At 71.3% G+C, this 55,652-nt stretch carries 56 protein-coding genes and 1 pseudogene (1 of these 57 running past the window's edge); 27 read left to right on the top strand and 30 right to left on the bottom strand.

Annotated elements, in window-relative coordinates; translation table 11 throughout:
- Window positions 1-1,065 carry the end of a phosphoenolpyruvate carboxylase gene (ppc, locus tag AB0C02_RS23265; protein ID WP_357550893.1) on the top strand. 1,722 nt of this gene lie to the left of the window's left edge, so only the last 1,065 of its 2,787 coding nucleotides appear in the window; its start codon lies beyond the left edge, outside the window; the stop codon is at window positions 1,063-1,065.
- Window positions 1,066-1,147: 82 nt separating this feature from the next.
- Here ppc and AB0C02_RS23260 read toward each other — a convergent pair whose 3' ends face one another.
- A complete protein-coding gene (locus AB0C02_RS23260; RefSeq protein WP_357550892.1) occupies window positions 1,148-2,002 on the bottom strand; it encodes a hypothetical protein in 855 nt (284 codons plus the stop codon).
- A 54-nt stretch (window positions 2,003-2,056) separates the two neighbouring features.
- On the opposite strand from AB0C02_RS23260, the gene AB0C02_RS23255 reads away from it, so the two are divergent.
- A complete protein-coding gene (locus AB0C02_RS23255) occupies window positions 2,057-3,229 on the top strand; it encodes a DNA recombination protein RmuC (protein WP_357550891.1) in 1,173 nt (390 codons plus the stop codon).
- An 82-nt stretch (window positions 3,230-3,311) separates the two neighbouring features.
- Here the strand turns inward: AB0C02_RS23255 and AB0C02_RS23250 are convergent, their stop codons facing one another.
- Both AB0C02_RS23250 and AB0C02_RS23245 read right to left on the bottom strand, forming a co-directional pair.
- Entirely contained in the window at window positions 3,312-3,671 is a 360-nt protein-coding gene (locus AB0C02_RS23250; RefSeq protein ID WP_357550890.1) for a hypothetical protein, read from the bottom strand.
- A 41-nt stretch (window positions 3,672-3,712) separates the two neighbouring features.
- Window positions 3,713-4,702 (bottom strand): 4-hydroxy-3-methylbut-2-enyl diphosphate reductase, encoded by a 990-nt coding sequence (locus AB0C02_RS23245; RefSeq protein ID WP_357550889.1) that lies wholly within the window; start codon window positions 4,700-4,702, stop codon window positions 3,713-3,715.
- Window positions 4,703-4,870: 168 nt separating this feature from the next.
- On the opposite strand from AB0C02_RS23245, the gene xseA reads away from it, so the two are divergent.
- Window positions 4,871-6,097, top strand: coding sequence for an exodeoxyribonuclease VII large subunit (xseA, locus tag AB0C02_RS23240; protein WP_357550888.1), 1,227 nt, complete (start codon window positions 4,871-4,873; stop codon window positions 6,095-6,097).
- A 25-nt stretch (window positions 6,098-6,122) separates the two neighbouring features.
- The gene (locus tag AB0C02_RS23235; RefSeq protein WP_357550887.1) at window positions 6,123-6,335 is read left to right on the top strand and encodes an exodeoxyribonuclease VII small subunit; all 213 of its coding nucleotides are present in this window, start codon (window positions 6,123-6,125) and stop codon (window positions 6,333-6,335) included.
- A gap of 6 nt (window positions 6,336-6,341) precedes the next feature.
- Here AB0C02_RS23235 and AB0C02_RS23230 read toward each other — a convergent pair whose 3' ends face one another.
- The 3 genes from AB0C02_RS23230 to AB0C02_RS23220 all read right to left on the bottom strand — a co-directional run bounded on the left by AB0C02_RS23230 (window position 6,342) and on the right by AB0C02_RS23220 (window position 8,892).
- Window positions 6,342-7,205, bottom strand: coding sequence for a hypothetical protein (locus AB0C02_RS23230; protein WP_357550886.1), 864 nt, complete (start codon window positions 7,203-7,205; stop codon window positions 6,342-6,344).
- A gap of 154 nt (window positions 7,206-7,359) precedes the next feature.
- Window positions 7,360-8,169 (bottom strand): hypothetical protein, encoded by an 810-nt coding sequence (locus tag AB0C02_RS23225; RefSeq protein WP_357550885.1) that lies wholly within the window; start codon window positions 8,167-8,169, stop codon window positions 7,360-7,362.
- A 108-nt stretch (window positions 8,170-8,277) separates the two neighbouring features.
- Window positions 8,278-8,892, bottom strand: a complete 615-nt coding sequence (locus tag AB0C02_RS23220; RefSeq protein WP_357550883.1) for a DUF4245 domain-containing protein — start codon at window positions 8,890-8,892, stop codon at window positions 8,278-8,280.
- A 157-nt stretch (window positions 8,893-9,049) separates the two neighbouring features.
- On the opposite strand from AB0C02_RS23220, the gene glpX reads away from it, so the two are divergent.
- Window positions 9,050-10,081: a class II fructose-bisphosphatase gene (glpX, locus tag AB0C02_RS23215; RefSeq protein WP_357550881.1), complete on the top strand. Its 1,032-nt coding sequence runs from the start codon at window positions 9,050-9,052 to the stop codon at window positions 10,079-10,081.
- Window positions 10,078-11,049 carry a DMT family transporter gene (locus AB0C02_RS23210; protein WP_357550878.1) on the top strand — a complete coding sequence of 324 codons (972 nt, stop codon included), beginning with the start codon at window positions 10,078-10,080 and terminating at the stop codon, window positions 11,047-11,049. Before glpX ends, AB0C02_RS23210 begins: the two co-directional genes overlap by 4 nt.
- A 4-nt stretch (window positions 11,050-11,053) precedes the next feature.
- On the opposite strand, the gene AB0C02_RS23205 is transcribed toward AB0C02_RS23210, so the two are convergent.
- Entirely contained in the window at window positions 11,054-11,971 is a 918-nt protein-coding gene (locus tag AB0C02_RS23205; protein WP_357550876.1) for an NAD-dependent epimerase/dehydratase family protein, read from the bottom strand.
- Window positions 11,972-12,108: 137 nt separating this feature from the next.
- On the opposite strand from AB0C02_RS23205, the gene AB0C02_RS23200 reads away from it, so the two are divergent.
- A complete protein-coding gene (locus AB0C02_RS23200; protein ID WP_357550873.1) occupies window positions 12,109-12,807 on the top strand; it encodes a TetR/AcrR family transcriptional regulator in 699 nt (232 codons plus the stop codon).
- 109 nt (window positions 12,808-12,916) lie between these two features.
- Here AB0C02_RS23200 and AB0C02_RS23195 read toward each other — a convergent pair whose 3' ends face one another.
- The 6 genes from AB0C02_RS23195 to AB0C02_RS23170 all read right to left on the bottom strand — a co-directional run bounded on the left by AB0C02_RS23195 (window position 12,917) and on the right by AB0C02_RS23170 (window position 18,223).
- A complete protein-coding gene (locus tag AB0C02_RS23195) occupies window positions 12,917-13,885 on the bottom strand; it encodes an NAD(P)/FAD-dependent oxidoreductase (RefSeq protein WP_357550871.1) in 969 nt (322 codons plus the stop codon).
- A 102-nt stretch (window positions 13,886-13,987) separates the two neighbouring features.
- Window positions 13,988-14,650, bottom strand: coding sequence for a rhomboid family intramembrane serine protease (locus tag AB0C02_RS23190; RefSeq protein WP_357550868.1), 663 nt, complete (start codon window positions 14,648-14,650; stop codon window positions 13,988-13,990).
- 111 nt (window positions 14,651-14,761) lie between these two features.
- Window positions 14,762-15,436, bottom strand: a complete 675-nt coding sequence (locus AB0C02_RS23185; RefSeq protein ID WP_357550865.1) for a lytic transglycosylase domain-containing protein — start codon at window positions 15,434-15,436, stop codon at window positions 14,762-14,764.
- A 271-nt stretch (window positions 15,437-15,707) separates the two neighbouring features.
- A complete protein-coding gene (locus tag AB0C02_RS23180) occupies window positions 15,708-17,114 on the bottom strand; it encodes a PhoH family protein (RefSeq protein ID WP_357550862.1) in 1,407 nt (468 codons plus the stop codon).
- Between the two features lie 342 nt (window positions 17,115-17,456).
- Window positions 17,457-17,885, bottom strand: a complete 429-nt coding sequence (locus tag AB0C02_RS23175) for a hypothetical protein (RefSeq protein ID WP_357550860.1) — start codon at window positions 17,883-17,885, stop codon at window positions 17,457-17,459.
- Window positions 17,882-18,223 (bottom strand): hypothetical protein, encoded by a 342-nt coding sequence (locus tag AB0C02_RS23170; RefSeq protein ID WP_357550857.1) that lies wholly within the window; start codon window positions 18,221-18,223, stop codon window positions 17,882-17,884. Before AB0C02_RS23170 ends, AB0C02_RS23175 begins: the two co-directional genes overlap by 4 nt.
- 264 nt (window positions 18,224-18,487) lie before the next feature.
- Here AB0C02_RS23170 and AB0C02_RS23165 point away from each other — a divergent pair, with 264 nt between their 5' ends.
- From AB0C02_RS23165 to otsB, 3 genes are all read left to right on the top strand, one after another.
- The gene (locus AB0C02_RS23165) at window positions 18,488-18,922 is read left to right on the top strand and encodes an XRE family transcriptional regulator (protein WP_357550856.1); all 435 of its coding nucleotides are present in this window, start codon (window positions 18,488-18,490) and stop codon (window positions 18,920-18,922) included.
- A gap of 162 nt (window positions 18,923-19,084) precedes the next feature.
- Window positions 19,085-19,438, top strand: coding sequence for a hypothetical protein (locus AB0C02_RS23160; protein WP_357550854.1), 354 nt, complete (start codon window positions 19,085-19,087; stop codon window positions 19,436-19,438).
- 71 nt (window positions 19,439-19,509) lie between these two features.
- Window positions 19,510-20,334 (top strand): trehalose-phosphatase, encoded by an 825-nt coding sequence (gene otsB / locus AB0C02_RS23155; protein WP_357550852.1) that lies wholly within the window; start codon window positions 19,510-19,512, stop codon window positions 20,332-20,334.
- Between the two features lie 5 nt (window positions 20,335-20,339).
- On the opposite strand, the gene AB0C02_RS23150 is transcribed toward otsB, so the two are convergent.
- The 3 genes from AB0C02_RS23150 to AB0C02_RS23140 all read right to left on the bottom strand — a co-directional run bounded on the left by AB0C02_RS23150 (window position 20,340) and on the right by AB0C02_RS23140 (window position 24,337).
- On the bottom strand, window positions 20,340-21,110 hold the full coding sequence (locus AB0C02_RS23150; protein ID WP_357550849.1) for an isoprenyl transferase: 771 nt from the start codon (window positions 21,108-21,110) through the stop codon (window positions 20,340-20,342).
- 31 nt (window positions 21,111-21,141) lie between these two features.
- On the bottom strand, window positions 21,142-22,314 hold the full coding sequence (locus AB0C02_RS23145) for a geranylgeranyl reductase family protein (protein ID WP_357550847.1): 1,173 nt from the start codon (window positions 22,312-22,314) through the stop codon (window positions 21,142-21,144).
- Window positions 22,315-22,495: 181 nt separating this feature from the next.
- On the bottom strand, window positions 22,496-24,337 hold the full coding sequence (locus tag AB0C02_RS23140; protein WP_357550844.1) for a phosphoenolpyruvate carboxykinase (GTP): 1,842 nt from the start codon (window positions 24,335-24,337) through the stop codon (window positions 22,496-22,498).
- A gap of 133 nt (window positions 24,338-24,470) precedes the next feature.
- Between AB0C02_RS23140 and AB0C02_RS23135 the strand changes: the two are divergent.
- From AB0C02_RS23135 to AB0C02_RS23125, 3 genes and pseudogenes are all read left to right on the top strand, one after another.
- Window positions 24,471-24,566: pseudogene (locus AB0C02_RS23135) on the top strand (GtrA family protein); the annotation flags it as partial.
- Window positions 24,567-24,820: 254 nt separating this feature from the next.
- Window positions 24,821-25,357, top strand: coding sequence for a GtrA family protein (locus AB0C02_RS23130; protein ID WP_357550923.1), 537 nt, complete (start codon window positions 24,821-24,823; stop codon window positions 25,355-25,357).
- A 64-nt stretch (window positions 25,358-25,421) separates the two neighbouring features.
- Entirely contained in the window at window positions 25,422-26,117 is a 696-nt protein-coding gene (locus AB0C02_RS23125) for a GtrA family protein (RefSeq protein ID WP_357550843.1), read from the top strand.
- 26 nt (window positions 26,118-26,143) lie between these two features.
- Here the strand turns inward: AB0C02_RS23125 and AB0C02_RS23120 are convergent, their stop codons facing one another.
- Together AB0C02_RS23120 and AB0C02_RS23115 are read right to left on the bottom strand one after the other, a co-directional pair.
- Window positions 26,144-26,719, bottom strand: coding sequence for a PH domain-containing protein (locus AB0C02_RS23120; protein WP_357550842.1), 576 nt, complete (start codon window positions 26,717-26,719; stop codon window positions 26,144-26,146).
- A 71-nt stretch (window positions 26,720-26,790) separates the two neighbouring features.
- Window positions 26,791-27,666, bottom strand: a complete 876-nt coding sequence (locus AB0C02_RS23115; RefSeq protein WP_357550840.1) for a biotin--[acetyl-CoA-carboxylase] ligase — start codon at window positions 27,664-27,666, stop codon at window positions 26,791-26,793.
- A 96-nt stretch (window positions 27,667-27,762) separates the two neighbouring features.
- Between AB0C02_RS23115 and AB0C02_RS23110 the strand changes: the two genes are divergently transcribed.
- Window positions 27,763-29,346 (top strand): acyl-CoA carboxylase subunit beta, encoded by a 1,584-nt coding sequence (locus AB0C02_RS23110; RefSeq protein WP_357550837.1) that lies wholly within the window; start codon window positions 27,763-27,765, stop codon window positions 29,344-29,346.
- Between the two features lie 7 nt (window positions 29,347-29,353).
- Here the strand turns inward: AB0C02_RS23110 and AB0C02_RS23105 are convergent, their stop codons facing one another.
- The 3 genes from AB0C02_RS23105 to AB0C02_RS23095 all read right to left on the bottom strand — a co-directional run bounded on the left by AB0C02_RS23105 (window position 29,354) and on the right by AB0C02_RS23095 (window position 31,712).
- The gene (locus AB0C02_RS23105; RefSeq protein ID WP_357550836.1) at window positions 29,354-30,292 is read right to left on the bottom strand and encodes a hypothetical protein; all 939 of its coding nucleotides are present in this window, start codon (window positions 30,290-30,292) and stop codon (window positions 29,354-29,356) included.
- A complete protein-coding gene (locus tag AB0C02_RS23100) occupies window positions 30,285-30,785 on the bottom strand; it encodes a SigE family RNA polymerase sigma factor (protein WP_357550835.1) in 501 nt (166 codons plus the stop codon). The genes AB0C02_RS23105 and AB0C02_RS23100 overlap by 8 nt, the downstream gene beginning before the upstream one ends.
- Before the next feature lie 186 nt (window positions 30,786-30,971).
- Window positions 30,972-31,712 carry a M50 family metallopeptidase gene (locus AB0C02_RS23095; protein ID WP_357550834.1) on the bottom strand — a complete coding sequence of 247 codons (741 nt, stop codon included), beginning with the start codon at window positions 31,710-31,712 and terminating at the stop codon, window positions 30,972-30,974.
- A gap of 169 nt (window positions 31,713-31,881) precedes the next feature.
- Between AB0C02_RS23095 and AB0C02_RS23090 the strand changes: the two genes are divergently transcribed.
- On the top strand, window positions 31,882-32,373 hold the full coding sequence (locus AB0C02_RS23090) for a Uma2 family endonuclease (RefSeq protein WP_357550922.1): 492 nt from the start codon (window positions 31,882-31,884) through the stop codon (window positions 32,371-32,373).
- A 45-nt stretch (window positions 32,374-32,418) separates the two neighbouring features.
- Here AB0C02_RS23090 and AB0C02_RS23085 read toward each other — a convergent pair whose 3' ends face one another.
- Complete coding sequence (locus tag AB0C02_RS23085) at window positions 32,419-34,398, bottom strand: protein kinase (RefSeq protein ID WP_357550831.1); 1,980 nt, start codon at window positions 34,396-34,398, stop codon at window positions 32,419-32,421.
- 92 nt (window positions 34,399-34,490) lie between these two features.
- Here AB0C02_RS23085 and AB0C02_RS23080 point away from each other — a divergent pair, with 92 nt between their 5' ends.
- The 3 genes from AB0C02_RS23080 to AB0C02_RS23070 all read left to right on the top strand — a co-directional run bounded on the left by AB0C02_RS23080 (window position 34,491) and on the right by AB0C02_RS23070 (window position 37,787).
- Entirely contained in the window at window positions 34,491-34,709 is a 219-nt protein-coding gene (locus AB0C02_RS23080) for an acyl-CoA carboxylase subunit epsilon (RefSeq protein WP_357550828.1), read from the top strand.
- 88 nt (window positions 34,710-34,797) lie between these two features.
- Window positions 34,798-35,250, top strand: a complete 453-nt coding sequence (locus AB0C02_RS23075; RefSeq protein WP_357550827.1) for a hypothetical protein — start codon at window positions 34,798-34,800, stop codon at window positions 35,248-35,250.
- A 1,463-nt stretch (window positions 35,251-36,713) separates the two neighbouring features.
- Window positions 36,714-37,787: a S8 family serine peptidase gene (locus AB0C02_RS23070; protein ID WP_357550921.1), complete on the top strand. Its 1,074-nt coding sequence runs from the start codon at window positions 36,714-36,716 to the stop codon at window positions 37,785-37,787.
- Between the two features lie 519 nt (window positions 37,788-38,306).
- On the opposite strand, the gene AB0C02_RS23065 is transcribed toward AB0C02_RS23070, so the two are convergent.
- On the bottom strand, window positions 38,307-38,489 hold the full coding sequence (locus tag AB0C02_RS23065; protein ID WP_357550825.1) for a hypothetical protein: 183 nt from the start codon (window positions 38,487-38,489) through the stop codon (window positions 38,307-38,309).
- 210 nt (window positions 38,490-38,699) lie between these two features.
- On the opposite strand from AB0C02_RS23065, the gene AB0C02_RS23060 reads away from it, so the two are divergent.
- The 3 genes from AB0C02_RS23060 to AB0C02_RS23050 all read left to right on the top strand — a co-directional run bounded on the left by AB0C02_RS23060 (window position 38,700) and on the right by AB0C02_RS23050 (window position 40,467).
- Window positions 38,700-38,927 carry a winged helix-turn-helix domain-containing protein gene (locus tag AB0C02_RS23060; protein ID WP_357550823.1) on the top strand — a complete coding sequence of 76 codons (228 nt, stop codon included), beginning with the start codon at window positions 38,700-38,702 and terminating at the stop codon, window positions 38,925-38,927.
- 60 nt (window positions 38,928-38,987) lie between these two features.
- Window positions 38,988-39,644, top strand: coding sequence for a Maf family protein (locus AB0C02_RS23055; protein WP_357550821.1), 657 nt, complete (start codon window positions 38,988-38,990; stop codon window positions 39,642-39,644).
- A gap of 169 nt (window positions 39,645-39,813) precedes the next feature.
- Complete coding sequence (locus tag AB0C02_RS23050) at window positions 39,814-40,467, top strand: O-methyltransferase (protein WP_357550819.1); 654 nt, start codon at window positions 39,814-39,816, stop codon at window positions 40,465-40,467.
- Here the strand turns inward: AB0C02_RS23050 and AB0C02_RS23045 are convergent.
- From AB0C02_RS23045 to AB0C02_RS23030, 4 genes are all read right to left on the bottom strand, one after another.
- Complete coding sequence (locus AB0C02_RS23045; RefSeq protein ID WP_357550818.1) at window positions 40,445-41,689, bottom strand: MFS transporter; 1,245 nt, start codon at window positions 41,687-41,689, stop codon at window positions 40,445-40,447. The two genes, AB0C02_RS23050 and AB0C02_RS23045, sit on opposite strands and share 23 nt — an antisense overlap.
- A 62-nt stretch (window positions 41,690-41,751) precedes the next feature.
- Window positions 41,752-42,507 (bottom strand): ABC transporter permease, encoded by a 756-nt coding sequence (locus tag AB0C02_RS23040; protein WP_357550817.1) that lies wholly within the window; start codon window positions 42,505-42,507, stop codon window positions 41,752-41,754.
- 18 nt (window positions 42,508-42,525) lie between these two features.
- Entirely contained in the window at window positions 42,526-43,485 is a 960-nt protein-coding gene (locus AB0C02_RS23035) for an ATP-binding cassette domain-containing protein (RefSeq protein ID WP_357550815.1), read from the bottom strand.
- A gap of 121 nt (window positions 43,486-43,606) precedes the next feature.
- On the bottom strand, window positions 43,607-44,218 hold the full coding sequence (locus AB0C02_RS23030; RefSeq protein ID WP_357550920.1) for a PadR family transcriptional regulator: 612 nt from the start codon (window positions 44,216-44,218) through the stop codon (window positions 43,607-43,609).
- 147 nt (window positions 44,219-44,365) lie between these two features.
- Between AB0C02_RS23030 and AB0C02_RS23025 the strand changes: the two genes are divergently transcribed.
- Entirely contained in the window at window positions 44,366-46,117 is a 1,752-nt protein-coding gene (locus AB0C02_RS23025; RefSeq protein ID WP_357550811.1) for a biotin carboxylase N-terminal domain-containing protein, read from the top strand.
- Between the two features lie 30 nt (window positions 46,118-46,147).
- Here the strand turns inward: AB0C02_RS23025 and AB0C02_RS23020 are convergent, their stop codons facing one another.
- Window positions 46,148-47,074 carry a LysR family transcriptional regulator ArgP gene (locus AB0C02_RS23020; RefSeq protein ID WP_357550810.1) on the bottom strand — a complete coding sequence of 309 codons (927 nt, stop codon included), beginning with the start codon at window positions 47,072-47,074 and terminating at the stop codon, window positions 46,148-46,150.
- A 70-nt stretch (window positions 47,075-47,144) separates the two neighbouring features.
- Between AB0C02_RS23020 and AB0C02_RS23015 the strand changes: the two genes are divergently transcribed.
- The 5 genes from AB0C02_RS23015 (at window position 47,145) to AB0C02_RS22995 (ending at window position 53,624) form a co-directional block, all read left to right on the top strand.
- On the top strand, window positions 47,145-47,750 hold the full coding sequence (locus AB0C02_RS23015) for a LysE/ArgO family amino acid transporter (protein WP_357550807.1): 606 nt from the start codon (window positions 47,145-47,147) through the stop codon (window positions 47,748-47,750).
- A gap of 67 nt (window positions 47,751-47,817) precedes the next feature.
- Window positions 47,818-49,257, top strand: coding sequence for a GuaB1 family IMP dehydrogenase-related protein (locus AB0C02_RS23010; RefSeq protein ID WP_357550805.1), 1,440 nt, complete (start codon window positions 47,818-47,820; stop codon window positions 49,255-49,257).
- 46 nt (window positions 49,258-49,303) lie between these two features.
- Entirely contained in the window at window positions 49,304-49,831 is a 528-nt protein-coding gene (locus tag AB0C02_RS23005) for a MarR family transcriptional regulator (RefSeq protein ID WP_357550803.1), read from the top strand.
- Entirely contained in the window at window positions 49,825-51,558 is a 1,734-nt protein-coding gene (locus tag AB0C02_RS23000) for an ABC transporter ATP-binding protein (RefSeq protein WP_357550801.1), read from the top strand. The genes AB0C02_RS23005 and AB0C02_RS23000 overlap by 7 nt, the downstream gene beginning before the upstream one ends.
- Window positions 51,555-53,624, top strand: coding sequence for an ABC transporter ATP-binding protein (locus tag AB0C02_RS22995; RefSeq protein WP_357550800.1), 2,070 nt, complete (start codon window positions 51,555-51,557; stop codon window positions 53,622-53,624). The genes AB0C02_RS23000 and AB0C02_RS22995 overlap by 4 nt, the downstream gene beginning before the upstream one ends.
- Before the next feature lie 103 nt (window positions 53,625-53,727).
- Here AB0C02_RS22995 and thrS read toward each other — a convergent pair whose 3' ends face one another.
- Complete coding sequence (gene thrS / locus AB0C02_RS22990) at window positions 53,728-54,945, bottom strand: threonine--tRNA ligase (protein ID WP_357550798.1); 1,218 nt, start codon at window positions 54,943-54,945, stop codon at window positions 53,728-53,730.
- A gap of 222 nt (window positions 54,946-55,167) precedes the next feature.
- Window positions 55,168-55,446 carry an excalibur calcium-binding domain-containing protein gene (locus tag AB0C02_RS22985; protein ID WP_357550797.1) on the bottom strand — a complete coding sequence of 93 codons (279 nt, stop codon included), beginning with the start codon at window positions 55,444-55,446 and terminating at the stop codon, window positions 55,168-55,170.
- Between the last annotated feature and the right edge of the window lie 206 nt (window positions 55,447-55,652).

The raw sequence follows: 55,652 nt of genomic DNA, 5'->3' as shown, positions 1-55,652 counted from the left end.
GAGGCCGGCATCACCACCAGCCAGTGGTCGATCCACCGGGCGCAGCGCGCGCTGCGCGACGTGGCCGCCCGGCACGGCGTACACCTGCGGCTGTTCCACGGCCGGGGTGGCACGGTGGGCCGGGGCGGCGGCCCCACCCACGACGCGATCCTGGCCCAGCCGTACGGCACGCTGGACGGCGCGATCAAGGTGACCGAGCAGGGCGAGGTCATCTCCGACAAGTACACGCTGCCCGCGCTGGCCCGGGAGAACCTGGAGCTGACCGTCGCGGCGGTGCTCCAGGCGACGCTGCTGCACACCGCGCCCCGACAGCCGGCCGAGATGCTGGAACGCTGGGACGCCACCATGGACGTGGTCTCCGAGGCGGCGTTCCGGTCGTACCGGTCGCTTGTCGAGGACCCGGACCTGCCGGCCTACTTCTGGGCCTCCACGCCGACGGAACTGCTCGGCGCGTTGAACATCGGCTCCCGGCCGGCGAAGCGGCCGAACACCGGCGCCGGCCTGTCCGGGCTGCGGGCCATCCCGTGGGTGTTCGGCTGGACCCAGACCCGGCAGATCGTCCCCGGCTGGTTCGGCGTGGGATCCGGCCTGGCCGCCGCGCGGGCCGCGGGTCGGGCGGACGTGCTCGCCGAGATGCACCGCAACTGGCACTTCTTCCGCACGTTCCTGTCGAACGTGGAGATGATGCTGACCAAGACCGACCTGCACATCGCCCACCGGTACGTGGAGACGCTGGTTCCGGAGAAGCTGCACCCGATCTTCGACCAGATCCGGCAGGAGTACGAGCTGACCAAGCAGGAGGTGCTGGCGGTCACCGCCTCGCCGGCCCTGCTGGACGGCTCGCCCGTCCTGCAGCGGACCCTGGCCGTGCGGGACACCTACCTGGAGCCGCTGCACCACCTCCAGGTGGCGTTGCTGCGCCAGTACCGCGACTCCGGCGCCGCCGGCCGCTCGGTGGCTACCGCGCCCGGCGGACGCCGCGGCCCCAACGACGGTACGGCGCTGGAGCGGGCGCTGCTCACCACGGTGAACGGCATCGCCGCCGGCATGCGCAACACCGGCTGAAGGTAAGGAGGGGCCCCCTGTTAACGCATTTCGCGCATAGCAGGGGGCCCCTGTTAGTACTGGCGCCGGAGGGCGTCAACGGTCACCAGTCGCCGCCACCAAAGTCCCCGCCACCGAAGTCGCCGCCGCCGAAGTCCCCGCCGCCGAAGCCGCCGAAGTCACCGCCGCCGTAGTCACCGCCGCCGCCGGAGTAGTCGCCCTGGTAGTCGGCGAACTGGTTGCCGCCGAAGTCGTTGCCGCCCTGGTCGCCGTAGCCCTGACCGTCGCCGACGCCGTCCTGGAAACCCTCCTGGTAGCCGGACTCGTAGCCGGCCCCGTGGCCGTGGCCCGGGTCGGCGAAGGCGGGCGAGAAGAGCGCGTCGGCGATGAGCATGCCGCCGAGCACACCGGCGCCGGCGCCGAGCGCGGTCTTCCACCACGGCGTCGAGTACCAGCCGGCCGGCACCGGCCGCCCCTGCATGTTGCCGCCCGGGTAGTAGTACGGCGTGCCGTCGCTCGGCTGCGGCCCGGCCCGGAACGTCTGCCCCTGCACGTTGACCTCGCGCTCCTTGGTGAGCATCCCGGCGTTCCGGGCGGCGGCCAACGACGGCAGCTCCGGCCCCGGGTCGATGCCCATCGCGGTCCGCGCCGCCCGGATGTACGCCAGCCCCTCCAGCGCGGTCTCCCGGGCCAGCCCGAGCTGGTGCGGGGTACGCGCCTGCTCCAACTGGGAGCCGGCCGCGTTGTACCGCTCGCCCGCGTCGGCCAGCGCCTGGCGTACGGCCGGGGCGTCGCCGTGCAGGTTCATCAACTGCCCGCCGAGTCGCTCGTACCAGCGCTGCGCCTCGGCCCGGGCGTCGGCCAGCTCGCTGGCTTTCCGGGACCTGTTTCCCCCACGCCAGAACACCAACGCACCTCCAAGCATCAACACCAGGACCAAGCACAGCAGAGATTTCATGACCCGACGGTACCTACGAAGGTCACGTCGCACCCATTTGGCAAGCTGCCGAGGGTGACGACCTTCGCAACGCTGGCCATAGTGATCATCTGTCTCGCCGCAGGCGGCGCGGTGGGCTGGCTGGCCGCGCGGGCCCGGTCGGCGGCCGAGGTCGCCCGGCTGGAGGCGACGCTCGCCGCCACTCGGCAGGGTGAGGGGCGGCTGGAGCAGTCGATGCGGGCGCTCAGCTACGAGGCGACCGCGCAGTCCCAGGAGGCCGTCGCGCGGGCGGTGGCGCCGCTGCACGACACCCTCCGGCGCTACGAGCAGCGCGTCGCCGAGCTGGAACGCGACCGGGTCGACGCGTACGCGGAGCTACGTGAGCAGGTGCGCGCAATGAGCACGGTCTCCGGCGAGCTGCGTACCGAGACCAAGCAACTGGTCGCCGCGCTGCGCGCCCCGCAGGTCCGCGGCCGGTGGGGTGAACACCAGCTCCGCCGGATCGTCGAGGCGGCCGGCCTGCTGGAGCACTGCGACTTCAACGAACAGGTCACCGCCGCCACCGACCACCAGGGGGTACGCCCCGACCTGGTGGTCCGGCTGCACGGCGGCCGGACGGTGGTGGTCGACGCCAAGGCGCCCTTCGACGCGTACCTGACCGCGATGGAGGCGCGCGACGAGCGGGGGCGGGACACCCACCTCGACGCGCACGCGCGGCACCTGCGGGCGCACGTGGACGCGCTGGCGGCCAAGTCCTACTGGGCCGCGTTCGATCAGGCCCCGGAGTTCGTGGTGCTCTTCGTACCGGCCGATCCGTTCCTCGACGTGGCGTTGCAGCGCGACCCGACGCTGCTGGAGCACGCCTTCGCCCGCGACGTGGTGCTGGCCACGCCGGCCACCCTGGTGGCGTTGTTGCGCACGGTGGCCTACTCCTGGCGGCAGGAGGCGCTGGCCCGCAACGCCGCCACCGTGCACACGCTGGCCCGCGAGCTGTACGGGCGGCTGTCCACCCTGGGCGACCACGTCGGCAAGTTGGGCGCGTCGCTGGGCGGGGCGGTGACCGCGTACAACCGGGCGGTCGGCTCGTTGGAGGCGCGGGTGCTGGTCAGCGCCCGCAAGCTGGCCGAGTTGGGCGTCTCCGACGAGGAGCTGGCCGCCCCGGCGCAGGTGGAGGTGGCACCCCGCCAGCCGCAGGCTCCCGAGCTGCGGTCGGGCGACGCCGACCCGGTGTCCACACCGGTCGAATGACCGACAGGCTGACCCACCCGGGGCTTCCAAAGCCCCGCCCCCAACAGGGAGCGGGGCAGCCGGGGGTAACGGGTGGGGGTGGTCAGGCGGGTTTGACGGCCTCTACGACGAAGGGGGTGCCCTGCTGACAGGTGGTCATCAGGTCCGGCTGGGCGTGGCCGGTGACGGTCACCCGGGCACCCGCCTTCAGCACCTGACGCGGGCCGCCGACCAGCAGGTTGCCGTCCAGCAGCAGGCAGTTCGGCTCCACCCCGGCCTGCACGGTGCCGGTGAGCGTGGTGGTGCCGGGCGACGTCGCCGCCGGGCCGGTGGGGGCCGCCGGGTCACTCGAGGTGGCGCTGGGATCGGGGGTCACCGGGCCGCCCGTCGAGTCAGGGCTGGCGCAGGCCGCCAGCGCGACGCAGGCGATCAGGGCGACGAACACCCTCCGAGGAGTCTTCATGAGCGGTTGGACGTGCCGGATGACGAATCCGTTCCGCCGCATCAGCCGCGGACCGCCGCGGCGGCCTTCAGGTCCCGCTTGAGCTCCTGCGGCAGCGAGAAAGTCAACCGTTCGTTGGCGGTGATGATCTCCTCGACGTCGGTGAAGCCCCGCTCCGCCAGGTGCACGAGCACCTCCTGGACCAGTTCGTCGGGCACGCTGGCGCCGGAGGTGACGCCGACCGTGCCGGCATCGGCCAGCCAGGCGTCGTCGATCTCGTGGGCGAAGTCGACCAGGTGCCCGGCGCGGGCGCCCGCGTCCAGGGCCACCTCGACCAGGCGTACGGAGTTGGACGAGTTGCGCGAGCCGACGACGATCACCACGTCGCAGTCCGGGGCGATCTCCTTCACCACGTGCTGCCGATTGGAGGTGGCGTAGCAGATGTCGTCGCTGGGCGGCGACTGGAGCAGCGGCAGGCGCTGCTTGAGCCGCGCCACGGTCTCCAGGGTCTCGTCGACCGAGAGAGTGGTCTGGGAGAGCCAGACAACCTTGTTCGGGTCACGCACGGTGACCTTTTCGACGCCGTCCGGGCCGTCCACGAGCTGGATGTGCGCGGGGGCCTCTCCGGCGGTGCCGATGACCTCCTCGTGTCCCTCGTGGCCGATCAGCAGGATGTCGTAGTCCTCGGCGGCGAACCGGCGGGCCTCGTGATGCACCTTGGTGACCAGCGGGCAGGTCGCGTCGATCGCCTTGAGCGAGCGCGCCTTCGCCTGCTCATAGACCTCGGGGGCCACGCCGTGCGCGGAGAAGATGACGGTGGCGCCCTCCGGCACCTCCTCGTTCTCCTCCACGAAGATCGCGCCCTGGGCCTCCAGGGTCTGCACCACGTGCTTGTTGTGCACGATCTGCTTCCGCACGTAGATCGGGGCACCGTAGAGCTTCAGCGCCTCCTCGACGGTCTGCACCGCCCGATCCACGCCCGCGCAGTAACCGCGGGGCTTGGCCAGGAGCACGCGCTTGCCGGTCCGGGGAGTCGTCTCAGCCTCAGTCACCCAACCATCGTACGTGCCCCGCACCCCCAAGCACCGCCTGCAGCCGGCGGCACCCAGGCCTCCCCCGACCCCGTCGATCATGAGGTTGGCGGCGGTCAGGGAGATCGACATCGCGGTCAACCTCATGATCAACGCGGTCTCGTCGGGGGTGGGCCGTAGGGTGGGCGGGTGGGTGTGGGTGACGGTGGGGTGGAGCGGAGCACGTCGGAGGAGCCGTGGCCGGTTCGGGTGGTCAGCCAGAAGGTGGGGGCGTGGATCGCGCGGCTGGGCTGGGTCTGGGTGGACGGGCAGGTGGCGCAGATCAGCCGCCGACCCGGCGCGACCACGGTCTTTCTCACCCTGCGTGACCCGTCGGCCGATCTCAGCCTGACCGTCACCACCAACCGGGACGTGCTCGACGCGGGCGCGCCGGAGCTGCGTGAGGGCGCCCGGGTGGTGCTGCACGCCAAGCCCGAGTTCTACGCCGCCCGGGGCACGCTCAGCCTGCGCGCCGACGAGATCCGCCAGGTCGGGCTCGGCGAGCTGCTGGCCCGGCTGGAGAAGCTCAAGAAGCTGCTCGCCGCGGAGGGCCTCTTCGACCGGGCCCGCAAGCGCCGGCCGCCGTTCCTGCCCGGGCGGATCGGGCTGATCACCGGCCGTGCGTCGGCCGCCGAGCGGGACGTGCTGACCAACGCCCGGCGGCGCTGGCCGGCGGTGGAGTTCCGCACGGTCAACGTCGCGGTGCAGGGGCCGAGCGCGGTGCCGCAGATCGTCGACGCGCTGAAGGTGCTCGACGCCGACCCGACCGTCGAGGTGATCATCATCGCCCGGGGCGGCGGCGGCCTCGAGGACCTGCTGCCCTTCTCGGACGAGGCGCTCTGCCGGGCGGTGTTCGCCTGCCGTACGCCGGTGGTCAGCGCGATCGGCCACGAGACGGACACGCCCCTGCTGGACTACGTGGCTGACGTGCGCGCGTCGACGCCGACCGACGCGGCGAAGCGCATCGTGCCCGACCTCACCGAGGAGGTACGCCTCATCGGCCAGGCCCGGTCGCGGCTGGAACGGGCGGTCCGCAACCTGGTCGACCGGGAGCAGCACCGCCTCGACCTGCTCCGCTCCCGGCCGGTGCTGGCCCGCCCGCAGGTGATGGTCGACCAGCGGGCCGCCGAAGTGGCCGCGCTGCGCGACCGGGCGGGCCGGTGCCTGGACCACCGGCTCGGCGCCGCCGCCGACGATCTGCGACACACCCTGGCCCGGCTGCGCGCGCTCTCCCCCGCCGCGACCCTCGATCGGGGGTACGCGATCGTCCAGCGCGCCGACGGCCAGGTGGTCCGCGCCGCGGCCGAGGTGGCCAAGGGCGACCCACTGCGGGTACGCCTCGCCGAGGGCGAGCTGACCGCGACGGTCGACGGCTGACGACCCTGCAACCAGGATGGATGGGATGACTGACGAGAAGAAGGACGAGCGGCTCAGCTACGAGCAGGCCCGCGCCGAGCTGGCCACCGTGGTCGAGCGGCTGGAGGCCGGCGGCACCTCGCTGGAGGAGTCGTTGGCACTCTGGGAGCGCGGGGAGCAACTCGCCGAGATCTGCCAGCGCTGGCTGGACGGCGCCCGGGCCCGCATCGACGCCGCCCGCGAGCGCGCCGACGCCTGACCCGGCTCAGTCGAACAGGCCGTAGAGCTCCGGCGGGGCCTCGACGACCTGGTCGGCCGGGGGCTTCTGCGCGGGGGTGGCGTTGCCGTAGTCGGCGTACGTGATTCTGATCTCCTGCGCGGCGCTCTGGCCGGCGGCGGGCACTCGGATCACCAGCTCGCTGAGCCGGCCCTGCGGGTCGACCCGGGCGGTGAACGGCACCGACTTCGCCTGCGCCCCGAGCGCGGTGACCAGCGCCGGGTCGAGCGAGCCGGCCTCGGCCACCTTCGACACGTCGAGCGTGCCCGCGTACGTGCCGTCGCCGGTCTGGCGGACCTCGGTGATGCCCCGGGTCAGCACGGCGCTGCCGGCCGGGTCGACCTTGTCGAAGTCGAAGCCCAGCGCCCGGTTGCCGTTGATCCGGCTCTGGTCCAGGTGCTGGTACTTGCCGAGGTTGAGCTGGCGCACCGCGGGGAGGCTGTCGGCAGCCCGGCCACCCAGCTCCAGCTTCACCCAGCTGTCCGGCCGGTAGTGGATCAGGTCCAGTTTCATCATCAGGTCCGACGACGGGTCGCCGATCGTCATCCGCAGCTCCGCGCTCTGGCTCGGCTCGTGCACCCGCCCCTCGACGCTCGAGCCCGCGCCGGACATGGTGAACCGGAAGTTCCCGTCGCGGATCGCGTTGGTGGAGTTGAGCAGGGCCTGCCTGGCGTCGTCGGTGTCCGGCGTACCACTCGGCGCGATGCCGCCCGAGGCGGTTGGGGTCGTCGCGGAGGCGGTTGGGGTCGCGGAGGCCTCCGTCGGGCCGGCCGCGTTGTCGTCGCAGGCGGCCAGGCCGGGGATGAGCAGCGCCGCGGCGAAGGCCGCCGCGCTGAAGCGTCGAATCTTCACGTGAACCACTCCAGGGGGTCGTCCGGCCCACAAGAGGCGCCGGGTGGGGCTCGTGCCCTGCTTTGTTCCCTGAAGCGGCGTTCCGCAATCTGGTTGGTGCCGAAGGAAGCGTCGGGTGGGGACAGCCGAAACAGCCGTCCCCACCCGCACCGGATCAGTCCTTGAACATCTCGTAGACCTGGTCGGACGCCTCGACGACCTGGGCGGCCGGCGGCGCCTGGACGGCGGTGGCGGCACCATAGTCGTACGTGACGGTCAGGGTCTGCGCCTCGGCGCCGCCGGCGGCGGGAATCTGGACGGCGAACTCGGTCAGCCGGCCCTGCGCGTCGACCTTCGCGGTAAACGGCACGGCACTGGCCTGGTCGCCGAGGGCCTTGATGGTGTCGGCGTCGAGCAGATCGGCGTCGGTCGCCTTGGTGGCGTCGATCGTGCCCTCGTACGTGCCCTCACCGGCCTGCTTGACGTCGACGATCGCCTTGATCATCTTCTCGGCGCCCGCCGGGTCGACATCGGCGAAGTCGAAGCTGAGCTCCTTCGCGGTGCCCTTGAGCTTGCTCCGGTCCAGGTGCTGGTACTTGCCCTTCATCTCCTTGAAGCCCGGAACGACGTCGGCCATCGGCCCAGCGAGCTCCAGCTTGACCCAGCTGTCGTCGTCGATGAACACCAGGTGCATGGTCATCGACAGCTCGTCGCTGGCGGTCTCCACCTTCACCTCGGCGCTCTTGGACGGCAGGTGCACGGTGCCACCGCCGTTGATCTCGCCGCCCTTGATGGTGAAGGTGAAGTTGCCCTTCTGGAGCTCCCCGGTGGAAGCGACCAGCGCCTCCTTCGGGTCCGCCGGCTTCTCCGAGGCGGCCGACGTGCTGGCGGCGGTCGGCGAGTCGGCCTCGTCCTTGCAGGCGGCCAGACCGGGGACGAACAGGGCAGCGGCGAGGATGCCGGCGCTCCACCGTCGAATGTTCACGTTTTTTACCTTTTTTTCCGTTGCTGTCCGGACACGTTACACGCGCCCTCGGGCCGGGGCAGCCTAGCGGACCGGCCTGACTATTCGGGCCTTCGGGAGTTAACCGGCTCAGCGCAGCGCGGTGGCCAGCTGGCGCAACTCGTCCTCCCGGGCGTCACCGATCACGATCACCGTGCGGTTCGGCTCCAGCAGGACGAGAGCCTGCTCGTTGCTCCGGGCGGTGTACCGCTGCCAGCTCCCGCCGGGCAGGTCGGCCGGGCCCTGCGGCCGGCCACCGGCCAGCTCGGCCGGCAGCAGCTTGTCGGCGGGCACGTTGCTCTCCACGAGCTGCGCCCCGCGCCCGTCCGGGGTCAGGTAGCCGATCCGCAGCGTCGCGCCGCCCTCCTCGGCCCGGTAGCGGGCGCTCACCGTACGCCAGTCCGAGCCCAACCCATCCGGGTGGCTGACCGGGAAGGCGCCCGCCGACCGGGCCAGCTCGACCGCGGGTGCCGGGTCGACGATGGTCGGCTGCTCGCCGTTGAGGAAGCCCCGGTAGAAGGCGAACAGCAGGGCGATCGGGACCAGCAGCACCAGCAGCGACAGCGCCATGTCCTTCGGCGAGCGCTCGGAGCGCGCCCGGGCGCTGCGGGCGGGCGACGCCGGCCGGTCGCCGGAGATGGCCGGGTGGCCGTCGGTCGGGGTGGCGTCGGTCGGTACGCGGTCGGCAGGCTGTACGGCTTCCACCTGCCCATTGTCGCAGCCGTCCAGGTGACCCGACCCGGGCCTCCTCCGCCCCGCCCCGGCGCGGGAGCTGTCATCGTGTGAGGATCAACGGCGAAGCCGGCGGCGGCGATGCCGCATCCCGCCGGTCCACCCCGCAACGTCGCGAGGAGGAGCCGCCATGACAACCACCACGACGCGGACGCCCCAGAACCTAGACCGCAACCTCGCCCTCGACCTGGTCCGGGTCACCGAGGCGGCGGCGATGGCCGCCGGCCGCTGGGTCGGCCGGGGCGACAAGGAGGGCGGCGACGGGGCCGCCGTCGACGCCATGCGCAAGCTGATCAACTCGATCCCGATGCGGGGTGTCGTGGTGATCGGCGAGGGCGAGAAGGACAACGCCCCGATGCTCTTCAACGGCGAGGAGGTCGGTGACGGGACCGGTCCCGAGGTGGACGTGGCGGTCGACCCGATCGACGGCACCACGCTGATGAGCAAGGGCATGCCGAACGCGCTCGCGGTCCTCGCGGTGGCCGAGCGCGGCGCGATGTTCGACCCGAGCGCCGTCTTCTACATGGAGAAGCTCGCCGTCGGCCCGATGTACGCCGACGTGGTCGACATCAATGCCGGGGTGGCTGAGAACATCCGGCGGATCGCCAAGGTCAAGGAAAGTGACGTCGCCGAGGTGACGGTCTGCGTGCTGGACCGGCCCCGGCACGACGACCTGGTGAAGCAGATCCGGCGTACCGGGGCGGGCATCCGGCTCATCTCCGACGGCGACATCGCCGGCGCCATCGCGGCAGCCCGCGGCGAGTCGGACGTCGACGTGCTGATGGGCATCGGCGGCACCCCGGAGGGCATCATCTCCGCCTGTGCCCTGAAGTGCATGGGCGGCATGATGCAGGCCAAGCTCTGGCCGAAGGACGCGCAGGAGCGGGAGAAGGCGCTCGACGCCGGGCACGACCTGGACCAGGTGCTGTTCACCGACGACCTGGTCACCGGGGACAACTGCTTCTTCGTAGCCACCGGCGTCACCTCCGGCGACCTGCTGCGCGGTGTGCGCTACCGGGCCGGCGGGGCGTACACCCAGTCGATCGTTATGCGCTCCAAGAGCGGCACGATCCGGGTGATCGACTCGTACCACCGGCTGGAGAAGCTCGCCCTCTACTCGGCGGTCGACTTCGACGGACGCCCCCTGGCCGAGCAGGAATGACCGCAACCGCGACGGCGGCACCCCCCACGCTGCCGACCGGGCGGCGGGTCGCCGGCGTCGGGCTGGCCACCGCCTCCGGGGTCGCGGTGGCCGTGCAGTCCCGGATCAACGGTGAACTCGGCGTACGGCTGGCCGACGGGATCGCCGCCGCGGTGGTCTCGTTCGGCCTGGGCCTGCTGGTGCTGCTGGTGCTGGTCCCCGCCACCCCGGGCGGCCGGCGGGGACTGGCGGCCCTCCGGGCGGCCCTGCGGCAGGGCTCGCTGCGGCCGTGGCAGTGCCTCGGCGGGGTGTGCGGCGCCCTCCTGGTCGCCACCCAGGGGCTGACCATCGGCACGCTGGGGGTGGCCGTGTTCACCGTCGCGGTGGTGGCCGGGCAGTCCGGCAGCAGCCTCCTGGTCGACCGGGCCGGCATCGGCCCGACCGGTCGGCAGCCGGTCACCGCGTACCGGCTGGTCGGTGCGGTGCTCACCGTGCTGGCCGTGCTGCTGGCGGTGAGTGACCGGCTGGGCGATCCGCGCGCCCTGGTGCTGGCCCTGCTGCCGCTGCTGGCCGGGGTGGGCATCGCCTGGCAACAGGCGGTCAACGGCCGGGTGCGGGGGGCCTCGGGCAGCGCCCTGACCGCCACCCTGGTCAACTTCGCCGTCGGCACGACGGCGCTGCTCGCCACCCTCGCGGTGGACATGGCGGTCCGGGGCCGTCCGGCCGGCGGTTTCCCGAGCGAGCCGTGGCTCTATCTGGGTGGCCCGATCGGCATCCTGTTCATCGCGCTGGCCGCCGCGATCGTCCGCTTCACCGGGGTGCTGCTGCTCGGCCTGGCCACCATCGCCGGGCAGATCGTCGGGGCCGTCCTGCTGGACGTGCTGCTGCCGACCGCCGCGTCCCACCCCGGCCCGACCACCCTGCTCGGCGCGGTGCTGACCCTGCTCGCCGTCCTCATCGCCGCGCTCGGCCCGGCGCGACGCCGCTGACTCCTCACGGGCGCAGGCCGGCCACCGTCTCCTTGATTGCCCGCTCCAGCGGGGTCGGCTCGATTTCGAGGGTGGCGGTGGCGGCCGTGGAGTCCATCACGAACGGCCGGTCGAACTGGTGGGCGGTCTCCCGCAGCTCGCGGGCCATCGGGTTGGCGAGGCCGCCGAGCCAGAGCACCGGATAGGGCATCCGGGTCAGCTTCGGCGCCGGCGCGCCGACCAGGGCCGCCGCGCGGGCGGCCAGGTCCCGCATCGGCACGGCCGGCGCGCTGGGCACGTGCCAGGCCCGCCCCCAGGCCCGCTCGTCTGTCGCGGCGGCGACCAGGGTACGCGCGACATCCGGGATGTACGTCCAGGTGTGCGGGGCGTCCCAGTCCACCGGCAGGAAGACCCGCCGCCCGGCGAGCACCCGGGGCAGCACCATCATCGCCAGCGAGGTGCCGCCGACGCCGAAGTAGTCGGAGCCGCGTACCTCGCTGATCCGGGCACGGTCGGCGCGGTGCGCGGCCAGCGCGTCGGCCCACATCCGGTTCCGCACCCGCCCCTTGGTGCCGGTCGCGGCCAGCGGGGCCGCCTCGGTCATCGGGGCGTCAACCGGCCCGTACCCGTAGAGGTTGCCCACGGTCGCGAGCACCGCGCCGGTCCGCTCGGCGGCGGTGAGCAGCGCGGCGGCCAGCGGCGGCCAGTCGATCGGCCACCGGTGGTAGGCCGGGTTGGCGCAGTTGTACAGGGCGACCGCGCCCTCGGTCAGCTCGGTCAGCCGGGCGGCGTCGGCGGCGTCGGCGGCGATCCGTTCGACGGCGGGGTGGTCGGGGCCGGTGCCGCGGCGGGTCACCACTCGTACCCGGTCACCGCGCTCGGCGAGGAGGCGGGCGGTGGCGTTGCCGACGGGTCCGGCGCCGACGATCACATGCAGGGCCATGGGAAGCCATCCTTCGAAGCGGGGTTCCATTTCGAGAGCACCGCTCTCGAAGAAGAGCATGCACGCTCGGTCGACTCGCCGTCAAGAGCAGTGCTCTCTGTTTGTATCAGCGCACTCATTCGTGGCAGAGTGGGGGCATGGTCGCTCCCTCGCTCCGCGCCCGGGTCCGCGCCGGCATGATCGACGAGATCAAGGCGGTGGCCCGTCGCCACCTGGCCACCGACGGCGCGAACCTCTCGCTGCGCGCGGTCGCCCGCGACATGGGCATGGTCTCCTCGGCGATCTACCGCTACTTCCCCAGCCGCGACGACCTGCTCACCGCGCTGATCCTGGAGGCGTACGACGCGCTCGGCGACGCGGTGGAGACGGCCGACGCCGCCGTCGACCAGGCCGACCTGCGCGAGCGCTGGCACGCCGCGTGCCGGGCCGCCCGGGCCTGGTCGCTGGCCCACCCCGCCGAGTACGCGCTGCTCTACGGCAGCCCCGTCCCCGGCTACGCGGCCCCGGACGACACGGTCGCGCCGGCGCAGCGCCCCCCGCTGACCCTGGTCGGCATCCTCCGCGACGGCTTCGCCGCCGGCCGGCTCCAACCACCCGCCGAGGAAGTGCCCGAGCCCCTACGGGCAGAGGTGGCCGAACTCGGCGCCCTGCTCTCGGTCGACCTGCCGCCGGCCCTGCTGGCCCGAGGCATGGCCGGCTGGACCCAGCTGTTCGGGCTGATCAGCTTCGAGCTGTTCGGCCGGATCAACCGGACGCTGCCACACCGCGACGAGTACTTCGACCACCAGATCAACCTGATGGCCGACCTCATCGGTCTGCCCAGAAGCGCCGGATAGACCCAGCGGCCTAGCTGATCAACTCAATGTGCGGCATGTAGGGGTCAAACCCGATGGCGTGACCACGTATTGCCGCACACCGCGTCGATCAACGGTCGAGGACCGGGGCTCAGGAGCCGTCGGAGGAGTGCCCGGGGAAGAGGTGGGCGGTCGGATCGATCACCACGGCCGCGTTGTTCACCGCGGTGGCGGCCTCGCCGAAGCCGGTGGCGATCAGCCGGACCTTGCCGGGATATTCGGTGATGTCCCCGGCCGCGAAGACCCGGGGCAGGTTGGTGGCCATGGTGCTGTCCACCACGATGTGCCGCCGGTCCAGGGTCAGCCCCCACTCGGCCAGCGGCCCGAGATCGGCGGTGAAGCCGAGCGCGGCGACCACAGCGCTCGCCGGCACCTTCTCCACCGCGCCGCCGCGTACGGTGAGCTCGGCGCCGGTGATCTGGCTGTCGCCGTACAGCCGGGTCACTTCGGCGTTGACGACGACCCGGACGGGCAGCGAGCCTACCCGGGCGACGGTCGAGGCGTGGGCGCGGAACCTGTCCCGCCGGTGCACCAGGGTCACCGACCGGGCGATCGGCTGGAGCGTCACCGCCCAGTCGAAGGCCGAGTCTCCGCCGCCCACGATGAGCACGTCCTGGCCGGCCAGCTCGACCGGCTGGGGTACGAAATAGACGATCCCTGCGCCCAGGAACCCGTCCGCCACCGGCAGCGGCCGAGGCGTGAAGCTGCCCAACCCGCCGGTCACCACCACCGCACCGCAACGCACCTGCTCGCCGCCGGCCAGCCCGAGTACCGGCCGCCCGTCGAGGTGGGTGAGCTTCTCCGCCCGGGTGCCGAGCAGATATTCGGGGTGGAAGGGGGCGGCCTGGGCGACCAGGTTCGCCACCAGCTCCCGCCCCTTGATCGCGGGGAATCCGGCGACGTCGAGGATGAGCTTCTCCGGGTACATGGCGGTCACCTGGCCGCCCGGCTCGGGCAGCGCGTCGATCACCGCCACCGAGAGCCCCCGGAACCCGGCATAGTACGCGGCGAAGAGCCCGGCCGGACCGGCCCCGATCACGGCGACATCGACCTCGCGCATGGCGTACCGTCACTTTCGCCTGGATTCACGCGTGCTGATGCCGACGGTAGGCGGGCCGAGGCCGCTGGGCAAGCACGTCCCGCGGGCGCGCCGACCGCCCGGTCAGCCCAGGGGGACCGTCGGCGACCCGGTCTGCTCCGGCGCCGGCAGGCCTACCCGGCGGCGGCGGAACACGATCGCCGCCGCGATCCCGCCGAGCAGCCCGAACAGGTGCCCCTGCCAGGAGACGCGCTCGTCGGTCGGCAGGATGCCGATCAGTTGCCAGCCGTAGAGCAGGCCGACCAGCAGCACCACGCCGAAGTTCCACCAGCTTCGTTCGACGATGCCGCGGGTGAGCAGGATGCCGAGGTAGCCGAAGATGACCCCGCTGGCGCCGACCACCACCGAGTTGGGCGAGCCGGTGAACCACACCCCCAGCCCGCTGACCAGGATGATGACCAGGGTCGACCAGAGGAAGCGGCGGGTGCCGGCGGCCAGGACGAAGGTGCCGAGCAGGATCAGCGGGATGCTGTTGCTGTAGAGGTGGTTGAAGTCGGCGTGCAGGAACGGCGAGAAGAGCACACCGTCGAGCCCCTGGATGCGGTGCGGGATGATGCCGGCGGTCCCGGCCAGGTTGGCGTCCAGGCCGACATCGAGCGCCTCGATGAGGAACAGCACCGGCACGACCGCGCACATCGCGACGAAGGCCCGGCCCAGTGAGGCGTAGAACGCCTCGGTGCCGAACCGGTGGGGATCGCCGCCCGTCGGGCTGCCGCGCCAGGTCACCTGTCAACAGCTATCAGCAATCGGGGCCGGCCGCCACTCGCGTCCCGGCCACATGCCACCGGGCAACGGCGGGGGCGCGAACCCGCGCACCCCGCCGTCGTCAGCGTCCGATCAGTACCAACCGGTGTTCTGGGAGTGTTGCCAGGCACCACACGGGGTGCTGTAGCGGCCCTTGATGTAACCGAGGCCCCACTTGATCTGGGTGGCAGGGTTGATCTTCCAGTCGTCCGCGACCGAGGCCATCTTGCTGCCGGGCCGGGCCTGCGGGATCCCGTACGCCCCGGACGGATTGAGGGCCTTGTGGTTCCAGTGGCTCTCCCTGGTCCAGAGCTTGTCGAGGCACGGGAACTGGTCGATGCCGAACCCCTGGTCGATCATGATCGCGCAACCGATCTTCCGGTTACCGCCGTACTCGTTGCAGGAGGTCGGGATCGGCCCGTCGTACGGCTTGGCCTCGGCCTCGGCCGCCAATCGCTCCTTCTTACGCGAGGCAGCCGCCTCCTCGGCCTTACGGGCCCGCGCGGCGGCATCCTTGGCCGCCGCCGCCGCCCGCAACTTCGCCTGGTATTCGGCGGCCCGCTGCCGGGCCGACTCCACCTGGTGAATGGCCTGCCGGTCGCGCTGGTACGCGTACTCGGCCTGGTCGACCTGCAGCCCGAACTGAGCGGTCAGGCCCTGTTGCTGGGTCTGTCGGTCTTCGCCCAGATAGAAACCGCCGGCAACGCCCACGGAGAGCAGCGCGACAGCGGCCGTACGGGCGCCGAACCGGCTCCACAGCCGACTCACGAAGTGGTCCCTTCGTCGGGGGCAAGGACACGACACGACGGTGGCCGTCCGTGGCCCGCGCCGACGCCGGGAGCGGCCCGACCTCGCGGCCGCAGCCGCCGCACCGGTACCCGTGACTCTCGTAGCTCCGCGGCGTCAGCCGCACGGAACTGGAGTTGTCGGAGTCGCTCGATGGACACGATTGCGCACAGTGAGGCGGATGGGAAACCAACGGACCCAATTGTGACTTGCGTCACAGCCCAAACGGGCCTGAAGAGGGACAAGACTGGCGTCAGAACGGGGTGTCCTCCAGTAGGTCGGTGACCATGGCGGCGATCGGAGAACGCTCCGAACGGGTGAGGGTGACGTGCGCGAAGAGGGGATGACCCTTCAACGCCTCGATCACCGCGGTCACCCCGTCGTGCCGCCCCACCCGCAGGTTGTCCCGCTGCGCCACGTCGTGGGTGAGCACCACCCGCGATCCCTGCCCGATCCGGGACAGCACGGTGAGCAGGACGCCCCGCTCCAGCGACTGCGCCTCGTCCACGATGACGAAGGCGTCGTGCAGGCTCCGGCCGCGGATGTGGGTCAGCGGCAGGACCTCCAGCAGGCCGCGGGACGTGACCTCCTCCAGCACGTTCTCGTGCACCACCGCACCGAGGGTGTCGAAGACCGCCTGGGCCCAGGGGGACATCTTCTCCGACTCCGAGCCGGGCAGGTAGCCGAGCTCCTGGCCGCCGACGGCGTAGAGCGGGCGGAAGACGATCACCCGCTTGTGCCGACGGCGTTCCATCACCGCCTCCAGGCCGGCGCAGAGCGCCAGGGCGGACTTTCCGGTGCCGGCCCGACCGCCCAGGGAGACGATGCCGACCGACTCGTCCAGCAGCAGGTCCAGCGCGATCCGTTGCTCCGCCGAGCGGCCGCGCACGCCGAACGCCTCCCGGTCGCCGCGGACCAACCGTACGGTCTTGTCGGGCAGCACCCGGCCCAGCGCCGAGCCGCGCGCCGAGTGCAGCACCAGCCCGGTGTGGCAGGGCAGGCCGGCGGCGGCGTCGAGGTCCAGCACCTCCCCCGCGTACAGCCGGGAGATCTCCTCCTCGGCCAACTCCAGCTCGGCCATGCCGGTCCAGGTCGGATCGCTGGCCTGGCCGTGCCGGTACTCGTCGGCTCGCAGGCCGACCGACGCCGCCTTCACCCGCAGCGGCATGTCCTTGCTGACCAGGGTGACGTCGCGCCCGTCCGCGGCCAGGTTGAGCGCCACGGACAGAATCCGAGCGTCGTTCGAGTCGGTCCGGAAGCCGGGCGGGAGCACCCCGTCGTCGGTGTGGTTCAGCTCCACCCGCAGGGTGCCGCCCTGGTCGTTGGCGGGCACCGGCCGGTCGAGCCGGCCGTGTTTCACCCGCAGCTCGTCCAGGATGCGCAGCGACTGGCGGGCGAACCAGCCCAACTCGGGGTGGTGCCGCTTCCCTTCGAGCTCGGTGATGACCACCAGGGGCAGCACCACCTCGTGCTCGGCGAAGCGGTGGAACGCCGCCGGGTCGGAGAGGAGGACCGAGGTGTCCAGCACGTAGGCCGGACCGGCTGGTCGGGGCTCCTCGGTGCCGGCAGCCGCGGCGCGGCGGCTGCGGGTGGTCCGGCGGGTCGTGGCAGTCGCGGCCGGGGTCTGGTCGGCACCGGCTTGAGTACGGCGAGTCGTCACAGGCCTGCTCCGCGGGTGGGCACCCGGCCACCCGTGTTCCGCCTCGTCCGGTGCCCGGTTGGACACGGGGTCGGATGCGGGCCCCGTGCGCGAGGTCGCAGTTCCGGGCTCTCCGGCTGGCTCGGGAAAACCCCGTGCCATGCCTAGACGCTAGTGCCCCGAAGCGCCGTCGACCAGTGGCGGATGTGGATCTCACCCGAGCGGGAGATGAACAGCACGGCGGAACCGGCCGGGATGCATGCCCCCTGCGCGCATCCCGGCCGGCGGAGCCACCGTCACCGGTCTGACGTGGCTCCAACGGTGCGCGTCCGCCGCGGACGACACACCGTGTCTGGGTGGGCGTCAGCCCGGCCGCCGGACCAGGGTCCCGGCCTGCGGCCCGCCCGCCGCACGGGTGGCGGCGCCGAACGAGGCCCCGGTGTACGTGGTGCCCTGCCGGGCGGCGAGCCGGCCGAGCTGTGCGGTCGCGGTGGCCCGCGAGGCCGGGCGGGCGGCGACCGCGGCGGGAACCGCCGTACCGGCGAACGGGACCGTGGCGCGCGTGGCCGGCGCGGTCACCGGCACCGGGGCGGGGCGGGTGAGCGCCGAGGCGATCACGGCCTGCGCCTCGCGCCGCCGCCGGTGCCAGGCGCCGCGATCGCCGTCGAAGTATCCCTGCCGATAACCGAAGCGGTAGCCGATCCGGTAGCTGAGCTGGCCGTGCAGCCGGCCCGCCGCATAGCAGGTGGAGCCGAGCATGAGCACGAGCAGGACAGCGAGGAGCGGGCTCATCGCTCCTCCGGCTCGGCCAGGGGGTCGACGACCAGGAGTTGGTCCAGGTCGGCAGTGCTGACCTCCTCGACCAGCTCGACGCTGATCCGGCAGCCGTCCAGGATCACCTCGGCGACCGAGGAACGCCGGATCTCGCCGCCGACGTCGTAGACCCGCACGCTCAGCTCCGGGCAGCCGAGGTGGGTACGCCAGGCGTTCCACTCGGCCCGGTCGCCGACGCTCAGGGAGAGGTACCGGCAGCCCCGGGCCAGGTAGAGGCGCCATGGAGCGCTCAACCCGGCGGCCACCCCCTCCGCGATCAGGCCGAAGGCCTGGGCGCGGGTCGCGAGTTCGGTCACGAAACCTCCTCGACACCCGCGGCGTGACGCATATGAGCACTTGTCGTCTCATGCACGTGACACAACGTAAGTTGTCTCATGGGCGTGACAGTATCAGCTTTTCGTCCGCTCACCGCCGTCCTGGCGTCCACCTAATCTGTCCAGGTGACACCCCTCAGGAGCAGTACAGGATCGGTCCCAGACAATCCGAGGAAGCCGTCCCGCAAGCGTGACAGCAGCGTGCCGGGATGCCCCGGCGCGGTCGAACTCTCGTACGGTCACGGAGTGACCGCCAACGCACGGAAGATCGCCTTCGCCACCTTCGTCCGTCACGCCCTGGCCGACGCGCGCGCCACCCGGGCCTGGAGCGGCACGGAGGTCTCCCGGCGCACCGGCGTCTCGCGCCAGACCATCAACCGCTGGGTACGCGGCGACTGGTCCAGCGACCCGGAGGCCGAGCGGGTGGTCGCCTTCTGCGAGGGCCTGGGCCTCAACCCGGCGGCGGCGTTCAACGCCCTGGGCTGGGATCGTGCCACCACCCCGCGCACCGCCCCCGCCGCACCGCCGATGGACCCGGACGTCGAGGCGCTGCTGCGCCGCCTGGTGGACCCGGACGTGTCGGACGCCGAGAAGTTCCACATCCGAGAGACCATCCGATACCTCGCTTATCGCCCAACCCTGCCGGTTGATGTCCGAAATAACACCAAAGAGGCGGGGTAGTTCCTCAGATAGCGAAAGAACGCGGGGGCAGTCCCAATCGTTTCGCTTCGGGGCCGGAACGGGCACGCTAGCGTCCCTATTCGTACTGCTTGGGCTCGTCGTCGGCGGGGGGACGCGACAAGGCCGAACCCAGCCCTGCGGGACAGAAGGAGGGGTCTGTCCATGACCCTGAAATGGTTAGCAGTCGTGGTCGCGGTGGTGTCGGTGACATCGTGCGTGACCGGCAACGTGGTGGTCGGCGTGCTGGACGGCGGCGAGCTTCCCCTGGTCGTCAACCTCTTCGCACTCACCACGGCCGGCACCGCGGTGGTCCTCGCCGTCACCGCCGAGCTGCACGATCGGCTCAACGACCGGGTCAGCGCGCTCACCGAGTTCCTGGTGGCGCGCCTCAACGAGATCGAGGCGAAGTCCGGCGACCGGAACGCCGGTTTCGTGGAGGGCTACCTGCTCAACCACGGGCCGGAGGCGGCCGTCGTGCCGTTCGGGCGACGGGGCCGGGGAGCCGCCGAACGCTGACCGTAGACGACGCCCGAACATCGCAATCTCGGCCACGAATACCACCTCGTGTCCGGGGTACTCTGACGCGCGTGCCGCCGTTGAATCTGGGCAACCCGCAGCCGCAGACCCCGTTGAACGCCGAGCACGCGTGGCGCGCCACCGCAGCCCGCGCGGCCGACGTGGTGCTCTTCTTCGACTTCGACGGCACCCTCGCGCCGGTCGACGACGACCCCACCGCGGTCCGGCCCGCCCCGAGGGTGCTCGCCGCGCTGGAGGCGCTCGCCCCGCGCGTACGCCGGATCGCCATCGTCTCCGCGCGCCCGGTGGAGTTCCTCCGCGACCATCTCGGCGGCCTGGCCGGCATCGACCTGTACGGGCTCTACGGTCTGGAGCACAGCCACTCCGGTGGCGAGACCGTCACTGAGCCGGCCGCCCTGCCCTGGGTGCCCACCATGTCCGAGCTGGCCGAGCAGGCCCGCGCCGAGCTGCCGCCCGGCGCGCTGGTGGAGTTCAAGCGACTCTCCGTCGCCCTGCACTGGCGGACCGCCCCGCAGCTCGGCGACCTGGTCCAGGAGTGGGGCCGGGCCCGAGCCGAGCGGCTGGGGCTGCGCTGCCAGGCGGGGCGCATGGTGCTGGAGCTGAAGCCCCCGGTCGACCGGGACAAGGGCATGGTCATCGGTGAGGTGGTGCGGGACGCCCGGGGCGCGTGGTACTTCGGCGACGACGTCTCCGACATCAAGGCGTTCGCCGCCGTGCGCGCCCGTTGCGCCGCCGACCCGGACTTCGTCGGCGTCTGCGTCGCCGTGGCCAACCCGGAGACCGGTCACGAGGTCGCCGACGCCGCCGACCTCACTTTGGACTCTCCCGCCGCCCTGGCCGGCTTCCTCACCGCCGCCCTACCGCACCTCTCCTGACCGGCTCAGCTGCCGAAGCGGCGCTGGCGGGTGGCGTAGGAACGCAGGGCGCGGAGGAAGTCGACCCGGCGGAAGTCGGGCCAGTTGAGCTCGCAGAAGTAGAACTCGGAGTGCGCGCTCTGCCAGAGCATGAAGCCGGAGAGGCGCTGCTCGCCGCTGGTCCGGATGATCAGATCAGGGTCCGGCAGGCCCTTGGTGTAGAGATGCTCGGAGATGTCGTCGACGTCGATCGTGTTGGCCAGTTCCTCTATGGTGCCGCCGGTCGCGGCGTGCTCCAGCAGCAGCGAGCGGACCGCATCGGCTATCTCGCGCCGGCCGCCGTATCCGACGGCGATGTTGACCTGGGCGCCGCCGCTACGGTCCCGGGTGCGCTCCTCGGCGGCCTTGAGCGCCACGGCGTGCTGCGCGGGCAGCACGTCGAGCGCGCCGACCATCCGCAGCCGCCAGGGGTTGCCCGCCTCGGCCAGCTCGGTGGTGAGGTCCTCGATGATCTGAAGCAGCGGATCCAGCTCGGCGGCCGGCCGGGCGAGGTTGTCGGTGGAGAGCAGCCAGAGCGTCACATGCCCGACGCCTGCGGCGTCGCACCAGCGCAGCAGCTCCTTGATCCGCTCGGCGCCCATCCGATGGCCGTCGTTCGGATCGACGAAGCCCATGTCCCGGGCCCATCTGCGGTTGCCGTCACACATGACGCCAACATGCCGGGGCACCGGCTTACCGGCGAGCTTCGAGGTCAGCCGGCGCTCGTACACGGAGTAAAGGATTTTCCGCAGAGTCATCACCTTGCAGGGTAACGACCCAGGTTGAAGATCAGTGCCCCGGTGGCTGATGACACGACGGCTCCCGGTCACGGCGCTGGGTCAGACCGATGCCGATCATGCCGAGGGTACGCGCGTCGAGGCGCCCGTCACCCAGCCCCAGCTCCACCACGCGCCGGTAGACCCGCTCGTCCCCGTGGGCCGCGCGGACCGCCGCGTCCACCACTGTCCGCCGCCGGGCCAGCCAGGCCGCTGCCGAGCTGTGCCGCAGATGCGTGCCGAGCCGGTGACGGAGCGTGTCGGCATACCGGCCAGCCGCCTGGGCGGGCGCACCGGCCGCCGCCGCGCCGGCCAGCGCTCCCGACCGCAGGGCGTAGAAGATGCCCTCACCGGTGAACGGATTGATCAACGAGAGCGCGTCCCCGGCCAGCACCACCCGCCCCCGCCCGGGTGCCGGCCGGTGCGTCGACAGCGGCAGGTGGTGGGCTCGCAGGTCGGTGACCGTGGCCGGGTCGGCGCCGGGCAGCAGGGCGGCCAGCCGGTCCAGCAGGTGCGCCCGGGTCAACGGCTCGCCCCGCAACACCTCCCCGTACCCGACGTTCGCCCGGCCGTCGCCGATCGGGAACGACCAGGCGTACGCCGGCCAGCGCGGCGCGGAGGTGACGATGAGCTGTTCGGGCGGGCCGGACAGTGCCGGGGCGTAGCCGCGGATGGCGAGCGCGAGGTGACGGTCCGGGTTCACCGGGTGGCCGAGCGCCCGGCGGAGCACCGAGCCTGCGCCGTCCGCCCCCACCACCGCCCGGGCGGCCAGCTTCCCGTCGAGCACCACCCGGTCGGCGCGCAGCTCCACCCGGCGTACGGTGTGCCGGCGCAGCTCCGCGCCGGCCGCGACGGCCGCCGCGACGAGGCGGGCGTCGAACACCCGCCGGGGCACCGTGTACGCGGGCCGGGGCAGCGCCCGCGCCACTGCGCCACCACCGGGGGCGACGAGGCGCAGCGCGGGCAGCGGAGCGTACCCGTCGACCGCGCCGGCCACGCCCAGCTCGGCGAGGACGTCCAGCGCGTGCGCGGTGATCCCGTCCCCGCACGCCTTGTCCCGGGGAAAGTCGTGCCGATCGAGCAGCAGCACCCGGGCCCGCGCCCGCCGTGCCGCCAGCGCCGCCGCCGCCCCCGCCGGCCCGCCCCCCACCACAATCACGTCCCACTCGTCCCGTCCGTCCCGCACGCCCCCATCCTGCCCCCACCGAACCCGCCGGTGGCTCGATCAGCGTTGATCAAGAAGTTCGCGTCGGTATCGAGCCGGATCCCGACGCAAACTTCTTGATCAACGGGTCAGGGCAGGACGGCGGACGGCCGCCGGACCTCGGTGGGGTTCGGCGGCCGTCCGCGTCCGGTGGGGCTGCGGGTTACTTCTGGGGTTCTGCGTCCAGGCGGGCGCGGAGGGCGTCCAGTTCGGCCCAGAGGACGCCGGGGAGCTTGTCCCCGAACTTCTCGAACCACTCGTTGACCAGCGGAAGCTCGCGACGCCACTCCTCCGGGTCGACCTTGAGGGCGATCCGGACGTCCTCCGGGGTCATGTCCAGGCCCTCGACGTCCAGCGCGTCCTGGGCCGGGACCATGCCGATCGGGGTTTCGATGGCCTCGGCGCGGCCCTCGATCCGCTCGACGACCCACTTGAGCACCCGCGAGTTCTCGCCGAAGCCCGGCCAGAGGAAGCTGCCCTCGGGGTCCTTGCGGAACCAGTTGACGTAGTAGATCTTCGGCAGCTTGGACTCGTCGCCGTCGGCACCCTTGCCCATCTCGATCCAGTGCCGGAAGTAGTCACCGGCGTGGTAGCCGATGAACGGCAGCATGGCCATCGGGTCGCGCCGGACCACGCCGACCGCGCCGGAGGCGGCGGCAGTGGTCTCCGAGGAGAGCGTGGCACCCATGTAGACGCCGTGCACCCAGTCGCGGGCCTCGGTGATCAGCGGGACGGTGTCCCGACGCCGGCCGCCGAACAGGATCGCGTCGATCGGCACCCCGTTGGGGTCGTAGTAGTCCTCGGCCAGGATCGGGCACTGGGTGATCGGGGTGCAGAACCGGCTGTTCGCGTGCGAGGAGAGGCTGTCGCTCTCCGGCGTCCAGTCGTTGCCCTTCCAGTCGATCAGGTGGGCCGGCGGCTCGCCCATGCCCTCCCACCAGATGTCGCCGTCGTCGGTGAGGGCCACGTTGGTGAAGACGGAGTTGCCGCGATCCAGCGTCCGCATCGCGTTGGCGTTGGTCTTCCAGTCGGTGCCGGGCGCGACGCCGAAGAGGCCGTACTCGGGGTTGACGGCGTAGAGGCGACCATCCGGGCCGAACCGCATCCAGGCGATGTCGTCGCCGATGGTCTCGACCTTCCAGCCGGGGATGGTCGGCTCCACCATCGCGAGGTTGGTCTTGCCGCAGGCCGACGGGAACGCGCCGGCGATGTGGTACACCCGACCCTCCGGCGAGGTGATCTTGAGGATCAGCATGTGCTCGGCGAGCCAGCCCTCGTCACGGCCCATCACGCTGGCGATCCGCAGCGAGTAGCACTTCTTGCCGAGCAGCGAGTTGCCGCCGTAGCCGGAGCCGTAGGACCAGATCTCCCGGCTCTCCGGGAAGTGGGAGATGTACTTGGTCTCGCTGCACGGCCAGGCCACGTCCTGCTGGCCGGGGGCGAGCGGGGCGCCGACCGAGTGCAGGGCGTGCACGAAGTCGGCGTTGTCACCCATCGCCGCCAGGATCTTCGACCCCATCCGGGTCATGATCCGCATCGAGGCGACCACGTACGGGCTGTCGGTGATCTCGACGCCGAACATGGGGTTCTTCGCCTCGACCGGGCCCATGCAGAACGGGATGACGTACATGGTGCGGCCCCGCATCGAACCCCGGTAGAGGTCCGTCATGGTGCGCTTCATCTCGGCCGGCGCCATCCAGTTGTTGGTGGGGCCGGCGTCCGCCTCGTCGACCGAGCAGATGAAGGTGCGCTCCTCGACCCGAGCGACGTCCGACGGGTCCGTCCGGGCGTAGAACGAGTTGGGCTTCTTCTCGGGGTTCAGCCGGATCAGGGTGCCACTCTCGACGAGCTCGTCGGTGAGGCGGCGCCACTCCTCATCGGACCCGTCCACCCAGACCACCCGGTCGGGGGTGGTCAGTTCCGCGACCTCACGTACCCAGGCGAGCAGTTTGGGGTGGGACGTCGGGGCCTGATCGATACCCCGAACAGTAGCCGGAGCAACCATGTCACATCTCCTTGTGGTCGACGCTGACCGATGTATGGGAATGCACGAGTTCTGGCGAGTGCGTCGCCTTCGTGGAAACCTGGGATTGGGCTCAGCGTAAACCGGGCTGCCTCGCGAGTCAGTGGTACTGGTTGTGAAGAACTGCACAAGCTACGGCCACGCTGCGGCATCGCGATCTGATACCCGCTTTCGCGCGCAGTTTCACGCAAATCCTGTGGAAAACCTTCGGCGGCGCGGACGCCAGCACTGGCGGGCAGGCACGCGATGCGCGGAAGTGCACTCGGGTGTCACGAACCACGATTCCGGTGATCTCGTCCACGATCACACCTCAGCCGGTTACGCTCTGTTCACTGTCAGGTGGATCGGGTGCCGCGCGTCGATCCCCTTCGGCCGGCCGTCCGGGTAGCCCCGATGCGGTTTCGCTCGCGGTTGCTGCCGCCCCGAGGTACGCCCAGCCGGTACTCTCGGCGGGTGGCCGCGACGATGACCGGGGAGCAACCCGGGGTTCCGCAGACCCCCCAGGGTCTGATCGGTTCCCTGCTGGGCCGTTTCGGCCATCTCATCCACGAGCTGAGCAAGTTCGCCACGGTCGGCGGGTTCGCGTTCCTCGTCGACCTGGCGCTCTTCAACTACCTCGCCAGCGTCCAGCACACACCGTCCGTGGTGGCGAAGACCATCTCCACGGTGGTCGCGGCCACCCTGGCGTTCCTGGGAAACCGGTTCTGGACCTGGCGGCACCGCCCGCGCTCGAACCCGGCCCGCGAGTACGCGCTCTTCTTCTTCTTCAACGGGGTGGGTCTGGGCATCGCCGTGGGTTGCCTCGCGGCCAGTCGCTACGGCTTGGGCGCCATCTGGCCCCACGTGTTCCAGACCGCGTTGGCCGACAACGTGGCCAGCTTCGCCGTCGGCACCGGCCTCGGGACGCTGTTCCGCTTCTGGTCGTACCGGCGGTTCGTTTTCGTCGAACCGGGAACTCTCCCTCCTCGCGGAACGAGCCACGACCGAGAGTCCAGGGCGTGAGCCAACGCCCATCCCGTCCCGCCGGGCCGATCCGGCCCTGCCCGCTGCCCTAAGGTGTTTTCGCATGCCTGGAGTCCGTCTGCTGCCCGAGCGCTGGCAGAAGTTCATCCACGAGGCGCTGAAATTCGGCATCGTCGGCGGCATCAACACCGTCATCAATTACGCGGTGTTCAATGCGCTGGCACTCACGGCTTTCCGAAACGGCCAGCTCAAGGCGACCGTGGTCGCGACCATTGTGGCGACGATCACGTCGTATCTCATGAACCGGCACTGGACGTACCGGGACCGACCGACAGCGGCACTTCGCCGGGAATACACCCTTTTCTTCCTGTTCAACGCGACCGGCCTGATCATCGAAGTGGGCGTCCTGGCCGGCGCGAAGTACGGCCTCGGCATAACCAGCCTGCTAACGCTGAACGTGGCGAAGACCGGTGGCGTACTGCTGGCCACCGTGTTCCGTTTCTGGTCATACCGGACATTCGTCTTCCAGCCACCCCCGGAACACGCGGCAGAGACCTGGCACAGCATCCCGCGTGACGAATGGGACAACGTTGGGGAATTGGACCCGGTGGCGGAGCTGGCCGAATCGGTCAGCGAACTGGAGGAGACCGAGCCCCGACCGGGCGTACGGACCGACCACGCCCCACAGCAGGGGCGCCCGGCCCCGGCGGAAGGGCGCCTCGGCGGCACCCTCGGCTCGGGCCTCAACCCGGAGTTGGCCACCGATTTCCAGACTCCCCGCAACCTCCCCCGCCACTGACCGCCGCCCACCCGCGCCCCGGGGGCTCAGGACGAGGGATGATCGCGCAACGGTTTGCCGTCGCGCAGGTCGGCGAGGATCTCCCGCATCTCGCCGTCGCCCAGGCTGTGCTTGTCGTGGTTGGCCTCGACCAGCTCGTAGAGCCGGGTCTGCACCTTGTCGACGTGCGGGACGTCGCGGAGCACCGACTGCCCGCGCTCGCCGGCCGACTCGATGGTGAGCGTGCCGCAGCCGAGCAGCCGCTCGACGAAACGCTGGTGCATCGAGTGGTCGTTGATCCGGGTCAGCGGCAGGTCCCGCCGATCACGGGAGAAGATGCCCTCCTGGAGCAGCACCCGCTCGTCGGTGAAGAGATAGTGGGTGGTACGCCAGACCAGGAACGGCCACAGGCCCAGCCAGAGCACCAGCACCAGGCAGAGCCCGGCGACCACGTAGAGCGCGATCGTGCCGACGTCACCCTCGGGAAGCAGGACCCAGCCCGCCACCACCGCCGCGACGGCGAGCAGCAGCACCAGGATCGGCCGGATCAGCGCCTTCCAGTGCGGGTGCAGGTGCAGCACAACGTGCTCCTCCTTGGTGAGCACGTCATCGGGGAACGCCACGGCAACCTCCTCGCAGAACAGGACGCGCTGACCGTAACCGGTCGACGCTCGTAGCGGGAAGGCCGTTCCTCTCAGCGCAGGTGCAGCACGTCGCCGGCGGCCAGGCGGAGCGCACCATCCGGCGCGTCGACCAGGAGCTGGCCGTCGGGGTCCACCCCGGTGGCGGTGCCGTGCACCTCCCGACCGTCGGGCAGCAGCACCCGGACCTGACGACCGATGGTGGCGCAGGCCGCCTCGTACGCCTCCCGCAGGCCGCTGGCGACCGCGTCACCACCGGCGTCGCGCCAGCGGTCGTACCAGTCGGCGAGGGCGCGCAGCAGGGCGCGCAGCAGCGGGTCCCGGTCGGTGGCGACGGCCCCGGCGAGCTGCAGCGAGGTGGCCGGCAGCCCGGTCGGGTTCTCCGGCAGCTCGTCGGCGCGGAGGGTGACGTTGAGGCCGATGCCGACCACGATCGCGGGCGGCCGGTCGGCTGACCCGCCGGGCACCGCCTCGGCGAGCACCCCGGCGCACTTGGCACCGTCGATCAGCAGATCGTTCGGCCACTTCAGGCGGGCGTCCAGCTCGGCCAGCCGGACCACCGCCTCGACCAGCGCGACCCCGGCGAGCAGCGGCAGCCAGCCGTACCCCGAGGGTGACACGGGCGACAAGCCACGCTCCGGAACCGCCTCGCCGGGCCGCAGCAGGACGCTGGTCGCGATGCCGGCCCGCGGCGGCGACTGCCACACCCGGCCGCGCCGGCCCCGGCCGGCGGTCTGCCGCTCGGCGACCACCACCAGGCCCTCCGGCTCGCCGGCCTGGGCGGCCTCGACCACATCGGCGTTGGTCGAGGCGGTCTCCGCGCGCAACTCCAGGCGACGCCACGGCCCGTGCGGGGCGACCAGCGCGCGTCGCAGCCGGGCCGCCGACAGCGGCGGTCGGTCCAGATCCGTGTACGGCGAGCCGGGCATCCCGCCAGCCTACGGCCTGCGGCGGCGCAGCCGCCGGTGAGCCGATGAGGCGCACTGCACAGCGGTGTCCGACTGAACCATCGTTATATTCCCTGGGTGACTACCGAGACCGGGATCAACATCCACACCACCGCCGGCAAGCTGGCCGACCTGGACCGCCGGGTCGGCGAGGCGGTGCACGCCGGGTCGGCGCGCGCGGTCGAGAAGCAGCACGCGCGGGGCAAGAAGACCGCCCGGGAGCGGATCGAGATGTTGCTCGACGAGGGCTCCTTCGTCGAGCTGGACGAGTTCGCCCGGCACCGGTCCACCAACTTCGGGCTGGACAAGACCCGGCCGTACGGCGACGGCGTGGTGACCGGCTACGGCACGGTGGACGGCCGGCAGGTCTGTGTCTTCGCGCAGGACTTCACCGTCTTCGGCGGCTCCCTCGGCGAGGTCTTCGGCGAGAAGATCGTCAAGGTGATGGACCTGGCCATGAAGATCGGCTGCCCGGTAGTCGGCATCAACGACTCGGGCGGCGCGCGGATCCAGGAGGGCGTCGCCTCGCTCGGCCTCTACGGTGAGATCTTCTTCCGCAACGTCCGGGCCAGCGGCGTCATCCCGCAGATCTCGCTGATCATGGGCCCGTGCGCGGGCGGCGCGGTCTACTCCCCGGCGGTCACCGACTTCACCGTGATGGTCGACCAGACCTCGCACATGTTCATCACCGGCCCCGACGTGATCAAGACGGTCACCGGCGAGGACGTCGGCATGGAGGAGCTGGGCGGTGCCCGGACCCACAACGCCCGCAGCGGCAACGCGCACTACCTCGGCGCCGACGAGGAGGACGCGGTCGAGTACGTCAAGGCACTGCTGTCGTACCTGCCGTCGAACAACCTGGACGAGTCGCCCGTCTTCGACGCGCCCGCCATGCTGGAGGTGACCGACGACGACCGCGACCTCGACACGCTGATCCCGGACTCGGCGAACCAGCCGTACGACATGCACCAGGTCCTCGAGCACGTCCTCGACGACGGCGAGTTCCTGGAGGTCCAGCCGCTCTACGCGCAGAACATCGTGGTCGGCTTCGGCCGGGTCGAGGGGCGCCCGGTGGGCGTGGTCGCCAACCAGCCCATGCAGTTCGCCGGCACGCTTGACATCGCCGCGTCGGAGAAGGCGGCCCGCTTCGTGCGAACCTGCGACGCGTTCAACATCCCGGTGCTCACCTTCGTGGACGTGCCCGGCTTCCTCCCCGGCACCGGGCAGGAGTGGGACGGCATCATCCGCCGCGGCGCCAAGCTCATCTACGCGTACGCCGAGGCCACCGTCCCGAAGGTCACCGTCATCACCCGAAAGGCGTACGGCGGGGCGTACGACGTCATGGGTTCCAAGCACCTCGGCGCCGACCTGAACTTCGCCTGGCCGACCGCGCAGATCGCGGTGATGGGCGCCCAGGGCGCGGTGAACATCCTCTACCGGCACGAGCTGGCGAACGCCGAGGACCCGGCCGCCGCCCGCGCCGAGAAGATCGCCGAGTACGAGGACACCCTGGCCAACCCGTACATCGCCGCCGAACGCGGTTACGTCGATGCGGTGATCCCCCCGCACGAGACCCGTACCCAGATCGTCCGCGCCCTGCGGGTGCTCCGCACCAAGCGCGAAACCCTGCCCCCGAAGAAGCACGGCAACATCCCGCTCTGACCTTTGGTCAACAGCGGGGGTTGGCGGCGGCGCACATGCGTTCCGCCGCGACGGTGGCCAGGTGGCGCAGGTCGGATTCGGTGCCACCCTGGCCCACCCTGATCACCGAGATCAGGTCGCCGACCCGGACGACAGCGGTGCTGTCCGGCTTGGACGGATCGTCCAGCGGCTCTCCGGTGTCCAGGTCCCGCGCCTCGACAACCGTGTGCCGCAGCAGCACGGATTCGTCGCCGGCGAAGTCGCGGTCGACCTCCTCCCAGGAGTGGACGAACTGCGCTTGGATCGTCTTCCCCTGCCACTGGGCCGGGCCGCTGGACCGCCACTCCCGGCATGGCGCGAGCACCTCGGCCATGTCCGTGAAGATCCGGTCGGCCACGTCCGGCGCGACGCGATAGACGTCCTGGTTGAGCAGGACGTCGCTCGGTGGCTGCTCGGCGTCGCCCGGATTCCGGAGCAGGGTCAACGAGCGGGAGTAGCGGGACGGCTCCCAATCCGCCTGCTGCCCCTGGCGGGTGCGGCAGTATTGCAGCATCTCGTCCAACTGCACCCCCACGCCGAGACCCGCCTGGGACAGCGGGGGCTCGGCCTTCGCCTTCACGTCGGCGGGTCGCAGCAACACATCCGGCGGGATCTCGGCTGCGGGCGAGACGAGGGGCGAGCGCCGTGGGACGGCCGGCTCGGACGCTCCGGTCGTCGACAGAACGGAGCCCACGGCTGCGGACGACGCCCCGGCGACGATGGACGGTGCCCCGGACGAGCCGGGTCGGGCCGCCACCGCGACCGCGGACGCCGAGACGACGGTGAGCACGGCCATCGCCGTCACCACCACCGCCGTACGCCGGGTGCGGCGCCCGGCCCGGGCCCGGATCTCCATCGGCTCGGGCCAACGAACGTCCCCCAGCTTCCGCTGCATCAGTTCGACGAATGCCAGGTCGTCGTCACGCATCGGCGGCCTCCTCCAGATCCACCACCGCGAGCAGCCCGGCGAGCGCGGCGCGCCCCCGGGACAGTCGCGCCTTCACCGTGCCGACCGGGGCCGCGGTCTCCCGGGCCACCTCGGCGACCGGCATGCCGAGCAGGTAGTAAAGCGCGATGGCGGTGCGCTGCTCCTCCGGGAGCCGGCGCAGGGCGGCCACCACGTCGACGGTGTCGGTGCTGGGTGCGGGGGTCGACTCCTCCGCCCCGTGCCGCAGGTACGCCCGGGCCCGGCTGCGCAGGCTGCGCCACCGACTCACCGCGATCCGGCTGGCCACCACCCGTACCCAGGCCTCCGGGTCGTCGTACCCACGCACCGTCGACCAGCGCTGCCAGGCCCGGATGTACGCCTCCTGCACGGCGTCCTGCGCCTCGGCGAGATTCCCTGTGAGCACATAGACGAAGCCGAGCAGTCGCTGTCGGCTACCTCGGTAGAACTCGTCGAACCCGTCGACGTCCGGCACCCTGTTACCTCCCCCGCGGCGGTCGCAGGGGAGACGCCTGGCGCCGAGGGTGTGGTTGCCCGGCCGGCCGACCATTTTCTCCAGCCCGCGCTCGCTCCAACGATCGGCCGGGCCGGATGTTTCCTTGCGTTCCCTACAGACTTGATGTCGTAGACGACTCAGTGGTCGGTCGCGCGGGGCGGCAGTTCAGAGGAGGCCAGCGTTGGTGAGGATCGGGCCGGCGAGCAGTAGCGCGCCGAGGGCCAGCGCCGCCAGGTTGACCAGCATGAACACGCTCACCCAGAACAGCGGCGGGAACGGGGTGAGCCGGGCGAGTTGGTCGGCGTCGGACTCGGGCATCCGGCCCCGGCTGCGTACCCGTTGCAGCTCGACCACCGGGCGTACGCCGCCGAAGAGCAGGAACCAGACCGATGTCCAGGCGAAGGCCGCCTGCACGTCCGGGGACGCGTACCAGGAGACGGCGAGCACCAAACCGCCGGTGACCAGCAGCGAGAGCACGCCGAACACGTTGCGGATCAGCAGCAGCATGGCCAGCAGCAGCGCGACCGCTACCCAGAGCAGCAGGGTGATCCGGTTGCCGGCGAGCAGCCACCCGCCGGCGAGACCGATCAGCGACGGGGCGACGTACCCGGCGAGCAGGGTGAGGATCATCCCCAGGCCGGTGGGTCGCCCGGCGGAGAGGGTGAGCCCGGAGGTGTCCGAGTGCAGCCGGATGCCGCGCAGCTTCCGGCCGGTCAATAGGGCCGCCAGCGCGTGACCGCCCTCATGGGCGATGGTGACCGCGTTGCGGGCGATCCGCCACGGCACCCGGGTGGCGACCACGGCCAGCGCGACGGCGGCGGTGATCAGCACCAGCAGAGGTGGCGGGGCGGGTTGCACGCCGAGCAGCTTGTCCCAGAGGGTGGTGAAGCCGTCGATCAGGGGCATGGGCGGGGAGCGTACCGGCCAAAGCTGTGTCGTTCGACGGGCACGGCATCGTATCGTGTGAAACTGACCGGGTGGCGATCGGAGCGGGAGGTGAAGACCGGTGAGCGCGGCACCCCTGGAGCCCTTTGACCAGCACGTCGGCCTCTGGACCGAGGCCGGCTACTTCGCCATGGGCGAAAGCCGTAACCGGATCGAGCTGCTCGACGGGAGCCTGATCGTGAGCCCTGCCCCGAGCAAGCGACATCAGCTGGTGTCGTGGAACCTGGTCGACAGCCTGCGTCCGGCCGTTCGACCGCACGGACTGCTCGTGTTCGAGGCGGTCAACGTCCGGCTCGGAGCGGATCGGATCGCCATACCCGACGTGGTGGTCGCGGACACCGATGACGAGGGCACTGTCATCGAGGCTGGTGAGGTCAGGCTGATCTGCGAGATCGTCTCGCCCGGGAACGCCGCCGCCGATCGGCTGGTCAAGATGCAGCTCTACGCGATCGCCCGGATCCCGTGGTACCTGCTGGTGGAGCAGGACGGCGACAGTCACGCGCTGCGGCTGTACCGGCTCGACGGCGGCCACTACGTCGAGGACCAGGTCGCCAAGGCCGGCGAGACCCTGACCCTCACCGAGCCGTTCCGCTGGACACTGGACCCGGCCACACTGCGCTGACCTGCCTGGATCGACCACGGCGACGGGCGGTCGGAGGGCCGAGCCTCAGTCGTCCTTCCGGTCCGGAACGAAGCCCTCGGTGATGAGGTCGAAGTTGGCCAGGTTGGCGTTCCAGTCCTTCACCGGCACCGACCAGCGCAGCGCGAAGCCTCGATTACTGGCGGTGACGAAGCCCCGGTTGCGGGTGTGGAACCGGACGCCGTCCCGCGTCTCCAACCAGTCCCAGTCAGCGCAGGTGCGATAGTAGGGGTCGCAGTGCGTGATGCCGACCTTCTTGTAATTGTTGACGAAATTCTTGCGGTCCGGCTCCTTACCCTGCCAGTCCTTGTACGCGTCCTTCCCGGGTGTATTGGTCCACTGCACGAGCAGCACCCGACCCGCGCCACCGACCTCGGACAGCAGCACCGAGTGCTCGGCAGCGTTGTACCTCGACTGCCACCCCTTCGGGATCGGCACCTTGAAGCCGGTCGGCCCCACGTACCACTCCCAGTCCGCCGGCAGCTCGGAAGCGGTGGCCGAGGGGGTCGGTGACGGGGTCGGGCTAGGCGCGGCGCTGGTCGGGGCGGCCGACGTGGGAGCGGCCGACGTCGGGGGCGCGGCACTGGTCGGGGGCGGCGCCTCGGAGGCGACCCCGGTCGGCTGCCCGGCATTGCCCTTGTCGTCGCCGCTGGTGAGCAGCTTCGGCACACCCACCCCGAGGCCGAGCAGCAGCACCACGGCCAGCGCGCCGATCAGCAGGGTGCGCTGGTTACGCTGCGGCTTCGTACCCGGAATGACCGTGGCCCGGCCCGCCGACGACGCCGGACTCACCGGTGCCGCCGAAACGGAGACGGGGTTCCTCGGCGGGGCCGGCGGGGCGTCGACGAGCGGCGTCGCGTCGATCCGCATCTCGTCGAGGGTGAGATCGGAGCCGTCCGCCGGAGCCTCGCCGGCGGCGGGCCTCATCACGCCGTCGAGCTTCGTGGTCGGTTCCGCAGCCGGCCGGTCCACCTTCGCGGTGGGCGCGGCGTCCAGACCATCGGGAATCATGGCGGTGGCGTCGGCGGCCGTACCCGTATCGGGTTTGCGCGGAGCCGGGGTGGCGGGCGGATGCTCGGTGCGGTTGTCGGCCGGGCGCGGCGCCGGCACCACCGGTGGGCGCGGCTCGCGCGGGCCGTTCGGCCCCGGCCGGCGTACGCCGTCCAGCAGCGAGATGCTCCGCGCGCGCCGCCCGACGGCCTTGCGAAGCAGGCGCTCCGCGACCTCGGCGGTGATCCGCTCGGCCGGGTCCTTGCGCAGTAGTCCCTGTAGCACCGGCTTGAGCGGCCCGGCGTTCTTCGGCTGCGGCAGCGGCTCGACGGCGAGCGCGGCCAGGGTGGCGATCGCCGACGGCCGGGCGTACGGGGACTTGCCCTCCACGGCGGCGTAGAGCGTCGCGCCGAGCGACCAGAGGTCGGCCTCCGGCCCCGCCGTGCCGTCGTGCGCCCGCTCCGGAGCGATGTACGCGGGCGAGCCGAGCACCAGGCCGGTGCGGGTGACGTTCGGGTCGCCGGGGATGGTGGCCAGGCCGAAGTCGGTGAGCACCACCCGGCCGTCGGTGCCGATCAGGACGTTGCCCGGCTTCACGTCGCGGTGCATGATGCCGGCCTTGTGGGCGGCCTTCAGCGCGCCCAGCACCCCGAGGCCGATCTGGATCGCCTGGGCTTGCGGCACCGGCCCGTCCTCGGCGAGGATGTCCTGCAACGACTTGGACGGCACGTATTCCATGACGATCCACGGATCGCCGTCGGTGCGCAGCACGTCGAAGATGCGGACCACGTTGATGTTGTTCAGCCGGGCGATCGCCCGCGCCTCCCGCAGTGAGCGCTCCCGCATCTCGCGGCGCTCCTCCGGGGTGAGGCCGGGCGGCGGGACGAGTTCCTTGATGGCCACGTCCCGGTGCAGCACCTCGTCGCGCGCCTTCCACACCCGACCCATGCCGCCCTGGCCGAGCGGCGAGATGAGCCGGTACCGATCGGCGACGAGTTGGGGAAGCGCGTCAGACATTGCTGAAACCGTACCCGGCTGCCCCAACGGGCACATCGCCGGCACGCCACTGCGCGACGAAGGTCAACTTCTGGACGCGTACCCTGAATCTCATGTCTGCCGAGGAGCCGCTGTTCCGGATCGTCCGCGGGGCGCCCACCGCCGAGGAAGTGGCTGCCCTGGTCGGCGCGATCGTGGCGCGGACCCGGCCGGCCACGGCCACGGCCACCGCACCGGCCGCCGTGTCGCACTGGGCGCGCAGCGCCCGTCCGGCGGGCGCGGCGCTCGTCGCCGGCCCCGGCGCGTGGCGCGCCTCCGGCCTCCCCCGCTGAACCTTCCCGGGTACGCGGGGCTGCCAGGATCCCCTGCAAGCCGTTAACCTCACTCTCGGAAACGACGCGGTGACGGGCAGGAGCGCCGATGATTCCCGAAGAGGACCGGCCGGCGGGCTGGCTGCGAGGCTACGGCGGCATTGAGGCCGACATCCGACAGATGCGCGAGTTCGCCGACCGGCTCCAGGACGAGGTCACGCGCAACTACGCAGCGCATTTGTCGTACATCGCCGACGACATGAAGACGCCGATCCCCAACCCCGCCGACGCCTTCATCGAGCTGGTCCACTTCCTTCAGGCGCACCACGAGACCCAGCAGGCCACCGTCCACATGGTCTGGGACCTCAGCCCCGCCACCGGCCACCTGGCCGACGCCGCGGGCCGGATCGCCGATCAGTACGTCCACACCGACGCGTTCGCCGCCGCCCGGGTAGTCGACGTCGAGCGGGAGCTCGGCCGCTCCGAGGCGATCGGGGCGCGACCCGTGCCCAGGCTGCCCGACCCAACCGCGCCCCAGGACGGGCCGGTGATACTGCCATGATCGAGCGGGGCGGCGGCCGCACGTCGGGCCTCACCGACTGGCACCTCATGAATGTGCTCAGCATGTGGGCGTGCCTGCAGGACCAGGAGACCACCGGACACTGGAAGCAGGTCGCCGGGTGGCGCAAGATCTGCGACCTGGCCCTGACCCACCTCAGCCGGCTCAAGGAATATCGCCGAGGGCTCGCCGAAGCCTGGCCACCGGAGAGCAGCGCCGCCGCGCAGGCGTACCTCGGTGAACTGGACCAGCTCATCGACAAGGTCCAACGCACCCACGACACCGCCGCCGCGAACTACGACGCGCTCGCCGCCGCCGCCCGCGCCATCGCCAGCACCCGCACCGGCCTCAAACCGATCCATGAGGAGTACGCGGCCAAACTCCAGCAGAAACGGGCGTACGAGGCGATACTCGCCGACCCGAAGGCGGTGGCCGGCAGCCGCCTGCCCGACCAGCCACCGGTGACGGACGCGGACCTGGAACGGCTGAACCTCCAGGCGCGGGGGTTGATGACGGGATTGAGCAGCGAACTCCAACAAGCCCAAGCCATGCTCCGCCAACCCCCACCTCCAGCCCGGCTTGGCCCACGAGTGGATCAATCCCCGGTTGATCCGTATGGTTCGGCAAGCCCGACACCAGTTATTCCTCCGATCGTTCCGATCCCGATGAACTCCACAACGCAGACAAGGCCAATTCGCTCACCAGCGATAACTGATAGGCCGATCCCTACACCCAAGGCTCCCTTCGCAGGACCCGTCTTGGGCGAAGCGCCACTGCTTGGCGGAGCAGGTAGCGCTCCAGCACCGACAGCCCCAGGCACGGCTACGCCCGCGCCTGGCTTGCCATCGATCCCCCAAGTAGGGGGCACCAACCCACCGCCGACTGCGCCGGGCACCTCGCGGCCTCTCAATCCAAATGCCCCACTCAACCGGCTTCCCATTCGCCGCGATAGCGGAGGCGGGGTTCCGCCTGGCAATGGCACCTCGCCTACGTCAGCACGTCCGATGCCTCCTGGCGGCCTCATCGGCGGTTCTCCCTTCGTCGGTCAACCAGCCGGGCCTGCCTCGCCTCGTCGTGTGAACCCCATCGGCGGCGTAATCGGCAGTGGCGGCGCTGGCACGGCTCCGACAGGCGCGGCCGGCTCTCGACCGGGGGCAAGCAAAGGACCATTCCTCGGCACGCACGGACCGTTGTCATTTGATGGCCATGCAGGATCAGCCAATTATCGAGGGGGGCAGGATGTTCGCAACCGCCTACAGGGCTCAGATCAACGCGATGGTGACGAACATCGGTGGGATCCAGACAACCCATGGGAGACTGAGCATGGGGTGGACCCAGTAGTTCGACCACCCGATGAGGGTCGACCGATTGATCCCGGCCCAGCTATTGGCCTCGACCGCTGAAACGACATGACCTCCGCATCTGCCCGTCTGTTCGAAGTCGCTCTTGCGTTCGGCACCACCTGCATCCTACTGCCGGTCTTCACGCCCACTACTGCACTCGCGAGTGGAAGCGCCGCCGACCAGGTTAGAGCCGACCAATGGCATCTTCGATACCTCAATGCGAGGGAAGCGCATGAGATCAGCCGTGGTGAAGGCGTCATCGTAGCCGTCCCGGATACTGGCACCGATCCACATCCCGATCTAGAGCGAAACCTTCTCCAAGGGGCCGACATGATTCCGGGCGGGAACGGCAACGGCCAACGAGACCAGAATAGTCATGGCACAGGAATGGCAGGCCTCATTGCCGCTCACGGACGAGGGTCTAGTTCAGGCGCCCTAGGAATAGCTCCGAGGGCCAAGATCTTGCCCCTTTATGACACACCTGCGGACGGCCTCGGCAATGCCGACGACCTTGCGTCTAGCATCGAGTACGCGATTACTCACCATGCCGACATAATCAGCATTTCCGCCGCCCATGTCGCAACAGTTCGCCTTCAGGCTGCCATAAGAACGGCCTTGGAGTCCAATATTGTAGTGGTAGCAGCGGCTGGCAACACCCCTCGGGAGACTGGTGTGACCTATCCGGCGTCAGAGCCGGGTGTAATCGCTGTCGGCGGCGTCGACCGGGATGGCAGACACGCAGCGATATCGGCATCCGGGCCCGAGATCGACGTCGTAGCGCCAGCAATCGATATCTATAGCACAAGCATCGGTGGCCAATATCGCAAAAGTTCCGGAACCTCTGACGCCACGGCGATCGTTGCTGGGGCGGCTGCGCTGATTCGGTCCAAGTACCCCAACCTGCCGGCTCAGGAGGTCAAGCATCGCCTGACGGCCACCGCTATCGACAAGGGGCCGCCCGGGCGGGACGACGAGTACGGCTACGGCGTCATCGACCTGGTCGCCGCGCTCACCGCTGACGTACCCCCGTTGGGTTTCGAGTCGGCGGTCGCGACCGCACCCGCCTCGACCCAAGCTGCGCAGCCGGAGGACAGCGGGGATGACGGTGCGACGGCGCGCGGGCTGGCGACGCTGGGCGTACTGGTGGCGGCGGGCGGGGGCTATCTGGTGTGGCGGCGTCGCCGTGCCGGCCGGTAGCGCTCGTCAAATCGGCTGTGCGCCACAGGACGGTCAGGCGCGTCGCCGCCGCCGTGCCGGTGTCGCGGTAGGCCCTGGGTCGGCCGCCGATCCAGCGCAGCCAGGCTCCCGGCACTGACAGCGCCCGCCGTACGGCTGCAACAGCTTGCCGCCATTGCAGTAGTGAGTGGTGACGGTGATGCCCGGGACGCAGCCCATGCACCGGACGATCGTCCCGGGCGGGCTCGGCCACGGCCCGGGGATCGGCCCCGGGGTGGGGCGCTCAGGTCTCGCCGTCACGGATCTTCTGCTTCGTTCCGCCCGCCGCCTGGTGCGGCCGTTCGACGGTGCGGGATGACCCGAGGTCGATGGGCGGCCCGACGTGGTACAGGCCATGGGTCACCAAGTCACCGCGCGCGGACGCCCACGGCCAGCAGCGGCGCACCTGGCAGATCGGGCACGGCTGCCCCGGGCCGGGCGGTCGGTGGGTGTTGAGGGTCCGCCGCCAGCGGCGAACCGTGACCGGGGCGGGCGCGGCGGTCACCGCAGCGCCCCGATCACGACGGCCAGGGCGACGACGAACACGCACGCCAGCACCGTGACGCGCAGCCGGCGCGGCGGTGGAGGCGGGAGTGGTGGCACCGGCACGCGGTCCCCGTCAGCGAGGCGGCCGGCGCCGTGTCGCAGGCTGACGGGCTGGGGGTCGGTGTGCCGCTCGACCATGGGTCTCCTCTGACCGGGGAGTACGGGTGGACCGGGACGGGCCACGGGGAGGCCCGCCCCGGCCGTGACGGAACCTGCCAGGGACCGTCACGCTCCGAACCTATGATGCGCGCGCATCACAGGTCAAGCCTATGATGGCATCTGATGCGCGCGGATCTTGACCTGCGGCCCCCGGCGTGGTCCGATGACCTCACCTGCCAGGGGAGAACCATGAACTACAGACACGCCTACCAGCGCATCGTCGACGACATCGTGGCTGGCATCGAGTCCGGTGACCTGCCGCCTGGGAGCAAACTTCCGTCGTCACGGGAGCTGCAAGAGCAGTACAAGACCTCGCACATGACGGTCAGAACTGCCGTCACGATCCTGCGCGACCGGGGCCTGGTCGAATCCGTCTCCGGCGTCGGCGTGTTCGTCCGAGAGCGGCCTACAGGCTAACCGCCCTGCGCCGCCGTGCCGCTGACCCGCTACGACGGATCGGCCGGTAACGTCGCCCACGTGTCGACTTCCGTACCGCTGCGCCTCGTGCTCGCCTCGCAGAGTCCCGCCCGCCGCAAGCTGCTCCAAGCCGCCGGGATCGAACCCGACGTGCTGGTCAGCGGCGTTGATGAGTCGCAGGTGGTCAGCGACCGGGCGGAGGAGCTGTGCCTGGAACTGGCCCGGCTGAAGGCGCAGGCGGTGCTGGGCCGGCTGCGGGCCACGCCGGACGAGCGGACGCTGGTGCTCGGCTGCGACTCGGTGCTGGCGTTCGACGGGGAGATTCTGGGCAAGCCGGCGGACGCGGCGGATGCCACCCGGCGGTGGCAGCGGATGCGCGGGCGTAGCGGGGTGCTGCACACCGGGCACTGTCTGATCGACGTGACCCACGAGTCGCGGGCGGAGGCGGTGGCCTCGACCACGGTGCACTTCGCGGAGATCACCGACGAGGAGATCGCCGCGTACGTGGCGACGGGTGAGCCGCTGGCGGTGGCCGGGGCGTTCACCATCGACGGGCTGGGCGGGGCGTTCCTGACCGGCATCGAGGGTGACCCGGGCACGGTGGTGGGGTTGAGCCTGCCGCTGCTGCGGAGCCTCCTCGGCGAGCTGGGGCTGAGCATCACGGATCTGTGGACGAAGGTCGCACCCGGGGGCCAGGAAATCGAACCTCTCGGCTAGCCGGGGCTGGCGGGAGGCCACAACTGGTGAGAGCGTCATGCCTGTGAGTCATATTTATGACCCAGAGGCATAACGGTCAAAAGCTGTCTTGCTCCCGGACGCCGACACGCCAGCCAGCCAGCCAACCAGCCGACGTCGACGGTCGAGAATATCGGCTAACGTGCCGATCATGAGCACGAAGCCGTTGCCGCTGACCCCGGAACTGCACGCCTATCTCGTGGCGCACGGTTCCGCCCCCGACGAAATCGTCCGTGAACTGGCCGAGGAGACGCTGGCCGCCCTTCCCGAGCAGGCGGACATGCAGGTCGCGCCGGAGCAGGCCGCATTCCTGACCTTTCTCACCCGGCTGCTGGGGGTGCGGCAGGCGGTGGAGGTGGGCACCTTCACCGGGCTCTCCTCGCTGGCGATCGCCCGGGGCCTCGCCGAGGGCGGCCAGCTGACCTGCTTCGACATCTCGGAGGAGTACACCGGCGTCGCCCGCCGCTACTGGACGCGGGCCGGCGTGCAGGACCTCATCGACCTGCGCATCGGCCCGGCCGCCGACAGGCTGCGGGAGCTGCCGCGGGAGCGGTACCTGGACCTCGCGTTCATCGACGCCGACAAGGTCGGCTACCCGGTCTACTGGGACGAGCTGGTGCCCCGGATGCGACCGGGCGCGGTCATCGCGGTGGACAACACGCTGCGCGGTGGCCGGGTGCTCGCCCCGGAGAACGCCGACGACCGGGCCATCGCGGCATTCAACGACGAGATCATGTCCGACGTACGGGTGGACGTGGTCATGCTCCCGATCGCCGACGGCGTCACCCTGGCCCGGGTGCGCTGAGGACCGGGCCGCTGGCAGGGGCGGTAGGGCGCGCCGCGCGCAGGACCCGGCCGAGCCGCACGGTGAGCAGCACGGACGCCGCGATGAAGCCGGGCAGCAGCAGGAAGGCCAGGTGCGGTCCGACGCCGTCGGCCACCCAACCGAGCAGGACCGGCGCGATCCCGAAACCCACCCCCATCGAGTACGACGACCAGCCGGCCGCCTTGTCGGCGGCCGGCCCGGCGACGGCGAGCGCGATGGAGATGGCCAGCGGGTAGTGCAGGGCGTTGCCCAGCCCGAGCACGACCAGACCGGTGACGGCCAGCCAGCCGACCGGGGCGGACCAGAAGAGCGCGAACCCGGCCAGGGACACGGCCAGCGCGCCGAGCAGCAGCGGCACCGGCGGCCAGCGCAGCGCGAACCGGCCGCCGGCCAGTCGTCCGACGAACATGCCGCCGACGATCGCGGCGACCGCCGCCGAGGCGCTGCCCGCGCCGAGCCCGGCGTGGGTACGCAGCACGTCGGCGGTCCAGAGCGACAGGCACACCTCGATCGAGCCGGTGACCGACATGAGCACCCAGGCGATCCAGTACGCCGCCGGCAGCCGGTGCGCCGCGGGGGTGCGGGCCGCCGGTGCCGAGGCGGTCACCACGGCAGGGCCAGCGGCGGCCGGGGCGGCCTTCGGCAGGCGTACCCGGAAAAGCAGGGCGGCGAGGGCGACCAGCGTGATCAGCCCGACCTCGACGGCCATCACCGGCCGCCAGCCGTGGCCGGAGTTCACGGTGGTGCCGATGACCAGCGGCGCGAGGATGCCCATGCCGGCGCAGGCGGCGTTGGCCTCGGTGAGCGCGGCGGGCGCGGCAGGCCCGTGATGGGCGGTTAGCACCACGTTGACCCCGCTGACCACCAGCATGCCGAAGGTGGCGATCACCGCGACGGCGGCGAGGGTGGCGGGCAGCGGGCGCAGCAGCCCGAGGGCGGCGACCCCGGCGGCCACGCCGGCCAGGCCGAGCCAGATGGCCGGGCCGCGACCGAGGCGACGGGCAACCGGCGCGAAGAGTGCCCCGCCGAGCAGCGCGCCGACCGCGATGCCCGTGCTGTGCAGGCCGGCGACGGCGGCGCTGGTGCCCTGTTCGTCGCGGAGCAGCGGTACGACGGGGCCGAACCCGTAGAGGAAGAAGCCCCACAGCCCGAGTTGGGCATAGGTCAACCAAGTCGTCTTGTCATGGATGAGGCGGGGCACCGATCCACGCTACGCGCGCAGGATCGGTGCCCCGCCTCTGGTGAGAGGCAACTCTCGTCTATTCAGCGGACGCTGCGGGCGAACTGCCGGGCGGCCCAGACCACCCCGGCGACGGCGAGCACCGCGACGATCGTCAACCCCTGCCAGACCTTGGCGTTGCTGAGGTCGCCGGCGAAGAGCGCCCGGCTGCCCAGGACCGCCCAGGAGAACGGGTTCCAGTTGGCGACCCCTTGCAGCCAGCCGGGCGCGTAGGCGAGCGGCAGCAGGATGCCGGACAGCAGGAGCACCGGCTGGGCGACGGTGTTCATCAGCGGGGCGAGCGCGTCCTCGCTCTTGACCTTCAGCGCGACGCCGTAGGAGACCGCCGACGTCATCAGCGCGATCAGGGCCAGCATCAGGTACGCCAGGAGCAGGTAGCCGATGAAGACGCGCAGGTCGAACAGGAGCGCCAGCAGGGTGATGATGATCGCCTGCGCGATCAGCGAGACCACGTCCCGCAGTGAGCGGCCGAGCAGCAGGGCGAGCCGACTGACCGGGGTGACCCGGGAGCGTTCGATGACCCCGGCGCGCAACTCGGCGATCAGGCCGAAGCCCTGGAACAGGCCGCCGAAGATGGCCAGCAGCACGAGCAGGCCGGGGACGAAGAACTTGTACGCCGCAGCCTGGGTCGGCGCGTTCAGCGCTTTCGTGAGCAGCGGGGCGAAGAGCAGCAGGTACATCACCGGCTGGAAGACGCCGACGAAGACCCAGACCGGGTTGCGCAGCAGCAACTGGATCTGGCGCTGGAAGATCAGCCAGGTGTCGCGGGCGAGTTTCATGACAGCTTCTCCGGTTGGTCAGGACTCGCGCAGCGAGCGGCCGGTCTTGGTGAGGAAGACGTCGTCGAGGCTGGGGCGGTGCAGCTCGATGGAGCGCAGGTCCAGCCCGGCGGCGTCGAGGCGGCGCAGCACCTGCGGGATGGCGGTGGCCCCGTCTTCGACGAAGAGGCGCAGGCCACCCTGGTCGACGGTCTCCAGCTTGTTGACGTACGCCTCGCTGTCGAGCAGTTCGGCGGCGCGGGGGGTGTTGGCGGCGTCGAGGCCGACCTGCACCACCTCCCCGGAGATCTCCCGCTTCAGCTCGGCCGGGGTGCCCTCGGCGACCACCTGACCGTGGTCCATGATCGCGATCCGGTCGCAGAGCGCGTCCGCCTCGTCGAGGTAGTGCGTGGTGATGAAGACGGTCATCCCCTCGGCGCGTAGCCGGCGGATCTCGTCCCACATGTGGGCCCGGCTCTGCGGGTCGAGGCCGGTGGTCGGCTCGTCGAGGAAAACGATCTTCGGCTCGTGGATGATGCCGAGCGCGATCTCGACCCGGCGGCGCTGACCGCCGGAGTAGGTCTTGCACTTGCGGTCGGCGTACTCGGTGAGCTGGAAGGCGTCGAGGGCGCGGGCGGCGCGGCGTTGCGCCTCGGCCTTTCCGATGCCGTAGAAGCGGGCCTGGAGCACCAGCTCCTCGCGGGCGGTGGACTCGTCCCAGGTGCTGCCGCCCTGGGCCACGTAGCCGATCCGGCGGCGCACCTCGGCCGGCTCCTTGCGCAGATTGGCCCCGGCGATCGTGGCCTCGCCGCCGTCGGGCTCGATGAGGGTGGCGAGCATCCGCAGGGTGGTGGTCTTGCCAGCGCCGTTGGGGCCGAGGAAGCCGAAGATCTCCCCCTCGGCGACGTCGAGGTTGACACCCCGGACCGCGTCCACGGTCTTCGTCTCGCGGCCGGCGCGGGAGCGGAACGACTTTCGCAGCCCCCTGGTCTTGATCATCTCTGCTCCTGGTCGTCCGGGCCGGACGGGACCGGCCGCCGATCGTCCGCGAGGAGGGCACACCGGACCCCCGCGGTTCGCGCCGACACTAACGCGATATAGCTCTTGTAGTCAACGTTGATTATTTCGTGTTGTCGCTCTGGGGTACGACCCCGTCCGTCCACCCGGACCAACCCTCGGCCCGCTCCATTGCAGCGGGCAGGTACGACACTCCTGACTCGATCCGCTCGGCGATCCGCCCGCACCAGGCCATCTCCGCCTCGGCCCGGGCCAGCCACAGCTCGAACATCCAGCCGACGTGCACCGGCTTGGTGTTGCGCACCCACTCCGACTCCAGCGAGGCGCGCATCGACTCGATACCGGCCCGCAGCAGGTTGGCCCGGTTCCGCAGGGCCGCCGCCGCCTCGTCGCGCGGCATCGCGGGCAGGAAGGAGAACGCGGCCACGAACGGGTCGGCCGGCTCGTGAAGCTGCCACCACTGCGCCCGTAGCAGGGTCTCGAACTCGTCCTCCCCCTTCGGGGTCACCTCATAGGTGGTGCGGGCGGGGCGGGCCCCCACCTGCTCCGTCGACACCGCCCGGAGCAGTCCCTCGTCGGTGAGCTTGCGCAACGCGTGGTAGATCGATCCCGGTTGCACGTTGGCCCACTTGTCGGCGCTCCAGCTCAGCAGCTCACGGCGTACGTCGTAGCCGTGCACCGGTTGCATCCACCTGACCAGGCCGAGAATCATCATCCGCGTTGCCGACACCGGGCAAGCGTAATAGCCAAATTTGACTAAGACGCGGCAGTGCCGTGCCGCATCCCACACTGAGCGATCGTTAGGGCGGCGGAGGTCGGCCGATAAACTCCCGGCATCGACCTCCGGGGAGGAGCCACCAAGGTGCGCAAGGTACTCATCGCCAACCGCGGCGAGATCGCCGTCCGCGTCATCCGCGCCTGCCGCGACGCCGGCCTGGCGAGCGTCGCCGTCTACGCGGACTCGGACCGGGACGCCCTGCACGCCACCCTCGCCGACGAGGCGTACGCCCTGGGCGGCGACACCGCGGCCGAGAGCTACCTGCGGATCGACAAGCTGATCGACACCGCCGCCCGGTCGGGAGCCGACGCGGTGCACCCCGGCTACGGCTTCCTCTCCGAGAACGCCGACTTCGCGCAGGCGGTCATCGACGCCGGGCTGACCTGGATCGGGCCGACCCCGCAGGCGATCCGTGACCTCGGCGACAAGGTGACCGCCCGGCACATCGCCCAGCGCGCCGGCGCGCCCCTGGTCCCCGGCACCCCGGACCCGGTCGGCAACGCCGACGAGGTGATGGCCTTCGCCATCGACCACGGCCTGCCGGTCGCCATCAAGGCGGCCTTCGGCGGCGGCGGGCGCGGCCTCAAGGTGGCCCGCACCATGGAGGAGATCCCGGACCTGTTCGAGTCGGCCACCCGCGAGGCGGTCGCCGCGTTCGGCCGGGGCGAGTGCTTCGTCGAGCGTTACCTGGACCACCCCCGGCACGTCGAGGCGCAGGTCCTCGCCGACCAGCACGGCAACGTGATTGTGGTGGGCACCCGAGACTGCTCGCTCCAGCGCCGGCACCAGAAGCTGGTCGAGGAGGCTCCCGCGCCGTTCCTCACCGACGCGCAGCGCGCCCAGATCCACGACAGCGCCAAGGCGATCTGCCGGGAGGCCGGCTACCACGGCGCCGGCACGGTGGAATACCTGGTCGGCGCCGACGGCACCATCTCCTTCCTGGAGGTCAACACCCGGCTCCAGGTCGAGCACCCGGTCACCGAGGAGACCGCCGGCATCGACCTGGTCCGTGAGCAGTTCCGCATCGCCGACGGCGAGAAGCTGCGCTTCACCGAGGACCCGACCCCGCGCGGGCACGCCATCGAGTTCCGGATCAACGGCGAGGACCCGGGCCGCAACTTCCTGCCTGCCCCGGGCACCATCACCGCGCTGCGGCTGCCCAGCGGGCCGGGCGTCCGGGTCGACACCGGCATCTCGGCCGGCGACGTGATCGGCGGCAACTTCGACTCGCTGCTGGCCAAGGTGATCATCACCGGCGAGACGCGTACGGAGGCGCTGGAGCGGGCCCGCCGGGCGCTGGACGAGATGGTCGTCGAGGGGATGGCCACCGCGTTGCCGTTCCACCGCCTGGTGGTCCGGGACGAGGCGTTCACGGCCGAGCCGTTCAACGTGCACACCCGGTGGATCGAGACCGAGTTCGACAACACCGTTCCGGCGTTCACCGCCCCGGCCGGCGCCGTCGAGGGCCCGGCCGAGCGCGAGACCGTCGTGGTCGAGGTGGGCGGCAAGCGGCTGGAGGTGGTCCTGCCCGCCGGCCTCGGCGCGGGTACGGCCACCACCGCGCCCGCCACCAGGAAGCCGGCTCGCCGGGGCGGCGGCGCGAAGGCCGGCGCGGCGGTCAGCGGCGACACCCTCGCCTCGCCCATGCAGGGCACCATCGTCAAGATCGCCATCGCCGACGGGGACACCGTCGCCGAGGGGGACCTGATCGTCGTCCTGGAGGCGATGAAGATGGAGCAGCCGCTGCACGCCCACAAGGCGGGCACCGTCAGCGGCCTCTCCGCCGAGGTCGGCGCGGTCATCACCGCCGGCGCCCCGATCTGCACCATCGCGTAAGGAGGGCCGGGGGCTTCCGGCCCCGACGGCCTATTGGCCCGGGTGGAGGACGGCCGCCGCCTCGGCGCAGACCGCGTCGGTGAGGGCGGCGAGGAGCCTGGACTCCAGCCGCCAGTGCTGCCAGTAGAGCGGCGCGTCTACGTGCCGCCCCGGGGCGAGGTCGACGCAGACGCCGTCGGCCAGGTCGGCCTCGGCCAACTGCTCCGGGACCAGCCCCCAGGCGAGGCCACGCCGGATCGCCTCGCTGAACGCCGGCACGGACGGCACGTGGTGCACCGGCGGGTCGAGGTCCCGGCCGGTCACCGCCCGCACGAAACGGTGCTGGACGCGGTCCTTGCGGTCGAAGACGAGCATCGGCGCGCCGGCCAGCGCCTCGGCCGTCAGGCCGTCGGGAAACCAGCGGGCGACCAACGCCGGGGCGGCGAGCGCCCGGTAGCGCATCGCGCCGAGCGGGCGTACCCGGCAGCCCTGCACCGGCTCCCGCTGGGCGGTCACCGCCGCCAGCACTGCGCCGTCGCGCAGCAGCTCGGCGGTGTGGTCCTGGTCGTCCTGGCGTACGTCGAAGCAGACGGCCAGCTCGGCCGGGACGCGGGCCAGCGCGGGCACGAACCAGGTGGCCAACGAGTCGGCGTTGACCACCACGGGCACCCGGGTGGGCCCGACGGCCCCGTCCACCGCCCCACGCGCCCCATCCACCGCCCCGCGCGCCTCGGCGAGCGCCTCCCGTTCGAGCAGCGTCAACTGGACGGCCAGGCGCAGCAGTGGCTGTCCCGCCTCGGTCGCCTGGCAGGGACGGTTGCGGCGGACCAGCACCTGCCCGACGGCCTCCTCCAGCGCGCGGATCCGCTGACTCACCGCCGACTGGGTGACATGCAGGACGCGCGCCGCGCCCTCGAAGCTGCCCTCGCCGACCACGGCGGCCAGGGTGCGTAGCTGGGTGGCGTCGAGTCCTTCCATCAGCTCAGCTTACGGAGCTTCAGAAAGATTAGTTGGACTGCATCACGTGTCAGCCCCTAGCGTGCGACCCGTGCCGCCTCCGCTTCCCTCGGCCGTCGCCGGGTTCTGCGTCTCGCTCGCGCTGATCGTCGCCATCGGCGCGCAGAACGCCTTCGTGCTCCGCCAGGGGCTACGCCGTGAGCACGTGCTACCCGTCGTGGTCGCCTGCGCCGCCTCGGACGCCCTGCTCATCGCGGCGGGCATCGCCGGTCTCGGGACCGCCGTGGCGGACCGCCCGGGGCTGCTCGCCGCCATCCGCTGGGCCGGGGCCGCGTTCCTGCTCGGGTACGCCGTGCTCGCCGCCCGCCGCGCCTTGCGCCCGGGCGCCCTCGCCCCCACCGAGCGGCCGCCGGCCACCCTCCGCGCGACCGTGCTGGCCTGCCTGGCCTTCACCTACCTCAACCCGCACGTCTATCTCGACACCGTGCTGCTGCTCGGCGGCGTGGCCCAGCAGTACGAACAGCGCTGGGCGTTCGGCGTCGGCGCCGCGCTGGCCAGCGCCGCCTGGTTCACCGCGCTCGGCGGCGGGGCGCACCGACTGGCGCCGCTGCTCGCCCGTACCACCGCCTGGCGCGTGCTGGACGGCGCGGTCGCCGTTGTGATGACCGCAACCGGCGCGGCGCTGCTGCTCGGCTGACGCCCGCACGGGGTGGTTTCCGTGACCATCGCCGACACGGACGGAGGCCGCCGGGAATGATGTTCCGGTGCGGTTCCTTCATGACGCGCTCCCCGCGCACGACCTGACCTACAACGACGTCTTCATGGCGCCCAACCGTTCCGAGGTGGCCTCCCGGCTCGACGTCGACCTGGCCAGCGGCGACGGCACCGGCACGACCATCCCGCTGGTGGTGGCGAACATGACGGCCGTCGCCGGCCGGCGGATGGCCGAGACCGTGGCCCGCCGGGGCGCCATCGCGGTGATCCCTCAGGACATCCCGATCGAGGTGGTGGCCAACGTGGTCGCCTGGGTCAAGCAGCGGCACCTGGTGCACGACACGGCCATCACCCTCGGCCCGACGGACACCGTCGGTGACGCGATCCACCTGCTGCCGAAGCGTTCGCACGGCGCGGTGATCGTGGTGGACGAGGCCGGCCGCCCGGTCGGTGTGGTCACCGAGGCGGACACCGTGGGCGTGGACCGGTTCGCCCAGCTCCGGCACGTGATGTCGACCGAGCTGCACACCGTGCCGGCGGACGCGGACCCGCGTACCGGCTTCGACCGGCTGTCCGCCGGACGGCGACGGCTCGCGCCGGTGGTGGACGCCGGTGGGCGGCTGGTCGGTGTGCTGACCCGGCCGGGCGCGCTGCGCGCCACGCTCTACAAGCCGGCGGTGGACGACCGGGGGCGGCTGCGCGTCGCCGCCGCGGTGGGCATCAACGGCGACGTGACCGGCAAGGCCGCCGCGCTGCTGGAGGCCGGGGTGGACACGCTGGTCGTGGACACCGCGCACGGCCATCAGGCGCGGATGATCTCCGCGCTGCGGGCGGTCCGTGGGCTTGACCCGGCCGTCCCGGTCGCGGCCGGCAACGTGGTCACCGCCGAGGGCGTACGCGACCTGATCGAGGCGGGCGCCGACATCGTCAAGGTCGGCGTCGGGCCGGGCGCGATGTGCACCACCCGGATGATGACCGGTGTGGGCCGGCCGCAGTTCTCGGCGGTGCTCGACTGCGCCGCGGCGGCCCGGGCGCTGGGCCGGCACGTCTGGGCCGACGGTGGCGTACGCCACCCCCGGGACGTGGCGTTGGCCCTGGCGGCGGGCGCCTCGAACGTGATGATCGGGTCCTGGTTCGCCGGCACCTACGAGTCCCCCGGAGACCTGTACACCGACCCGGACGGCCGGCGCTACAAGGAGAGCTTCGGCATGGCGTCTTCCCGGGCGGTCAGCGCGCGTACGGCGGAGGACAGCGCGTACGAACGGGCCCGGAAGGCGATCTTCGAGGAGGGCATCTCCTCGGCCCGGATGTACCTGGACCCGACCCGGCCGGGCGTGGAGGACCTGATCGACGAGATCGTCTCCGGCGTACGCAGCGCCTTCACCTATGCGGGCGCCCGCAACCTGGAGCAATTCCACGAGCGGGCGCTGGTCGGCGTGCAGAGCGCCGCGGGCTACACCGAGGGCATGCCGCTGCCGACCAGTTGGTGACGAAAATTAGTTTGGGGCCTGACAGTCCGGGGGCTAATCTGTATCCGTGAACACGGGACCGCTCGTCAGCTTCCCCGACGCGCTCAGGCAGGCGCCGCTCGGCCGGCTGATCGGCATCGCCGGGCACGTGGTCGAGCAGCACTGGGGGCGCTACCTCGCCGAACACCACGGGCTTACCTCCGCCGGCATGCGCGTGCTGCTCATCCTGCTCCGGGCCGGTGACAGTACGCACCGGGAGATGGCGGAACGGTGCTTTGTCCGGCCGGCCACCCTCACCGGCATCGTCGACACCCTCGAACGCGACGGCTTCGTGGCCCGCCAACGGGATCCGAACGACCGCCGCAGCGTCCAGCTCACCCTGACCGGCAAGGGTCGGGAGCACGCCCTGGCCATCATCGACCTGATCCACAGCAACCGCCCGCTCACCTCGGTCGACGCCGACCCGGCGAAGCAGGCGGTGATTCGGGAGTTCCTCATCGAACTCATCACGAACATGTCCGACGGGGACATCCGCCGGTTGAACAGAAACACCGATCCCGACACCGAGACGACAGCGGGGGAACGTCCGTGCTGATCCGCCTGCTCCGTAACCATCTGCGCCCGTACCGGCGACTACTGGCCGCCGTGGTGGCGTTCCAGTTCGTCGGCACGATCGCCTCGCTCTACCTGCCGAGCCTCAACGCCCGGATCATCGACCGTGGCGTGGCCGTCGGCGACACCGGCGAGATCCTGAGTACGGGCGGCTGGATGCTGCTCGTCAGCCTGCTCCAGATCACCTGCTCGATCACCGCCGTCTACCTCGGCGCGAAAACCGCGATGAGCTTCGGCCGGGACGTCCGGGGTGCCATCTTCCACCACGTCAACCGCTTCTCCGCCCGCGAGGTGGCCCGCTTCGGGGCGCCCTCGCTGATCACCCGGAACACCAACGACGTGCAGCAGGTGCAGATGCTCGTCCTGCTCAGCTGCACCATGCTGGCCGCCGCGCCGATCATGAGCATCGGCGGCGTGGTGATGGCACTCCGCGAGGACGTCGGGCTCTCCTGGCTGCTGGTGGTCTGCGTGCCGGTGCTGGCGATCGCGCTGGGCCTGCTCATCCGGAAGATGGTGCCCACCTTCCGGCTCATGCAGACCCGGATCGACACGGTCAACCGGGTGCTGCGCGAGCAGATCACCGGCATCCGGGTGGTCCGCGCCTTCGTCCGCGAGCCGTACGAGACGGATCGCTTCGGGGTCGCGAACGCCGACCTGACCGCGACCGCGCTGCGGATCGGCCGGCTCCAGGCGCTGATCTTCCCGCTCGTGATGCTGGTGCTCAACATCTCCGGCGTCGCGGTGCTGTGGTTCGGCGCGGGCCGGATCGACTCCGGTCAGATCGAGATCGGCGCACTGACCGCGTTCCTGCAGTACCTGATGCAGATCCTGATGTCGGTCATGATGGCCACCTTCATGCTGATGATGGTGCCCCGGGCCGCGGTCTGCGCCGAGCGCATCGTGGAGGTGCTGGACACCGAGTCCTCGGTGGTCCCGGCGGCGCGGCCGGTCACCGAGGTGTCCGGCCGGGGCGAGCTTGAGCTGCGCGACGTCGGTTTCCAGTACCCGGGGGCGACGGCTCCGGTGCTGCACGACATCTCGTTCCGCGCCGAGCCCGGGCGGACCACGGCGATCATCGGCTCCACCGGCGCCGGCAAGACGACCCTGCTCACCCTGATCCCGCGGCTGGTCGACCCGACCACCGGGACGGTCCTCGTGGACGGGGTGGACGTACGCGAACTGGCCCCGGATGAGCTGTGGCGGCGGATCGGGCTGGTGCCGCAGCGGCCCTACCTGTTCAGCGGCACGGTCGCCAGCAACCTGCGGTACGGCAATCCGGACGCCACCGACGCCGAACTCTGGGCGGCGCTGGAGATCGCCCAGGCCCGGGAGTTCGTCGCCGAGATGCCGGGCGGGCTGGACGCGCCGATCGCGCAGGGCGGCACGAACGTCTCCGGCGGCCAGCGGCAGCGGCTGGCGATCGCCCGCGCGCTGGTCCGCAAACCGGAGATCTACCTGTTTGACGACTCGTTCTCCGCGCTCGACCTCGGCACGGACGCCCGGCTGCGGGCGGCGCTGAAGCCGGTCACCGCGGAGGCGGCCGTGGTGATCGTGGCCCAGCGGGTTTCCACGATCGTCGACGCCGATCAGATCATCGTGCTCGAGGACGGAGGCGTCGTCGGAATGGGGCGACACGACGAACTGCTCGACACCTGCCCCACGTACGCCGAGATCGTGGCGTCCCAGCAGACCGCGGAGGTGGCGGCATGACCACCAGCTCGGTACCGGGCCAGAAGCAGGCCCCGGAGGAGGCGACGCCGAAGCGGCTGCCACCGGCCGGACGGCGCGCCGGCGGCGGCCCGCCGCACATGGGCATGGGCATGCCCGCTGAGAAGGCGATGAACTTCGGGCCGTCCGCCCGGCGGCTGCTCGGGCGGCTCCGGCCGTACCGGGCACAACTGACCGCCGTGCTCGCGCTGGCCGTGGCGAGCGTCGGGCTCAGCGTCATCGGGCCGAAGGTGCTCGGCCACGCCACCGACCTGATCTTCAGCGGGGTGATCGGCCGGAAGCTGCCCGCCGGCACCACCGCCGAGCAGGCGGTGGCCGCGGCCCGGGCGTCCGGCAACGGCAACTTCGCCGACATGCTGGCGAAGATGCACGTGGTGCCCGGCGTCGGCATCGACTTCAACGCGCTGGGCCGGGTGCTGGCCCTGGCTCTGGCGCTCTATGTCGGGGCCAGCGTGCTGATGTGGGCGCAGGGCTGGCTGCTCAACGGCGTGGTGCAGCGGACCGTGCTGCGGCTGCGCGCCGAGGTGGAGGAGAAGCTCAACCGGCTGCCGCTGCCCTACTTCGACAAGCAGCCGCGCGGCGAGCTGCTGAGCCGGGTCACCAACGACATCGACAACATCTCGCAGACCCTTCAGCAGACGCTGAGCCAGCTGGTCACCTCGCTGCTCACCGTGGTCGGCGTACTGGCCATGATGGTCTGGATCTCGCCGCTGCTGGCGGTGGTGGCCCTGGTGGCGGTGCCGCTGTCGGTGCTGGTCACCGCCCAGATCGCCAAGCGCTCGCAGCGCAAGTTCATCGCCCAGTGGGCGCACACCGGCGAGCTGAACGGGCAGATCGAGGAGGCGTACACCGGCCACGAGCTGGTCAAGGTGTTCGGCCGGCAGAAGGAGGTGGAGGCCGCCTTCCACGCCAAGAACGATCAGCTGTTCCAGGCGAGCTTCGGCGCGCAGTTCGTCTCCGGGATCATCATGCCGGCGATGTTCTTCATCGGGAACCTCAGCTACGTGGCGATCGCCGTGGTCGGCGGCCTGCGGGTCGCCTCGGGCACGATGAGCCTCGGCGACGTGCAGGCGTTCATCCAGTACTCGCGGCAGTTCACCCAGCCGCTCACCCAGGTCGCCTCGATGGCCAACCTGCTCCAGTCCGGGGTGGCCTCGGCCGAACGGGTCTTCGCGGTCCTCGACGCCGAGGAGCAGAGCCCCGAGCCCGCGCAGCCGGCCCGGATCGGCGACCCGCACGGTCGCGTCGAGTTCGAGCACGTCTCCTTCCGGTACGACCCGGACAAGCCGTTGATCGACGACCTGTCCCTGGTCGCCGAGCCCGGGCACACGGTGGCGATCGTCGGCCCGACCGGTGCCGGCAAGACCACGCTGGTCAACCTGATCATGCGGTTCTACGAGTTGGACGCTGGCCGGATCACCCTGGACGGGGTGGACATCACCACGATGCGCCGGGACGAGCTGCGCGGCCGGATCGGCATGGTGCTACAGGACACCTGGCTCTTCGGCGGCACCATCCGCGACAACATCGCGTACGGGCGGCCGGACGCGACCGAGGAGGAGATCCTGGCGGCGGCCCGGGCCACCTTCGTGGACCGCTTCGTCCGCAGCCTCCCCGACGGCTACGACACCGTCATCGACGAGGAGGGCAACAACGTCAGCGCCGGCGAGAAGCAGCTGATCACCATCGCCCGCGCGTTCCTCGCCGAGCCGTCGCTGCTGATCCTCGACGAGGCGACCAGCTCGGTGGACACCCGGACCGAGGTGCTGCTCCAGCGCGCGATGGCGGCGCTGCGGTCGGACCGGACCAGCTTCGTCATCGCCCACCGGCTCTCCACGATCCGCGACGCCGATCTGATCCTGATGATGGAGCAGGGCCAGATCGTCGAACACGGCACCCACGACCAGCTTCTGGCCGCCGACGGCGCGTACGCCCGGCTGTACCGGTCGCAGTTCAGCGGTGCGGTGATCACGGACGAGATTCCCGCGCCGCAGGCAGGAGGCACGCCCGCCGGGACCCTTCCGGCGATCGCACCGGCCAAGAACTGACGTGCAGCGTACGACCAGCCCGGCGCCGGCTCCCCATCACGACGGCGGGAAGCCGGCGCCGGCCGGCACCTGGGTAGCCGGTGGCGGCCCGGGCCGGCGGGCGTCAGGCGGCCGGGAGCAGGCCGGCCGAGCGGTCGGCGATCACCCGCCCGATCAACCCCAGCGCGGCGGCCACCGGCATCGGGTCGAGCCCACGGCCGTCGCGCAGGCGCAGGGAAACCGACCCGTCGGCCGCCTCCCGGGAGCCGACCACCCCGACGTACGGGACCCTTCGGCGGGCCGCGTCGCGGATCCGGGCACCCAGCGAGCCGGTCAGGTCGACCTCGGCCCGCAGCCCCGCCGCCTCGGCCCGGCGACACAGGTCGACGGCCGCGTCCGCCTGGCCGTCGTCGACCGGGAGCAGCACCAGCTGCACCGGGGCGTACCAGGCCGGAAAGGCGCCGGCGTGCACCTCGATCAGGTACGCGAACAGCCGTTCCATGCTGCCGACGAGGCTCCGGTGCACCAGCACCGGCCGTTTCCGGCTCCCGTCCGCGGCGGTGTACGACAGGTCGAACTTCTCCGGCTTGTCGAAGTCGAGCTGGATGGTGGAGATGGTCGACTCCCGGCCGGCCGCGTCGACGATCTGGATGTCGATCTTCGGGCCGTAGAAGGCAGCCTCGCCCGGCGCCTCGGTGAAGTCGACCCCGTCGAGCGCGGCGCGCAGCAGCTCCTCGGCCCGCGCCCACGAGGCGTCGTCCCCGACGTACTTCTCCCCCGGCCCGCGCAGCGACAGCCGGAACCCGGCCGGCCGGACACCGAGCGCGGCGTGCGCCTCGCGGATCAGCCGGAGGATCTCGCGTACCTCGTCGCCGACCTGCTCCAGCGCGCAGAAGTTGTGCGCGTCGTTGAGCGAGATGGCGCGTACCCGGGCGAGCCCGCCGAGCACCCCGGAGCGTTCCGCCCGGTACATCCCACCCAGCTCGCCGACCCGCAGCGGCAGCTCCCGGTAGGAGCGGCCACGGGCCCGGAAGACCAGGGCGTGGTGCGGGCAGAGCGCCGGCCGCAGCACGAACTCGTCATCGGGGGACAGCCGCATCGGCGGGAACATGTCGTCGGCGAAGTAGCCGAGATGTCCCGACAGCTCGAACAGCTCCCGCCGCCCCAGCGGCGGCGAGTAGACGTGCCGGTAGCCGGCCCGGCGCTCCAGGTCCCGTACGTACTCCTCGACGGCGTGCCGGGCGGCGGCGCCGGCCGGCAGCCAGATGGGCAGGCCGGCGCCCGCGAGCGGGTCCGAGACGAACAGCTCCAGCTCCCGGCCGAGCCTGCGGTGGTCGATCATGTCGCTCTCCTTGATCGGGTACGACCCGGAGGCGAGCAGGCCCGGAACGCCACGAGGCCCCGGGGCGGTTCGCCCCGGGGCCTCGTCGACGGAAATGTCAGTGCGGCGCGCCGGGGAGTCCCGGCGTCGTGGTCACCACCGCGCTGCGCATACGGCGACCGTACGACCGGCACGGCACCCGGAGCGACCGGTTTTCCGGCCGACCCCGCCGCCCGTGCGAGGTCAACGCTTCTCGCAGGCGATCCCGTCCCTGTCCCGGTCGAGGTGAGTGTTCTTGGCGTAGACCGCGTTGGACCTCGTGAAGTTGGTGACCGGCTTGGTGTTGCCGCGAACCTTGTCCTTCGCGCCCTTCTTGCCTACGCCGTGCGGGTAGACCTTGTGAAGTGCGGTGCAGTTCTTGTATTTCTTGGCCGCTGCCTCGGCTGGGGCGACGGCGACAAAGGCACTGCCGCCAAGCACCAAGGTCAGGGCGAGCATGCCTCGAACCAGCTTGGAATTCATCGAGGAGCCTCCCGAATGGGATTGTCAGTAACGGGATTGCCAGTTGCAACGGGGACTATAACCGGCGACCCGCCCAGACGGGACGTTCCTTCGCGGGGAAGAAGCTGTGGGGCGGGTCGCCGGCACGGGACCTGCCGGCGGGGTGAGGGCAGCAAGGCCATCTGACGTGCTGCGGAGCACCGCCAAGATCGTTGGGAACACGTCGG

Origin of the sequence: Micromonospora sp. NPDC048999 (assembly GCF_040649295.1) — a bacterium.
Lineage (GTDB): Bacteria > Actinomycetota > Actinomycetes > Mycobacteriales > Micromonosporaceae > Micromonospora.
This window is presented reverse-complemented; position numbering and strand designations above follow the sequence as displayed.

Excerpts from the sequence above, each read along its gene's own strand:
- AB0C02_RS23260 (WP_357550892.1), bottom strand. The coding sequence starts at position 2,002 with ATGAAATCTCTGCTGTGCTTGGTCCTGGTGTTGATGCTTGGAGGTGCG.
- AB0C02_RS23250 (WP_357550890.1), bottom strand. The coding sequence starts at position 3,671 with ATGAAGACTCCTCGGAGGGTGTTCGTCGCCCTGATCGCCTGCGTCGCG.
- AB0C02_RS23235 (WP_357550887.1), top strand. The coding sequence starts at position 6,123 with ATGACTGACGAGAAGAAGGACGAGCGGCTCAGCTACGAGCAGGCCCGC.
- glpX (WP_357550881.1), top strand. The coding sequence starts at position 9,050 with ATGACAACCACCACGACGCGGACGCCCCAGAACCTAGACCGCAACCTC.
- AB0C02_RS23210 (WP_357550878.1), top strand. The coding sequence starts at position 10,078 with ATGACCGCAACCGCGACGGCGGCACCCCCCACGCTGCCGACCGGGCGG.
- AB0C02_RS23205 (WP_357550876.1), bottom strand. The coding sequence starts at position 11,971 with ATGGCCCTGCATGTGATCGTCGGCGCCGGACCCGTCGGCAACGCCACC.
- AB0C02_RS23200 (WP_357550873.1), top strand. The coding sequence starts at position 12,109 with ATGGTCGCTCCCTCGCTCCGCGCCCGGGTCCGCGCCGGCATGATCGAC.
- AB0C02_RS23195 (WP_357550871.1), bottom strand. The coding sequence starts at position 13,885 with ATGCGCGAGGTCGATGTCGCCGTGATCGGGGCCGGTCCGGCCGGGCTC.
- AB0C02_RS23175 (WP_357550860.1), bottom strand. The coding sequence starts at position 17,885 with ATGAGCCCGCTCCTCGCTGTCCTGCTCGTGCTCATGCTCGGCTCCACC.
- AB0C02_RS23160 (WP_357550854.1), top strand. The coding sequence starts at position 19,085 with ATGACCCTGAAATGGTTAGCAGTCGTGGTCGCGGTGGTGTCGGTGACA.
- AB0C02_RS23150 (WP_357550849.1), bottom strand. The coding sequence starts at position 21,110 with ATGACTCTGCGGAAAATCCTTTACTCCGTGTACGAGCGCCGGCTGACC.
- AB0C02_RS23140 (WP_357550844.1), bottom strand. The coding sequence starts at position 24,337 with ATGGTTGCTCCGGCTACTGTTCGGGGTATCGATCAGGCCCCGACGTCC.
- AB0C02_RS23130 (WP_357550923.1), top strand. The coding sequence starts at position 24,821 with ATGACCGGGGAGCAACCCGGGGTTCCGCAGACCCCCCAGGGTCTGATC.
- AB0C02_RS23125 (WP_357550843.1), top strand. The coding sequence starts at position 25,422 with ATGCCTGGAGTCCGTCTGCTGCCCGAGCGCTGGCAGAAGTTCATCCAC.
- AB0C02_RS23115 (WP_357550840.1), bottom strand. The coding sequence starts at position 27,666 with ATGCCCGGCTCGCCGTACACGGATCTGGACCGACCGCCGCTGTCGGCG.
- AB0C02_RS23105 (WP_357550836.1), bottom strand. The coding sequence starts at position 30,292 with ATGCGTGACGACGACCTGGCATTCGTCGAACTGATGCAGCGGAAGCTG.
- AB0C02_RS23095 (WP_357550834.1), bottom strand. The coding sequence starts at position 31,712 with ATGCCCCTGATCGACGGCTTCACCACCCTCTGGGACAAGCTGCTCGGC.
- AB0C02_RS23090 (WP_357550922.1), top strand. The coding sequence starts at position 31,882 with ATGGGCGAAAGCCGTAACCGGATCGAGCTGCTCGACGGGAGCCTGATC.
- AB0C02_RS23085 (WP_357550831.1), bottom strand. The coding sequence starts at position 34,398 with ATGTCTGACGCGCTTCCCCAACTCGTCGCCGATCGGTACCGGCTCATC.
- AB0C02_RS23080 (WP_357550828.1), top strand. The coding sequence starts at position 34,491 with ATGTCTGCCGAGGAGCCGCTGTTCCGGATCGTCCGCGGGGCGCCCACC.
- AB0C02_RS23075 (WP_357550827.1), top strand. The coding sequence starts at position 34,798 with ATGATTCCCGAAGAGGACCGGCCGGCGGGCTGGCTGCGAGGCTACGGC.
- AB0C02_RS23065 (WP_357550825.1), bottom strand. The coding sequence starts at position 38,489 with ATGGTCGAGCGGCACACCGACCCCCAGCCCGTCAGCCTGCGACACGGC.
- AB0C02_RS23060 (WP_357550823.1), top strand. The coding sequence starts at position 38,700 with ATGAACTACAGACACGCCTACCAGCGCATCGTCGACGACATCGTGGCT.
- AB0C02_RS23050 (WP_357550819.1), top strand. The coding sequence starts at position 39,814 with ATGAGCACGAAGCCGTTGCCGCTGACCCCGGAACTGCACGCCTATCTC.
- AB0C02_RS23040 (WP_357550817.1), bottom strand. The coding sequence starts at position 42,507 with ATGAAACTCGCCCGCGACACCTGGCTGATCTTCCAGCGCCAGATCCAG.
- AB0C02_RS23035 (WP_357550815.1), bottom strand. The coding sequence starts at position 43,485 with ATGATCAAGACCAGGGGGCTGCGAAAGTCGTTCCGCTCCCGCGCCGGC.
- AB0C02_RS23030 (WP_357550920.1), bottom strand. The coding sequence starts at position 44,218 with ATGATGATTCTCGGCCTGGTCAGGTGGATGCAACCGGTGCACGGCTAC.
- AB0C02_RS23020 (WP_357550810.1), bottom strand. The coding sequence starts at position 47,074 with ATGGAAGGACTCGACGCCACCCAGCTACGCACCCTGGCCGCCGTGGTC.
- AB0C02_RS22995 (WP_357550800.1), top strand. The coding sequence starts at position 51,555 with ATGACCACCAGCTCGGTACCGGGCCAGAAGCAGGCCCCGGAGGAGGCG.
- thrS (WP_357550798.1), bottom strand. The coding sequence starts at position 54,945 with ATGATCGACCACCGCAGGCTCGGCCGGGAGCTGGAGCTGTTCGTCTCG.
- AB0C02_RS22985 (WP_357550797.1), bottom strand. The coding sequence starts at position 55,446 with ATGAATTCCAAGCTGGTTCGAGGCATGCTCGCCCTGACCTTGGTGCTT.